The sequence below is a fragment of the Microcoleus sp. AS-A8 genome (genome assembly GCA_039962225.1).
Lineage (GTDB): Bacteria > Cyanobacteriota > Cyanobacteriia > Cyanobacteriales > Coleofasciculaceae > Allocoleopsis.
In genome coordinates this window covers 1-57,671 of sequence record JAMPKV010000020.1, presented here as the reverse complement: position 1 = coordinate 57,671, position 57,671 = coordinate 1, and the positions used below count along the sequence as shown (strand labels likewise).

Annotated in this window: 28 protein-coding genes (1 of these 28 running past the window's edge); 17 read left to right on the top strand and 11 right to left on the bottom strand. The window is 45.1% G+C overall.

Features of this window, described 5'->3' with window-relative positions:
* From NDI48_24660 to NDI48_24640, 5 genes are all read left to right on the top strand, one after another.
* On the top strand, positions 1-313 hold the 3' portion of the coding sequence (locus NDI48_24660; GenBank protein MEP0834361.1) for a hypothetical protein. It extends 239 nt beyond the left edge of the window; only the last 313 of its 552 coding nucleotides appear in the window; the start codon falls outside the window, past its left edge; it ends in the stop codon at positions 311-313.
* Between the two features lie 104 nt (positions 314-417).
* Positions 418-5,490 (top strand): RecQ family ATP-dependent DNA helicase, encoded by a 5,073-nt coding sequence (locus tag NDI48_24655; GenBank protein ID MEP0834360.1) that lies wholly within the window; start codon positions 418-420, stop codon positions 5,488-5,490.
* Positions 5,491-6,117: 627 nt separating this feature from the next.
* Complete coding sequence (locus NDI48_24650; GenBank protein ID MEP0834359.1) at positions 6,118-6,741, top strand: HAD family hydrolase; 624 nt, start codon at positions 6,118-6,120, stop codon at positions 6,739-6,741.
* Between the two features lie 220 nt (positions 6,742-6,961).
* Positions 6,962-7,774, top strand: coding sequence for a thermonuclease family protein (locus tag NDI48_24645; GenBank protein MEP0834358.1), 813 nt, complete (start codon positions 6,962-6,964; stop codon positions 7,772-7,774).
* A complete protein-coding gene (locus NDI48_24640; GenBank protein ID MEP0834357.1) occupies positions 7,771-8,157 on the top strand; it encodes a hypothetical protein in 387 nt (128 codons plus the stop codon). The genes NDI48_24645 and NDI48_24640 overlap by 4 nt, the downstream gene beginning before the upstream one ends.
* Before the next feature lie 624 nt (positions 8,158-8,781).
* Here the strand turns inward: NDI48_24640 and NDI48_24635 are convergent.
* The 7 genes from NDI48_24635 to NDI48_24605 all read right to left on the bottom strand — a co-directional run bounded on the left by NDI48_24635 (position 8,782) and on the right by NDI48_24605 (position 13,730).
* Entirely contained in the window at positions 8,782-9,147 is a 366-nt protein-coding gene (locus NDI48_24635) for a nitrile hydratase accessory protein (GenBank protein MEP0834356.1), read from the bottom strand.
* 21 nt (positions 9,148-9,168) lie between these two features.
* Positions 9,169-9,795, bottom strand: a complete 627-nt coding sequence (gene nthA, locus NDI48_24630) for a nitrile hydratase subunit alpha (GenBank protein MEP0834355.1) — start codon at positions 9,793-9,795, stop codon at positions 9,169-9,171.
* A 30-nt stretch (positions 9,796-9,825) separates the two neighbouring features.
* Positions 9,826-10,563 (bottom strand): nitrile hydratase subunit beta, encoded by a 738-nt coding sequence (nthB, locus tag NDI48_24625; protein MEP0834354.1) that lies wholly within the window; start codon positions 10,561-10,563, stop codon positions 9,826-9,828.
* Positions 10,564-10,787: 224 nt separating this feature from the next.
* Complete coding sequence (locus NDI48_24620; GenBank protein ID MEP0834353.1) at positions 10,788-11,762, bottom strand: GTP-binding protein; 975 nt, start codon at positions 11,760-11,762, stop codon at positions 10,788-10,790.
* A gap of 498 nt (positions 11,763-12,260) precedes the next feature.
* Complete coding sequence (locus NDI48_24615; protein ID MEP0834352.1) at positions 12,261-12,578, bottom strand: amidase family protein; 318 nt, start codon at positions 12,576-12,578, stop codon at positions 12,261-12,263.
* A complete protein-coding gene (locus NDI48_24610) occupies positions 12,571-12,834 on the bottom strand; it encodes an amidase family protein (GenBank protein MEP0834351.1) in 264 nt (87 codons plus the stop codon). Before NDI48_24610 ends, NDI48_24615 begins: the two co-directional genes overlap by 8 nt.
* A complete protein-coding gene (locus NDI48_24605; GenBank protein ID MEP0834350.1) occupies positions 12,831-13,730 on the bottom strand; it encodes an aminoglycoside phosphotransferase family protein in 900 nt (299 codons plus the stop codon). The genes NDI48_24610 and NDI48_24605 overlap by 4 nt, the downstream gene beginning before the upstream one ends.
* 93 nt (positions 13,731-13,823) lie before the next feature.
* On the opposite strand from NDI48_24605, the gene NDI48_24600 reads away from it, so the two are divergent.
* The 10 genes from NDI48_24600 (at position 13,824) to NDI48_24555 (ending at position 44,439) form a co-directional block, all read left to right on the top strand.
* The gene (locus NDI48_24600; GenBank protein ID MEP0834349.1) at positions 13,824-14,429 is read left to right on the top strand and encodes a TetR/AcrR family transcriptional regulator; all 606 of its coding nucleotides are present in this window, start codon (positions 13,824-13,826) and stop codon (positions 14,427-14,429) included.
* A gap of 620 nt (positions 14,430-15,049) precedes the next feature.
* Entirely contained in the window at positions 15,050-15,367 is a 318-nt protein-coding gene (locus tag NDI48_24595) for a DUF1304 domain-containing protein (GenBank protein ID MEP0834348.1), read from the top strand.
* A gap of 94 nt (positions 15,368-15,461) precedes the next feature.
* Positions 15,462-16,226, top strand: a complete 765-nt coding sequence (locus NDI48_24590) for an alpha/beta hydrolase (GenBank protein ID MEP0834347.1) — start codon at positions 15,462-15,464, stop codon at positions 16,224-16,226.
* Between the two features lie 63 nt (positions 16,227-16,289).
* Complete coding sequence (locus tag NDI48_24585; GenBank protein MEP0834346.1) at positions 16,290-17,390, top strand: matrixin family metalloprotease; 1,101 nt, start codon at positions 16,290-16,292, stop codon at positions 17,388-17,390.
* Positions 17,391-17,557: 167 nt separating this feature from the next.
* The gene (locus NDI48_24580) at positions 17,558-28,366 is read left to right on the top strand and encodes a peptidoglycan-binding protein (GenBank protein ID MEP0834345.1); all 10,809 of its coding nucleotides are present in this window, start codon (positions 17,558-17,560) and stop codon (positions 28,364-28,366) included.
* Between the two features lie 27 nt (positions 28,367-28,393).
* Complete coding sequence (locus tag NDI48_24575; GenBank protein ID MEP0834344.1) at positions 28,394-36,703, top strand: hypothetical protein; 8,310 nt, start codon at positions 28,394-28,396, stop codon at positions 36,701-36,703.
* A 228-nt stretch (positions 36,704-36,931) separates the two neighbouring features.
* Positions 36,932-37,201, top strand: coding sequence for a hypothetical protein (locus tag NDI48_24570; protein MEP0834343.1), 270 nt, complete (start codon positions 36,932-36,934; stop codon positions 37,199-37,201).
* A gap of 614 nt (positions 37,202-37,815) precedes the next feature.
* Positions 37,816-42,186 (top strand): CHAT domain-containing protein, encoded by a 4,371-nt coding sequence (locus NDI48_24565; protein ID MEP0834342.1) that lies wholly within the window; start codon positions 37,816-37,818, stop codon positions 42,184-42,186.
* Positions 42,187-42,207: 21 nt separating this feature from the next.
* On the top strand, positions 42,208-43,920 hold the full coding sequence (locus tag NDI48_24560) for a hypothetical protein (protein ID MEP0834341.1): 1,713 nt from the start codon (positions 42,208-42,210) through the stop codon (positions 43,918-43,920).
* 174 nt (positions 43,921-44,094) lie between these two features.
* Positions 44,095-44,439: a hypothetical protein gene (locus tag NDI48_24555; protein MEP0834340.1), complete on the top strand. Its 345-nt coding sequence runs from the start codon at positions 44,095-44,097 to the stop codon at positions 44,437-44,439.
* Here the strand turns inward: NDI48_24555 and NDI48_24550 are convergent.
* From NDI48_24550 to NDI48_24540, 3 genes are all read right to left on the bottom strand, one after another.
* Positions 44,426-47,911: a VPA1262 family protein gene (locus tag NDI48_24550; protein MEP0834339.1), complete on the bottom strand. Its 3,486-nt coding sequence runs from the start codon at positions 47,909-47,911 to the stop codon at positions 44,426-44,428. The genes NDI48_24555 and NDI48_24550 overlap by 14 nt on opposite strands.
* A 38-nt stretch (positions 47,912-47,949) precedes the next feature.
* Complete coding sequence (locus NDI48_24545) at positions 47,950-48,378, bottom strand: hypothetical protein (protein ID MEP0834338.1); 429 nt, start codon at positions 48,376-48,378, stop codon at positions 47,950-47,952.
* Positions 48,379-49,059: 681 nt separating this feature from the next.
* Positions 49,060-49,215 carry a hypothetical protein gene (locus tag NDI48_24540; GenBank protein ID MEP0834337.1) on the bottom strand — a complete coding sequence of 52 codons (156 nt, stop codon included), beginning with the start codon at positions 49,213-49,215 and terminating at the stop codon, positions 49,060-49,062.
* 460 nt (positions 49,216-49,675) lie between these two features.
* Here NDI48_24540 and NDI48_24535 point away from each other — a divergent pair, with 460 nt between their 5' ends.
* The gene (locus tag NDI48_24535; protein MEP0834336.1) at positions 49,676-53,821 is read left to right on the top strand and encodes an AAA domain-containing protein; all 4,146 of its coding nucleotides are present in this window, start codon (positions 49,676-49,678) and stop codon (positions 53,819-53,821) included.
* Positions 53,822-54,088: 267 nt separating this feature from the next.
* On the opposite strand, the gene NDI48_24530 is transcribed toward NDI48_24535, so the two are convergent.
* On the bottom strand, positions 54,089-56,317 hold the full coding sequence (locus tag NDI48_24530; GenBank protein MEP0834335.1) for an AAA family ATPase: 2,229 nt from the start codon (positions 56,315-56,317) through the stop codon (positions 54,089-54,091).
* Positions 56,318-56,793: 476 nt separating this feature from the next.
* On the opposite strand from NDI48_24530, the gene NDI48_24525 reads away from it, so the two are divergent.
* On the top strand, positions 56,794-56,934 hold the full coding sequence (locus NDI48_24525; protein ID MEP0834334.1) for a hypothetical protein: 141 nt from the start codon (positions 56,794-56,796) through the stop codon (positions 56,932-56,934).
* Positions 56,935-57,671: the final 737 nt, after the last annotated feature.

Genomic DNA, 57,671 nt, shown 5'->3' with positions numbered 1-57,671 from the left:
AGCCGTGCCGCTTACCACTGAAAGTTGTTCGACTGACACTAACACTCCCAGTGGTAAGCTTGTTCTCTACATTGGCGAGACGTGCCGTTCCAACCATCGATGGAAGGACAATCACGGTTGCAAAGAGTACTTGTCTAAATATCAGGACTTGCACTATCGATACGGGATGAAAACAGGGGTTGGTATTGGCTTTTGGTGGAACACTCCCGTGCAGAGAAAGCCCCGGCAGCAGCTAGAATTAGCGCTGATCAAAAAATGGCAGTCTCCTTTCAACAAAGAGAATTGGGAACGGTGGGGTCAGCCGTTTGGGTGAACGATCATGCCCTTTGGAGTTTATGAGAATTTGGGACGATGAGGAGGGAGTAGGAAATTCTTGCGTAAATTTTCGGATTACGATAAAGCTTGGGGATGAGTAGGATGTGTAGTGTATATTCTGCCAATTACTCGTTCATGCCGCTTCTAGAAGAGTTTCAGGGTGTCAGTGCTGATGTCAAAGCCAAGTTAGATTCAAATTATATTTATTTAGATTTAGAAGTAGATTCTCAAGAAAACATATACCGCTTGGGGTTAGATTCCTCAATTCTCAAAGAAGACTTCGAGAGAGAAACTTTAGCTCCTGCCTATCAACAACTCATTCAATTCAAACAAAGCGGGTTGTCAATCTGCGGTCATAATTTCCGGCGCTTTGACTATCCCTATCTGGTTAAACAAAAACCTGAATTGCAGTCTTGGTCGATTATCGACACGCTGGAGTTATCAGTGTTGGCTTTTCCACTTCAGTCATCTCACAAGCTGAACAAGGAGTACAAGCCGAGTCACTATTCTCTTAACAATCCTTTAGAAGATGCTCACGCTACTAGAGTTCTGCTAGAGCAGATTCTAACAGAGCTGTCGAACAAGCCTTCATCACTTGGACGAGCGTATAGCTGGCTGCTAACGTATGGCACGCAAGAAGCCGATAGTGCTTACAAACAACTGTTCACCCTTATCGATTTGGAAGCGGTTGAGGCTCCTATTTTAGACGAACTGCCTAAGGCTGCGATCGCGGGATTTGACCGAGACTATTTGGAAAGCTTCTTTGGCAATGCAGTAACACATGACTTTGACACTCGCCTGTGTGTTGCAGCGCTCATTGCCTGGAACTATGAGTGCCAGGTAACTCAATCCAATGCCGTCTTTTCTGGTTGGCTCAGCCATCTACCGGGATTTGAGAAACTATTAGCCCAAGTGCGCCCTCTTCTACCTGATGGGTTCACCTACCATCCTTACCTCGAACAATTTAATATTCCAGCGTTCAGGTCGATACAAGAGGAGGCGGTACAGTCCATCCTCAAGGGCGAACAACCGCTGATTCTGATGGCGACAGGAGGGGGAAAATCGCTGTGCTACCAACTGCCAGCCCTCATGCTTTGGGATAAATACAAAGCCCTTACGGTTGTCATCTCCCCGCTACAAGCTTTGATGGCAGACCAGGTGGCAGACCTCATCACCAATAATCTTAACTTCGCTACCTTTATCAATGGCAACCTGACTGCTCTTGAACGCTCCCAACGCTTGGAGCAACTCAGAGAAGGAAGCTTGGGATTACTCTACATCAGCCCAGAGCAGTTGCGCTCGCTCAGTATTCGAGCGCTCTTGCAGGAACGACCCCCGGCGCTGTGGGTGATTGACGAAGCTCATTGTATCAGCCAGTGGGGACACGATTTTCGACCCGACTACCGCTATGTTCCCAAGTTTATCCAAGAACTTTACCAAGAGAAACAGCTATCCCTGCCTCGGCTGGCGCTAATGACGGCGACGGCGACAGCGGCGGTTCGAGATGATATCAAAAAACTGTTTGTCCAGCAGGGTTTGCAAATCAGTCGAGAAATTCTCTCTAGTAGTAACAGAGAGAACCTCAAGTATCAAGTCATTCGCTGTAATAGCAGCAACAAAGAGCAACTCATACTCAAACACGTTAAGCAGGCTGTGCGTGAGAGTAAATGCGTTCTCATTTACACCACAACTCGGAAAAACGCCGAAAAGCTAGCTAACTTGCTCAACCAAGCAGATATTGAAGCAAAATACTACCACGGCAAGCTCAATAAGAGCGAAAAAGATGAAGTCTTGCAGGCATTCAAGGCGGGTGAGTTGAACGTGGTAACCGCTACCTGCGCCTTTGGCCTGGGCATCAACCGCCCTGACGTGCGGTGTGTGATTCACCACACGATGAGTGCCAATTTGGAGAATTACATTCAGGAAGCCGGTCGAGCGGGACGTGATGGAGAGCCAGCCACCTGTACTCTTTTGTTCGATGAAAAAGATGCCGAGACGAACTTTTTCTTGCAAAGCCTCAATCAACTGAGCGAGGCAAACCTCCACAATATCTTTATTTCGACCAGGAGTTTGCGCGATCGCCTTCAAAAGGGAGACAAAGTATCGCAAGACTGGTTTTGGGTTAGCGCCAATGAAATTTTTCAAGCTAGTTTGCTCGATGAAGAGTTTGCTGGGGAGCCGGAGCAGCGAGACACCAAAATTAAGGTAGCCCTGCACCATCTAGAAAGCTTTGGATTGTTAGAACGGGCGGAAAATTTATCCACCTTTGTTCAATTTGAACTGGTTCACAAGACACCCAATGAGTCTTACCGAGAGTTTGAAAAGTACACTCAGTCTAAAAACCTACCAACTTGTCGAGTAGAAGAGTTCAAGCGGCTGATTTCCGCGATGCACTTTGCTTCATCGTATTGCAGCCAGCAGGATAAAGCATTTCCTCTCGATCGCTTGAGTGATGAGTCTGGGATTAGTTCCAAGGAGCTAATTCGATGCCTTCGCGAACTGCAACAGGCTGGGGTTTGCTCGTATGAAATTCCGCTCGCTTTCCTGGTCACTAAAGGCGTTAAGGGTGATGCTCGACGCAATCACGAGCGCGTTCGCACGTTGGAGAAGCAGTTGCTGGAAGAACTGCTGGGCATTCAGGGCGAAAGCGATCGGTTTCAGGTAAATTTGCGAGGGTTAGCCTCTCGCCTAGACCCGGACGGCAGCTTGCAAATACGTGCGGCGGCACTGTTAGATATTTTAGAGGGCTGGGTGGCGATGAAGTGGGTTCGCTTAGCTCAAGTCGGTCGAGATATCGTCCGGTTGGAGGGGCTGAAGGTTTTAGAAAACATAGAGCGCCATGAAACGTTAGCGAGGGTAGTCATCGAGGTTCTGTACGATAAACTTCACGAGGTAACGGGTGCGAGGATGCGGGTGGAGTCCGAACTGGGGCAACTGCTATTAGATGTAGCTAAAAAAACGCAGCCACTGACTTGGTACGAGCGAGAACTCGAAGCTGTATTGCTCTGGCTGCACCAACGGAAACTGCTCAGATTGACGGAGGGACTCAATCTTTTCCAGCAAGCGCTCAAAATCAAAGTGATTAAGGGAGCCAGGATAGATACCATTACCCGCCGTTACCCAGAAGTGAAAGCTCATTACGACGAGCAGACTCGCCGGATTCACATTATGGTGAAGTACGGTTTGATGCCCGACAACAAAGCACGCCAGGAGTTAGTTGCCAATTACTTTAGCCTGCCACCTAGCGAATTGTGCCAAACTTACCCCGAACTGGCTACCGAGGCAGTCACACGCCCAGTTACTCAGGATGACTACGAGCGCATTATGGGAGCGTTAAACCCAGCTCAGAAAGAAATTGTCTTGAGCGAAAGTCCCGCGCTAGCCGTCATTGCTGGTCCCGGTTCGGGTAAAACCAGAGCGATCGTTCACCGCATTGCTTATTTAGTGAAGGTTAAGCGCGTCGCTCCCGACCAAATCTTGGTACTGGCTTATAACCGCAATGCCGTCAGAGAGTTACGAGTGCGGTTGCAAGACCTGGTTGGACCTTTGGCGTTCCAGTTGCGAGTTTTTACGTTTCATGGTTTGGCACTGGCACTGTTGGGGCGCACGCTCAGCCAGGAGCGATACTCGCGGGAGATAGATTTTCAGAAGCTGCTCCAACAAGCCTGCGAACTAATCGAGCAAGGAGCCGATGAATTAGACGACGAAGATACCCAAGCGCGGCGCATTCAGTTGCTGGGCAATCTTGAGTATATTTTTGTCGATGAATACCAGGACGTAGCCGAAAATGAGTATCGCTTAATTAAGGCAATTGCTGGACTGGGAGAATCTGAGGATGCATCCCGATCCGTTCAGATTAATCTGTGCGTTATTGGGGACGACGACCAGAACATTTATCAGTTCAAGGGCACGACCCCTGAATATATCCGGCAATTCCAAGCTGAATATAAAGCCGAGCAATTAATCCTAACAGAAAATTACCGCTCCACGGAATCAATCATTGAGGCAGCGAATCGACTAATTCGGCATAATAGCGATCGCTGCAAACGCAAACCGGAAGAGCAAGTCCGCATCAACTCGAAAAGGCTGGACGAACGAGGACTGCCGGTGAGAGCCTTTAGTTTCAACAGCGTTTCATCGCAAGCTGCTTGGATTAAGCAAACAATTTTTAATTGGCGGCAACAGGGAATTCCCGCGTCGGAAATTGCTGTGTTAGCGCGTGAATGGAATCACCTCAATCCTATTCGCTTGCTGTTGGAGTCACAAGGGATTCCCACTTATGCACTTAGGAAAGATGGAATTAAGCTGGTTAGACATAGAATAACCTGCCAGCTCATTGAGAAGTTAAAGGAAAACAATCACATAGTTCTCACTTCCGTTCAATCCGTTTATCGCTTGTTTGTCAGCTTGTTTGAGCGTTGGAGTTATCGACAGTCAGAACCCACTGCCAAAATCCTACTGAAAATTGCCAGTGATTTAGATTGGGAACGAGGCTATGACTCACAAGAGTTGGCTTTACCAATTAGCGTCGATGAAATTCTCACAGCTCTATTTGAATTCAATGAAACTGGAGAGGCATTTCTAGAAGAAAATGCCGTCCTAGTAACGAGTTGTCATGGTGCCAAGGGATTAGAGTTTCGCCAGGTAATTTTATTAACCGATGATTTCTCGACAAATGAATCCGAACGGCGGCTCTTCTATGTAGCCATGACTAGAGCCAGGTCAGAACTAATATTATGCGGTACTAAACTTAGCCATTTTATACAAGAGGCTGGAGTAAGCTGCCATCCGATCGCTCAGGAAAATCCCAATCTTCCCCAAAAATTGTTCTACTTTGATTTAACTCCCAGTGATATCAACTTAGGGTATTGGGCTACTAGAAATCAGCAGGCAGTTATCAAAGCTCTCCGCGAAGGTGAATCACTCCAAATGAAAGTCAATAACTTTGGAGATGGTTGGGTAATTCTGACTCAACAAGGAATTGAGATTGGAGCGCTATCAAAGTCTGCCAAGGCTAAATTAACACAAAAGGGCATTGTACCCGCTCAATTCCAGTTTCAGCTCGGTGAGGTGACACTTAGAAGTATTTTCCGGCATCTCAGGACACATGAGGTTACGGGGGAAATCGTTGAAGACTGGTTTGTTGTTATCCCACAGCTCCGAGTTTATCGATAAATTACAAGCCTACTTTGAGGAAGGCCATATAGAGAAAAGACCCCGAACGCACATCCACTCTTGGATGGGTAGAATGAATGTAACTAATGAGAAGCTTCCAGAAAAGTGAGGTTGGGCGTTGCTAAATTCCGGTCGGCTGGAATGCGAGCAACGATATGAGTTGTGCACTCCGGGGCAAGTTCACGCTCGCGTGGAGGAACGAAAGCCTTCTTAAAAGCATAAAGTAATTCATTTGAGTGCGTGTCCTGTTAACAGGACACGTTCTCGGGGTGTGAGTAGCAGTCGAAGGAGCAATGTACGGTAAGGACTAATTCCTGTGATAACGATAAAACTTTCACTCTCAGCAACAACGTAATTCTGTTGTTTGAGCAAGTTCCTGGGATATTTTCCTGTGATAAAAATCAAATCAAGGAATCTACTGCTTTGGGTCACAGCTACAACCCACTTATAATAAGCATTTCAGGCAAGCGCGTACATTTGTGTTCCCTTGCTACTTACAAGCCGTATAAGGGTTTTCGCTAGCAGTAGGAGGGTGTGAACTGCAAAAAGTCTCAGAAGGGTTCGACAGAATCAATGTTTCAGCTACTCGTTGCACTATTTCACATATATCTTGGCATCACCCCATATATGGCTGAAAACTACCTAATTTTCGACTTTGACGGGGTAATTCTGGATTCCTGGGAAGCCACCCTGGAGGCTCATTATCGCCTACAAACCGAACTAACCAAAGCTCAAATCAAAGATAAACTGCTAAACGATAGGCTGGTCAAACCCCGTTACACCTCCGACAAAAAATACACACCCGAACAACTCAAAGAGCTTATGGAATTCAGAAAGAGAGAATACGATATTAAAGCCGAAGTCGGCCTGAAATTGTTCCGGGGTTTCGTCGGTGAATTGAAAAAACTCAAAAACGTAAAGATGGCCATAGTTTCAACTGCCTATCAACCTGTACTGGAACAATTCGCCGGGGAAGCGGGATTGAACTTCGATTTTATTCACGGTTTTAGCGAGAATTTCAGCAAGGTTAAGTCAATCAAACGGATCGCCGAGGATTGGGGTACGGATTTGAATGAACTCTATTTTTTCACAGATACAATCAGGGACATAATTGAGGTCAAAAACATTCTGAACCCTAACAGAATCATAGGCTGCGGTTGGGGTTTTCACGGCTATCAGAGACTAAAGGAGGTTTTGCCCGAAGAACAAATTTTGCAAAACTTCAAAGATGTTCACAAAGTTCTGGATTAAAAACGAAAACAAAATTAATCATATTTAGTGCAGTGGCCTCCATAGTCAGTTGCCCTTGCCTGCCAGTGGTTCTGAAGGTAGCGTTGTTGAATAAGTCTAGTTGTTCGTGTGTCAGAGGCGCTTCCCTTTCAATCAGCAGATCTATTTTTTCACACACACTGTTCAAGCGTTAGATTGATTTGGGAACTCTAGTTAGAGTAATTCGACTTGAAGGATTTGAATGCGCTGGCTCGTTACTGCACTGCTACTGCTGGCAACTGGCTGCAATAGCCAACCCCAAACGCCTGTAAGTGAGCAACCCTCACAAAGCGTTAGCCCTGCAACGGAAGCTTCTGCCACTATTGCCACTCCTGCTGTGGCTCTTCATGAGTTGCCGCAGGTTATGAGTGTAGGGGACGGGGACACTTTGCGAGTAAGACAGGGCGGAAAAACAATTACTGTTAGGTTGGGCTGCATTGATGCTCCTGAGTCTACTCAAGCACCTTGGGGGCAACAATCGGCTAACCGTCTGAAGCAATTACTACCACTTGGTCAAGCTGTACAAGTCAGGGAAATCGATCGCGACCAGTATGGTAGAACTGTTGCGGAGTTGTACCTGGGAAACCAATCGGTCAATCTGAGAATGGTCAAGGAAGGGCAAGCTGTTGTCTATACCCAATATTTGAACGGTTGCTCCTCGACTAAAGACCAATACCTTGCTGCTGAAGCTCAAGCCAAGGCTCAAAGGTTAGGATTCTGGAATCAAACCAACCCTGTGATGCCTTGGGACTATCGAAGAGGTAAGCGCTCGAATAATGAGAACTCTGGCAATGCTGTTCCCAGACCAACCCCGATTACTGCAACCAGTCCTTCTCCTGTTTCCACTCCAACAAGTACTACTAACCGTGACCCATTCTACCCAGATGTTTGTATTCCTCCAGCACCTCCTGATCTAGATTGTAAAGATATTACGCATCGGAACTTCCGGGTGTTATCACTCGATCCGCACCGTTTTGACGGAAGAGACAATGATGGTATTGGGTGCGAATCATGAACAAGCTCCCTGAGTGCGATCGCTGCCAGTTATATGCTCGTTCACCTTACATAGTCTGCCTTGTCCACCCCTTTGGCGTTGATGGTGATCGCTGCCTTGACTTCCGAGAAGACCAAAACGCCTCCCCTCTTGAACTGTGGGAACCTGCTGGGGCAAGATATATCGATTTGGAGCTAGTTCTTGAACGCTGCTCTTACTATAACGGTGAAGAAATACCGCCACTGCCGCAACGGCTAACCAGAGAGGAGCAGTGGGAAATTTTAAACACGCACCCACTCTTTACAGGGCATTGTCCCAACTGTGGGTATCAATTCCCCTGCCATGTCCCAGAGCTGGTTCACTTCGATTGCCCTCGTTGTGGCTGGATTGATGATTCAGTGTAACTGGCGGGAGGGATAGTCGTTTGAGTGTTAAATGCTTTTTTAGTAAAAGTTGAAGTGCATTTATCTGTCTCAGTAATCTCAGTAAGCGCTTTCCGATTTCCCCCTACTGCTTGGCGCATTCTCAAGCAACTAGAGCAGGCAATCGAAACCGGACGGCAAATCAGCCGAGGAGAGATGGGACAGCTTGTTATTGGTTTTGTCAGTTCTGCGGCTTACAATATCCTCCTGGAAATTCTTCTAATGGAAAGGGGCGCTCTGAGCAAGGTCAGTAGATCGAAAAGTTTTTTCAGGTGCGAACGATCGCGGAGCGAGAGAAAAGAACCCGCTCGCACATCCACTCTTCGAGGGGTAGAATGAGTGCCAATGATAGAGTTGCTTTAAGTATTGGTAGGTTGGGCGTTGCTAAATTCCGGGCGACCGGAATTTAGCAACGATATGAGTTGTGCACTCCGGGGCAAGTTCACGCTCGCGTGGAGGAACGAAAGCATTCTTAAAAGCCTAAAGTAATTCATTTTAGTGCGTGTCCTGTTAACAGGACACGCTCATTTTCGGCTCAGATTAGGAGCCGAAGTGCTAACGGCGAAATTCATCGGCGGCTCCTAGCCCTTGCACTAGAGCTAACACTCAAATCAAGCCGTCTGGTGCAGCATTTTCTTGTTGCAGAATCTCAGCCGTTCGGGCATTAAGTTCTTCATTGCTGATGAGAGCCAATTCGGTCGCCATGCGGAGGAGTGCTTGAAGCCAGCGTTGATAATAGTCCCAACTTGGGTCATCCTTGCAGTAGGTTGCCTCCCACTCAGCGATAGACGCAATGAGTTCCTGGCGAAAATCCTCCCACTCGTAGTGTCCCTTCTTGGAAAGGGCGATCGCCATGCCAAACGCCCGCTCTTCCCAGGGACGTTCAAATTTCAACGCACCATTGCCACGCGGGGGAGACGTTTCGCTGCCCATCATGCTAGTGACAGCAAAGTGTTCAAACTTAATTTGCATAGTTGTTTTATCAGGAGATGGTCAATGAGATGCAGGGGCTTCGACTTTTGCCACACCCATCATGGCTTCTGGGGTGACTAATGCAGCCAGTTGTGGCTCCGTCATGTTCTCAGTTCCCTCCGGGCGTTCTGGCAGAACGAACCAGCGGATCTGAGCGCTGCTGTCCCACACGCGAATTTCAACAGAGTCATCAAACTCCAACCCAAATTCTTGCAGAACTTTACGAGGTTCTCTAACTGCTCGTGCCCGGAAGGTGGGGTCTTTGTACCAGTAGGGAGGCAATCCGAGCATGGGCCACGGATAACACGAACAGAGCGTACACACGATCAGGTTGTGAACCGTAGGGGTATTTTCCACCACTTCCATATATTCACCCTCAGCTCCTGTCATGCCCCGTGGAAAATTCATCTGTGCGATCGCCTCTGGTGTATTTTCCAGCAGACGGGCTTTGAACTCTGAATCGACCCAAGCTTTAGCAACTAGTTTTGCGCCGTTAAACGGACCGAAGTCCGTTTCAAAGAAATTGAGGACTTTATCTACCGTGTCGCTACTGATGATACCTTTTTCAATCAACAACGACTCCAGTGCCTTTACCTTTGCAGCACTTTCAGCTTCGCGATCGGGTTCGTAATTAAAACGCTCGCTCACTTTAAACTCTCCTCCGATTATCCAACTATTTCAAGCTGCTTCAACGTAAACCTCAAACAGGTCGGCATAGACCCAGGAATTGCCTTCTGACAACTCACCCCAAATGTCTTTAGGGTCAAAGCGAACTCTGTAAACGTACATCGGAGCGCCTAATCCATCGGGTCCGGTTGAGCACAGGTAGGCGTAGGCACCTTCGTAAACCTTATCCACTACCCCAACCTTATCGCGGAGGTATCCTGGCAGACGGGTGTGATCCGTGGTGGGAACGTCTTTCACTTTGACCTTCTGACCTGCACTCAACTGGGGCGAATAATCTACATCTCGAATTGCTGCGTCACCGCTGCGGAGATATTCAATCACCTGGTCATCAATGGCAGGCTCACGCACTTCAGGCATGGGAGCATCGGTTTTTTCCAAGTAGGTTGCTGTCCGTGCCTCCAGTTCTTCCTGGGAAATGTACCCTTGTTGGATGAAGAACCCAGAGATTCCGCCCAGCCATTTTTCGTAGTAGCGGAACCGGAAATAATCGAAAGGGTTTATGGCTTCCGCACCTTTCCGCAGATCTGCCCACGTCCAGATGCTTTTGAATTGCGTTGGCACCTGCTCGATTGGGTACTGAGGCAAGGTTTCACTCAGGTGCTTGCTCAAACCCATCATGGCAACGTGAATGCCAAAAATCCGGGTTTCCCAGGGTTCAACGAATACACGCTTTTCAAAATCGATTGAGTCAAGTCCTTCTAGTCCACCTAAATAATGCTGTAATTTCATCCAACTTCCTCTCTCGTAATTTACAGCGGTTTGCAGCTAGTGTGAAGTACATTTGTCGGGACGGAACCGCCGTTCGCCTTTACAGTGTTTGTCTTCCATCAAGATGAAAATCGCTCTCTAAAAAGTGCCTAGACACTATCAGGGCTAGTGGGAGCGATTTTGTAGTCAACATTACCGTTACAACATCTGAGTCAGTATCCCCGACCTTACCCGCGTATGCCTGATTACACTTCAACTAAACAGTCCCGGAACTGGAGTTTCAATTGGTCTTCGTCGAGATGGCGACCAATAAATACGAGTTCATTCCTGCGTAGTTCTCCAGGTTTCCAGGGGCGACCAGGTCTTCCATCCAAGAGCATGTGAACGCCCTGAAATACAAAACGACGCTCCTCCCCATCTACATCTAGGACGCCTTTCATGCGAAAGATGTCCGGTCCCTTTACTTGAACCAACTGGTTCAACCAACGATTCAGTTTATCGCCGCTCACGGTTCCCGATTCAACAATAGAAACAGAGTAAATGGATTCATCGTGTTCGTGAGCATCTTCGGAGAGCAGATTGGGGTCGATGCTGAGTGCTTGCTTTAAGTCGAAAGCCTTAATTCCCAGTACCGCGTCCATCTCAACTACACAGTTTCGGGTGCGATGGAGTTTGGCAAAGGGAGTCATGCCTCGAATCCGCTGCTCCAGTTCCTCTAGTTGAGAGGAAGAAACGAGGTCAATTTTGTTGAGCAAAATCACATCGGCAAAGGCAATTTGCTCTTGGGCTTCCTCTGCATCCCAATGCTCCCAGATGTGTTGGGCGTCTACTACGGTAACAACAGCATCCAGTTGGGTTTGCGATCGCATCACCTCATCGACGAAGAAGGATTGGATCACAGGCGCTGGATCAGCCAACCCAGTGGTTTCAATGACCATATGGTCAAACCTGGAGCGTCTTTGCATCAAGTTGCCAATCAGGCGAATCAGATCTCCCCTCACAGTACAGCAGATACAGCCGTTATTCATTTCTAAAATTTCTTCATCGGCATCAACGACGAGTTGGCTGTCAATGCCAACTTCCCCAAATTCGTTGACAATTACAGCCACTTTCTTTCCGTGTTCATGAGTCAGAATGTGGTTTAACAGTGTAGTTTTACCTACTCCTAGATAGCCCGTGATCACAGTAACGGGTACAGGACTGGCTAACTTAGATGCCATAAAAGCAACCCTTTCCATGCTGGTTGACACGTACAGCTTGCCATTATGAAGATTGCCTCCCACCGCGAAAAGTATAATTTGTATCAATACCCAATCAGTTTTAGCTACATAAAGCTATCCCCCCGTTTGTTATCACTTGACAGCCTTAAATGGCTGCTCGTTAATACTCTCCCAGTTTTCGCTTTAATCGTCCTTCCACAAGAGCAGCATAAGGCTGTGGATATATAGTCTTACCGATTAATGCTGGAATGGATTGTGTTCTAATCGGTGCTTGATTCACGATCTACTTCTTAAGAGCCACCTAACTATTGATATCGTCGGGGAGTTGAATAATGATTTGTAGAGTTTTCCTCCTATTTATCAATAATTTTCCGCTATCGGGCTTACGCATTGGCAAATAGAAATTACCTAAATATCTTCTTTACGAAGTCGTAAGTGTTTTTGAAAGGGGGCAGTGATGATAGGGGAATGCTTCTAGATGTAAGCATCACAGATTGTTCAATACCCTGGTGGATGCTGAAAATTACCAATTACTTTATCAATCATTTGCGCTAGAGCCAACAGTTCCATCTCTTTCCACCGCTTACCGACAATTTGCAACCCGATCGGTAGACCATTCTGAGTTTGCCCAATGGGAATCACCACAGCCGGATGTCCACTGAGATTAAACGGCATCGTATAAGCCCCGTTTGCCACTGCATGGGGATAGGGTTTGCCATCAATGTCGATTGCACTCCAGGCAGGACGATGGGTAAAGGCGGGAGTTGCCGCTACTGGACAAAGCCAGACATCCCACGGTTCCAATGCCTCATCCATCGGTTTCAAAAATGTCCTTAATCGTTACGGGAACGCCGTGTAACGCCCCCCAATTGTCACCTTTGGCGAGGGCTTCATCCGCTTGTTTGGCTCTTGCACGGGCATTGTTTTCATCCAGCGTGCAAATGGCATTGAGCTTTGAATTGTGTTTGTTGATTTGAGCAAGGTGAGCCTCAAGAACTTCGACGGCAGAGACTTGGCGAGCGCGAATCATCTGCGCGAGTTGATAGGCAGAAGTAAACACAAGATCTGTCATACCAGACCTTCCCGCTCTCTAAACCATTCCAGTCGTCTCTCAATACGAGCCTGCCGTTGTGGACTAGGGTGCTGTTGATGAAGAACGATCGACCACACTAGCGCCACAAACGTTCGGACTTCAATACATAAATCCAGAACGGCGTTATCGAGAAGTTGTCCATACCCCCTCATGGCTGCTGCTGCTTTTTCTCTATCCGTTCCAAAGACATATGGATTTGCCACCAGAGAGGCAATATCCCACTCAATCGGTCCGATAAACACATCTTCCCAATCCGTCCACAGCACCCCTTGCGAGGTGTTGAGTACGTTACCCGAATGCGAATCGCCATGCAGCGGTTGCATGGGCAGACCAGCCAACCGTCTTTCCCATCCTTCACTGACTTGAACGAGGATCTCTGCATCGGCTAAATCAAAAACAGATTCAGCAATCTGCTGTGTCAGAAGCTGTTTTCCCTCTGTAATCAGAGCCAGGATGGGCAGGGTGAGCGAAAAATCTATCAGCGCTTCATGGCAAGAGCGCAGCGCACGACCCGCCACAAATGGATCGAATGGCTCATCTAATATCTCAACAAACTCCCAAAAGCTCAACACCAATCCCTCGTGCTGGTGCGGTCCAGGTTCAATCACTGTGCTAGGAGGAATTATAGGTGCACCTGCCGCTGCCAAGTGCCGAGCCACAGCCATTTCGCGGACAAACCATCCATCTCCCTGACGAACCGTTCCTGTGGTTGTTGCTACCCGTGCTACCACTGGTGTTGGAACCAGATGCACAATCACGTTGCTCAGGTCTTGTAGTACTCGCGCCCGTTCAAACGAAAGCCCGTGGGCTGCGGCCACCTCGCTAGCAGCACGTACCGCAAGGTTTAAGCGCGAGTCTGTACCTAGCTTCTCCATAGCTACCCTCTAAGCGATGGGACGGGATAAATCTTGATAAAGTTAATTAGATTCACTTTTAGTTAAGTGTATTAACTTTATTCGGTTCTGGCAATGGGTCGTCCAACGAAAGAAAATTCTCTGTCACGACAGGATGTAATTGAAGCTGCGATCGCTTGCCTTGACAAAGAAGGAGAAGCGGCTCTAGGCGTGAATCGGGTGGCACGGGAATTGGGGATCAAGCCTCCTGCCATCTACAAGCACCTTGATGGCAATGCGGGACTACAACGAGCTGTAGCCTTGACAATTTGGCGCAACTATTTAGCGGAGTGCCGACAACAAACCGCTGGCATTACAGAACCTCACGCCTTGCTCCGTGCAGGCGCACAGGCGACACGAAGCTTTGCGCGATGTTATCGGGCGCGTTATACCGTGATGACACAGTATCAAATGCGACCCACTGATCCGGAAGAAGCTGAAATCATACAAGACTCGCTCCGCTTTTTCCAAAAGTCACTGCAACTGTATGAATTAAGTGATGATGCATTAATTGATGTCATGCGGATGGTCAACGCAGTGATTTACGGCTTCATTGCTAGAGAACAATCGGAATTGATGACGCTCAACCGTTCTCCTGATGCAAGTTACGAAGTCATGCTGGAGGCGCTACTCGTTGCAATTGAATACATTCGGCACAATGACAAATTAAAAAATCGCTGATAGGCGAAAAGCGGTCGCTGCTTTTAGTGGGACTTAAACAGATATCAGTCCCAAATAAAGCCCAAAGCAGCTTTATAAGCGACGAATACGTTGCGATTATGGTTCAGCCACTCCATAAAACAATCAAGGTTTTAGCGTTTGCGATCGCTCGCTTCCGCCCCCTTTACATTTCTTTAGAAACAGCCTCTGATTTCAGTTCATCAACCAACGCTTTTGCCGTTCTCCAGTCTCTCCAAAAGGAAGCTAAAGAAGGGATCTTCATCTTTAGGTTCGTTCCTTCTTGTTCTGAGTACTTTTACTTAAAAATTGGGGAATTTAGCTGCCCTCACCAACTCCAAAGAGCGTATGTGACAGTTGAGGTGCAGAATAGGGAGTCTATTAGTTTAACCTTGAGAAATACCTAAACTTTTTTCCGGATTTGGTGTCACCTCCAAAGAATTAAGTACTTTAAAGAATTTGATCGGGCAGGAAAGTAGAAAATCTGAACCCCTTTTGGATTGTGTTGAAAAACCTGCTAAACTCGAGTAAATTTTATGAGACTCCTGCTTCAGCCCAGGCTTTGGATCAACCTTTGTCTTATTTGGACTGTACTTGCTCATTTCCTTTTTCTACTAGCTGAGATGTTTTTGTGGCAATCTTCTTTCGTTCAAGAAACATTGCTTGGGAGCTTCTCAATAGAGCAAAAATCCGAAATTCTTGCTCATAATCTAGGGCTTTACAATGGCTTTCTCAGTGCTGGCGCGCTTTGGGGATTGCTGGCGACAAATCCCAAGATACCAAAAGTCAAACCTGCGTTCTTTATTCTAGTATGTGCATTTGCCGCAGGAGTTTACGGCAGTATTAGCTTAGAACGCCCAACAGCTTTTATAGTTCAGTCGTTGCCTAGCATTATTGCTTTAGCTCTCATCTGGTTGGATAACGGTAAAAAAGAGAACTAATCAACTTAGCGAAATCAGCCAATGTCAAGTTTTGAAAACTGGCTTTGAGTTTGAACGAATTATTGCTGGATCTCCACTCTATTAAGGACTTTATATGTCACAAATTACGGTTGGTGACCTTAGTATTCACTATGAAGTGAAGGGTAGTGGTTACCCCCTACTGATGATTATGGGTTTGAGTTTTAGCCTTTTAGATTGGGGAGACGAGTTGCCTAATGAACTTGCAAAGCACTATCAAGTGATTCTCTTTGATAATCGAGATGCTGGGCAAACAACGAGTTCATCAGTGAAGAATTACACGATCGCTGATATGGCAGATGATGCAGGAGGTTTGTTGAAAGCCTTGGGAATAGGACAGGCTCATGTCTTTGGCGTAAGTATGGGCGGCATGGTTGCTCAGCAGTTTGCTCTGAGACATGCTGACAAACTCAATAAATTAGTATTGGGCTGCACAATGGCAGGTGGCTCCTGTAGCTTGCCAGCGGCTCTTGCAGGTTTAATTGGCGGCAGCCTTGTGGATTTCCTATTTACGCCGTCATATCTGACAGATTCAGATAATAAGAAAAAAGCACAAGACTTTTTGGCAAAGACATCTCCCTTTCACAGCAAAGAGAGTGGCTTTCTGCGACAGATACAAACGATCACATCACACGATATGTGTAGTAGCTTGCAGGATATTAAAGCCCCTACACTGGTTATTACTGGAGATAAGGATATAGCCATACTTCCTGCAAATAGTAGTGTTCTAGTGGAGAAAATTCCGGGTTCAAAGCTTGAAACTATCAAAGATGCTGGTCATGGATTTCCATTCAGCCATGCACCTGAAGTAGCCAAATTGGTTATTGACTTTTTGCAATGAATTTAGAGTTTTCTCTTTATGTTCAAAGCTTTCTAAAATTTTAACTGGAGGAAAAGGAAGATTATGGCTAAACAAAAAGTTGATTCTGCAAAGCAAGAACCAGCATTACATGAAGCTTCATTGGAGTCTGAATCAACGCATCAGTACTGCTCCATGCCTCAAACTGTTGAGCGAGTCTTGAGTCCGGACATTGATCCAACTCGGCAACAATTCATAATTTTGCTTGGCAATAAGTGGCTCAATGGAACTGTACTTCACTACTATTTCTTTAATCAGGAACCTTGGCAAGGTTCTGAAGGGCAAAAAAATGTTGTACGGAAAGCTTTCCAAATTTGGAAAGATGTAGGGATTGGACTAGAGTTCAAAGAAGTGAGTTCACATACTGAAGCAGAAATTCGTATCGGATTTCTGCAAGGTGATGGTTCGTGGTCGTACCTTGGAAGAGATATCTTAAATCGTGGTATCAACGAGAGAACGATGAATTTTGGCTGGGATCTAACCAGGAATGCTAAGGAAGTCGATACTGCGATACACGAAATTGGTCATACATTAGGCTTTCCACATGAACATCAAAATCCAAATGGTGGAATCGTTTGGGATGAAGAGAGAGTCTATGCCGACTTAGCTCAACCACCGAACAGTTGGTCTCGGGAGACGACGTACAATAATATTATTCGCAAACTTGATCCTCGTGAAGTTAAAGGTTCAACTTTTGATCCAAACTCTGTAATGGAGTATCCTTTCGGTCCAGGACTCATTAAAGCACCACCTGAACTTGCAGCAGGAATTAGACCCGCAGGAGGCTTGTCTGCTAAAGATAAGGAATATGCTCTAAAATTCTACCCTGCTCTACCTGAGCATGAAATTGAGTTAAGTCCCTTTTTGTCTATTCCTTTAGAAATTGGAGAGGAGCGCCAGCAAAATTTCAGAATCAAACCTGAGGCAACTCGAGAATACAACTTTGCGACTTTTGGATTGTCAGATTCAGTACTTGGCATTTATGAAATTATTGATGGGGAGCCACGCTACATTAAAGCAGACGACGATAGTGGGGAAGAACGTAATGTAAATCTTCGTGTAAAGTTATTTACAGGTCGTCAATATATCTTAAGAGTTCGTGTCTACCACAATAGAGATGAAAAAATTGCTGTTATGATGTGGTAGAGTTTTACGGAAAAAGCTGCTGAAGACGACTTAGTGGAGTGAAGTATCTCGAATTTGGTCACAAAACGAGAATTATTCTCTCCACTAAGTATTGTTCAAGATAACAAATAAAACTTTTAAAACATTCTTTAAAGAAAGTAACAAAAAACAGTTGTAAGGAGATGGTAATGGCTGAACCTTATGGTGGGATCGTTTTAGGCAGAACCGGCAAAGAAGTCAGCCAGAAAACTAAGTCCAATCCTGAATATGTCAAAGACCTTAAAAAAGATCTCTACAAACTTGGTTTTCGTATTGTTGGTAAGGAACCTGACAAGGGATACACAGGTAATTTTGATCGCTTAACAGAATGGGCTGTTCGTGAATTTCAAATCTATGCTGGAATGAAGCGTGGTGCTCGTATCAATTTTAAGCTAACTGCAATTCCTGAATCGTATGATTTTCTTCGATTGACTGAGGTCGAGATTCCAGAGAATAAACGCTATGAGGGACCCATCAGTGGTGTTGTTAATCAAAAAACTGCTGAGTTAATCAAGTTTTGGCTAGATGATCAGCAAAGCTGGCGCTGTCCTGTCATTGCTTGTGCTTTTGAGCGATCAGGACGGGAGCAAACTGGCAAGTTAGTTCAGAATGGTGAGAATCTTTGGGCTGGCACAGAATCCTATGGTAGTCCCGGAATAAAAGCACAGGTTTATGTGCGAGATTTCACTCGTTACTACTGTAAAACAGACCAGATCCAACCACAGGTACAATTTCTGTGGGTTGCGCCTGACCTTGATTTTAATCTAGCACTTGGTGGAGTACAGCTTGATTCTCCTTTAGTAAGGAGTGGTCTAACGGCCCAGGCGATCGAGGATGCTCTAAAAAGTAAATTTAGCATCAATATTAAAGTTTTTGGTCAAGATAATAGTGGTCCTTGGGAAATTCATTTCCCTGGGAAACCCAATCTCACTGAGACAGATCTCTTCAAAGTTCCGAATCTCTCTACAGATCAATTTCATATTGATATCTTGCCCGAATGGTTAGCGGTCGGAGATTTTGTGAAATATGGTTCCTTAGGTGGGCCTATCTCAAGCCCACCACGACACTGCTGGGCCGAATACGGTGGAGAAATCCTACCAGAGTCATTCATTGGGGAATCTGCAACAATAGATAACCGCAGTACCTTTCGGGTAGTCAGGGCTGTTTCAGAAGTTGAGTGTAATGGATTTTTTGATAGCCTCAACGCTTATGATACTGGGTTAATCTCTCTCGGACCTGCCCACTGGATTTTGGGATTAAAGAGTAAAGCAGCCATTTCTGCTGGTGAGCTGGGAGGATTTTTAGCTTACCTTAAATTTAAGCAAGCTGATACTTTCAATTATGCCTTTGGGCGCTTTGGAATTGAATTGGCTGCGGAGTGGGAAAATGGTGGTAAAAACCTACTCAATTCAAGTAATCGAACTTATACTAACTGGCTGAAGCTTCGTGCAGAAGAAGGTTTTGTTACGCTACCAAAAGTTTGGGATGAGGCAAACTGGTTTAAGACCTGGCATTGGTTCTATCGCTTTGTCATGGCAGGTCGTCTGCGCTTTGCGGAAAACGGTGCTGAAACCCATTCCAGTTTCAAGTGGTACCGTCAGGCTATGTGGGATGTGGCTCGGATACGCCTGAGAGATATTCTTTCAGCAGAATGGCCAAAAGTAGACGGGCAACAACTAACTTACACTGGACCAGCTAATGCAGCAGGATCAGCAGGTCCTCGAAATGCTCGGATTGGTGATGTGTTTACTTCTGAGTTAGGGGTAGCACTGTTAATGCGCTGGCATATCAATGTACCGGGTACGGTTTTGAGGAAGGGGCAGGCAGGAAAACATTTGGTCGCTATCCTCAAAAATGCCATGAATGATCGAGGAGGGATTCTACCTGCCCTGGACTGGGCAAGGGATAATGAGGGTCAGGCTGCTTTGATCAGAGCATTGTTTGCTCACATTAACTCTGCCGAAGGTCCCTTAACTGCCGAAAAACCTCGACAGAATTTAATTAACACGCTGAATAATATCCAGGCATGGCCTGAAGATGATTCAACACGTCAGAAAAAAGGATATCAGCTTAGACAAGGAAGTCCCAATCCGGATTTTGCCACCCTTGTTGACAGGCAATTAGAGACAGCTCATAGCAGCTTCAACTTTTATCAACAGGGCATCAACGTTGCTGTTGCGAGTCCTGTTTTCAAACCCTATACAGCTATCCCGATTAGTGACCCCCCGATCGCTAACGGTGACAGAGATCGCTTTGGAATTTCTGTGCTAGGTAGTCCAATCTCTGGCAGTGACAGGCTGGAGTTTTTGGGACTGACCCTGAATATGTGTTTTCCAGACCCACCATCGGTTGAGCTTTTTCAGGATGAGGTTCCCCAGGAAGATGCAATCACTCCTCAGGAAAACGAGGAAGAGAATGATCCGCCATTACAACCCTTGGAGCGATCCGGTTTCTTTGGGTTGCAGTTACCAATCAGCTACATTGCAGATCCGGAGCGTCCCCTGTTGGTGACTGATTTAGTAGAAACCTTAGAGGGTTTACCAAACGAAGACTTGCAAATTTTCAACAACGCTGACACTCCTCACCAGCAGTCAGTTGAGATCACACCGCTCGTATCGCAAGACCGCTCTCAACTGGGCAAACATGAGTGGAGAGTAGACATTTCCAATCTGGTTGAGTTTTTGGGTTTTACACCAGAAGTGTCTGTTGTTCTGGAAAATGGTCAAGTTTCGTTGATTGTTCAAATTACTCATCCGCTTCTCAAGCAACCTTTACAGTGGAAATTGGATGCTAATGGTTCAGCGACTCCTCAAGAATTTAATTTCAATACTGTTGAAGATGAAGGTAATAGTATTGCCCGCTTTAGCATTCCTATAGACACTATTTCATTACTTCAAAGTTTGCCTTTGATTCCTAACGGTACAGTTGATCCATCTCTACAAATTGACTGTATCCTTAACCCTGAAAAATCAGACCGTAACTTCAGGATTCAGCTTGTTTTAAATGGTGCTGCTGGGATAGACCTTGGATCTCCCCTGGCTCGTTTAAGCTTAGCAAATGGGAAATACGGTGTTTGTTTTGATGCTTTAGATGGGCTGCAACTTATTCTCCCAGAGCAGGTAGGTGCATCCTTAAAGTTTGATCTATTTGAAAAGATTCAGGGTTCTGGGCGAGGGGCTGTTGTTAACAATATCTGGTCTCAAGCTCAACCAGATGGTTCCTTAGTCACATTGGATCTCGGTCAGTTAGAACCCGATTTAGATAGAAGCACACGAACAATTACCTGGAGAACGAACTTTCCAAACATTCCTCAAAAGTTAATAGAGGAATGGTTGAGGGAGAAGCTACAAAACGCAAATCAATTGGATGTTGATACGAGTCGCCAGCTCAAATCCCTTGCAGGCTCAGTTTTAGGAGCATTAAATCCTACTCAGGTCACATTTGTCACATTTGATAAATGTGGTGATGAAAAGCCTTTTGAATTTCAGATTGTAGGGAATACTGGAAAACTACAGATTTGCTTACGGATAAAAGTAGCAGATAGTTCAGCGCAGAACCTTATTCTAGAAGGTGATGGAAAATTTACTTTTCTATTTAAGATTCAGAATGGTGCAGCAGAAATGGAACCAGGCTCCTTTCGCTGTGAGGGAGAAACTCTACTTCAAGTAAAACGGAACTATAACTGGACTCTTTTGGATTCAGAACTGATTTCTCTTCATGTTCCGCTTAACACAGCATTCAAGTTTATTAGTCAACCTAGCGATCCAAAGTTGGAGTATGCCCCTGACGAATCCTTTCCACCAGGTCAAGAGGGTATTGGTTCTCCCGCCCGGATTTCGGTTCGAGTCCCAGCTTCAAAAGCTTATCGCAGTGGCGAAGAAAACCCTCGGCAGAAGGCAGAGCCGAACATTTTTACCTTTGAATTAGATGAGTTTGCGCTGCACAGCGGTGGCTATGATCTCAAGGGAAAGGTTTGTTCCGAAAATATCTCTTTTACTAGCAAAGGTGACGAGCCAATATTTGCTGAACCGCTAGCGGTTAAAAGTCCTGGAAAGCAGGAGAGTGGCAATGGACAGGTCATTGGGCAGATTGAGTTTAAGAACAGTCTATTAGTACAAGGAAGCCTACAAGCATCGGCTAAATTGAGATATTTTGATGACGCAATTGGCACTTTTACCCTATTACTAGCTCAAGACCCCGTCACTCGCCGCATTGATGCTGAAGGTTCTCTTGATGTCAGCGGCTTATCTGAATTCCATGTTGATCGCCTCTATCTCTCTTGCCTGGTTCGAGCTTTTCATCTGAGTGTTCGTTACTCAAATGGAACATGGGAGCCTGATGCCTGGATTTCTGGTCAAATTAAATTTGCACCGCCCCAAGGTATCTCTGCGGGCACGATGAAGGAATTATCAAATTTATTCTCTGGACTTGAATTTGGCTTTGAGCGCTTAAATCCATTAGACCTGGGTAAGACTAAGGTTGGGTTGAGCTTTCCTGCTAAGCAGTTTGAGTTTGCTGATATCTTCGAGGTCAAATTAAAGGGAGTTGAGTTTAATCCAGAAAACTCTCTGCGGTTATTGGGAGATATTGCCATCAAACAATTGCCAGGTGTTAATGCATCTCTAAGGTTTGGGGACATTACGCTCCGCCAAGGCCGACCTCCCAGTTTTCAAGTCAGTCGTATTGGAGCTCAGTTTACTGTTCCTGGCGGTTTCAAACTGGATGGGGACTTCCAATTCGTTGAACTGGAAGCAGAGTCTGGATTTGTCGGTGCATTTGCCCTCAAAACCGAAACCTTTGAAGGATCTGGGCTGCTGAAACTAACCCGTGTCAGAACAGAAGATCGTCAAGCTTGGGTGCCATCTCTAGCGGTTTATCTGGAAACCAATATTGATGTAGCTTTGTTTGCCGGATTTTTCCTGCGCTCTTTAGGGGTAGGTTTAGGCATCTATCAGGCACTGGATGGATTAGAGCCAAATCCCAAGAAAACACTGCCTCAAAAAATTGGTGCTCTTGTCAATAATCCGGCAGGGTTACCTGTGCCACGCCGCCCAGAGTCCTGGAAACCAGCACGACCGGAAAAGGTAGGCGATCGCCTCAATTGGATGCTGGTCGCCAACGGACTCATTACTCTAGGTAAGCTCCCAAACGATAAACCTCACCCGATTGCAGGAAGTATTTTATTAGCTATAGACCAGGACTTGCAAATCATTGCCGGAGTTAACCTGTGGTTATTTGCTTCACCCGATGATACTCGTCGTACTGAGTTTGCAGTAAAACCAGTAGGACGCGGAGCAATTGGTTTATCAGTGAAGGAACAACGGCTATTTGCCATGTTCCGCACCCTTAAAGATCCTAAATTCCGCAATGATGCCCCTCCAATCCTAAAGGAAGTATTGAGCAAGGTGGAAACCTCCTTGTTCTTCTCTGCTGATCGAAAGGGGATGTTGGTGGAGGTGGGTTGGCCCTGGGAAACCCGCATTAAGGGTCATGCTTTAGGCGGACTGATTCGTGGTGAGCTAGTTTCTGGTTTCCGATTTGGCATCTATCAGGGCGTGATTAGCTTTGGGCTAAATTATGCGGTTTCTATTGAGCTTAAAGCTGAAACGCGGGTTGGTTTCGATACGCGCTTAGGTAGTGCTGAAGCTCGGCTCTCGGCAAATGGCAAAGGTATGTTCCGGGCATCCTTTGCAGGAGCTTTAGACCGTGAATTCCGGACTTATCTAGTCGGGGATGTCAGAATCCAAGCAACTTTGTCTTTAACTGCCCAGGCATCGGTGTCACTGTCGAAAAGATTTACCCGTTGGCTCAAGATTAGCATCAGCATCCGCTTCAAAGTTACCATACAAATTTCAATCGCTGCTGCCCTGACTGCTGCAATGGAACCAGGCCCAAATTTGGGATTCACCGGAGAAGCAGAGGTTGCCGTTTCAGTCTGTGGTTATCGTTTGGCAGGACGGCTAGCTTTTGCTTCCCGTCCAGAGATCATTGGTCGCGTTCGGAATCGAATCAAAGCACTACTACCGCCGAACCTGGCAGCTAAGATTCAAGGATCGGCTACTCCAATGTTTAGCCTTTTAGCTGCTCCCGAAGCTGCTATTGAACAGCCGCCCAAGCCCTGGACTTATCACTTCCGTAAAGTACCAGGTACAAAATATGTGCGAGTTTTACTTTTCCCCAGTCCAGGAACTCCTTACCCAAAACCTAGTGATAAGTTATCTCGTTTTACAATCCAACTTAGAGAGAACGTCAAGTTTGATGGATTTGTAGGAAGCAAGCAGACAATTGCAGCAGAGGGGAGAGTACTGTCTTGGAGTGAGAACTTGATGCAGGAGTTATCAATTGCTTCTACTTCTAAGACAGGGCCAGGTTCTGAGCTGCCTGAAGCTGAACAGGAGAGGATTTATGTCCGAGATGTATTGCAATCAATTCAAGACGAGAAAACAGATTTTCGTAAAACTCAGGAAATCAGTGATTCTCGCCCTCTCAATCCTTCACCGGAGCATACCGATGATGAAACAAGAGCGATCGCCCCAAATACTCTTAACTCTCCCAATCTAGCTCGAAATACTCGTTACGATCAAGAACTGGCAAATGCCTGGTCGAATGATCCTAAGCTTCCTAAGTTTCAGATTTTAGTGAGCAACGAGCTTGAGACAATCACAAAGGCCGTCGAGAAGCTAGATGAGCTAGCCAGATTGGAGAAAAAGCCAGACTCTATTGCATCAGATACTCCAGGTGAACTAAGTAATTTATTCACAAAGTTAACCCGTATTCAACCAAACGTTTCGGTTGAGCCAAATCTACCGGAGATCCCGAAGCTACCGGAAAAAATTTTCGTCTACCTTCTATCGAGTTCAGAAGCTGAGCGCTTTCAGGCGAATAAGGTGTGGCGTGTTGATCCATCAGATGTTAATGATTCAAAGGGATTTTTTATCGCCAAACAGGACAATGGACTACAGGTTGTTCCCAATAACTATCAAGAAGGGGCTGAGGAGGGTATTTCAGCTGGCATGTTGCTGGCAGAGTTATTAGAAATTCTTGCAGATGATAAAGCACAGGTTAATGAGAACTATGTTGATCAGGATGGAGAAGAGGGCTTTGCCCACCTCCTAAACCTCATTCTTCAGTTTGAAGTACCTGATGAAGTATATGGGAAACCAGATCCCGTACCAGACTTAATTGATCTAACTGAAGATAAAGGTATTCGCATTGAAGACCAGGATATGGAACCATTGGTTCCTCCTCTGGGGAAAGGAATTGCACGTCCAGAATACGATCTTGTTGCAGGTCCTGTTGCTCAGTCTAATGACCAGATTTGTCTAACCTGGCTATTCTTGCGGGAAGACCCATCTGTGCCGGAAGGAGGGCCTACGGAGCGCCGTCAAGATGACCCTGCCAACGTCTTTACTGAACTCCAAAAGTTTGTGGTCATCCGACGTAACCTCAGTCGTTTAGGGGACAAACCTCGGGAATTCCCACTCTACCAAAGCTGGATTAAAGGAAAGGAGTCAGAACCCGGAATGGAGACTTTAATTCGTCCTCCATTTCAGTTCGTAGACAACCAGTTAGAGGAGATTGGAGAAGGGAATCAACTACAGTATGAAGTGATTGCTAAAGCGCCCGATCGCGTTCTAACCTCCTGTCTCATTAATGTTGTACGCCGAACAGTCAAACCACTACCCCCTCCAGGACAAGCACTAGCGCTCCATAATTTGCAGAAGAAACGGATTGAAATTGTGGTCGTGATTGATCCAGTGATCGTAAAAGACGAAAACACAGGGGAAGAGCGGGATGCAATGCCCGAGCAACTGCGACTGCGATATCGTTTTGTCCGGGCTGGAACAGTCGGTTCCTATGGGTTTGAATCACGTTCAGAAGTAAGCACAAATTGGGTTTCTGGCTTACCTTCTAGAGAGACGGACGAGAACTTGAATGAAGTGCGAATTGAGTTTGCATCAGTTAAGGAAACTCAAGCCCTTCCCTGGGATGAAACCACCAACTTTCCACCGCCACTCTCACCCAATGACACAAGCGATCGCTTGCTGGAATGGAAACAGCAGAGTTTAGAGCAAGTAGACCCACTAACCTCGAAAAAAGAAACGCAAACAGCGCTGATTGGCTACTATGTTGAAATTCCTGAGCAGCTACTTGACACAGAGTTAGGAGAGCAATGGAAACGCCCCGGCTGGGCTATTGAGTTTTACGTTGGGCAACAGAAGAACAATTCAAAACAGCTGAACCAGCCCATTGAACGCTCTGTACTCCAAAAGTGCCGCCACGCCATTGTTCCCATCCTCAGCCCAGGCACCGGAGAGAAAGAGGCCACAATGGATGCTGCTGAGCGTTTAGACCTCGGTCGAGGCAACCTTGTAGAGGCACTGGAGTACATTGACAGTAACATTCAAGACGCTCAGCAGTGGCTAGATTCTAATCGTTTGATTGACTACATCGTCAATTACACTCAAGCTTCAAATCCACTCACTTTGACTCTAGCCTGGAGGCATGATTTATCGGGTCGTAAAGGTTACGATGACCCGTTATTAAACGGCTATGGTGATAGCCCCATTCCTGACAAGTTTTTCAATCCGGTCGTGGGGTATCAGCTTTATCGACAGGATGCCTATGATCCCCAACCTCCCAGCTCAACTGTAGAACTGGCAATTCGTGCTGTGCCTGATTTACTGTACCGGGCCCAACCTGCTTCGATCGAAGTCAAAGGACTGGCTGACCAACCCGATCCGACCATCTCACGCGCCCAGGTGCCGACGACGATTGAAGAGGAGGTGCGCGATCGCCTCGATCGGGGATTGAAGCAAACCGAGGGAAATACCCCCCCCATTGCAGATTGGGTTCCAGAATTACCTCAGGACTTGCAGGAATTTCCGATTGTCTCCCTAGCAGATGGGCAGGAACCCCCTCCCCCCTTTCAATGGACAGAGGTGCAACCGGGAGGACAAATCTGGTTACATCAAGACATTCAGGCGTTTCTAAAGAAACTGGCTACTGCGTTGAAGGAGACACAAAAGCTCAACGATGTTAGCTATGTCTTGACGCTTCGGGAACCACTGGAGGTCAAGTCGTATGAATTGCCAGACTCTGACTCGGCGGCTGAGACTTTGGTTGAACTGACGAAAGCCATTCAAAATTTACAAACAGAATTTAATGACAAGACTGACCCCTATGGCTGGCGCACGCTGGAATCCCTTGGACTAGCTTGCGAATGCCGTTTTGTCACGTCAGAAGGGCGATCCATCCCGACGGAGGCTATTATTTCAGCACTAATATTCAGTACAGACCTTCCTCTCATCAGTGTTGGCATCTTTTTGGCAGAAGACCAAAAGACTCCACTCGATGTTTTGCGCCTTGTTTATGCCCGCTCTTTGAAGGCATGGGAGCAAGAACCTCAGCGTCCTTTCAATCTGGACATCATTTTGTCTCATCGGTTTTTAGGTAGCCAACAAGCTGACCTGCGCCTGCCTGAGGCACAGAGACCTTTGCTAATAGCTCCAGTCAAAAAATGGCTAGAGGAAGTCAATCCACGGTTACAACGATCGCAACTGCTTCAAGAAGAAAGTGACAAAGCATGGCGACGAATAGTGACTTATCGCTATGATGCTCGAACCAATGAAACTCAGGGAAAACCTAATCAACCCGTGCCTCAGGCTGTTGTAGCGTTACCAATTCAACAGGATGGTCGATTGGAATGCAGTTTGCCAATCCCAGATGGTTGGGCGCATCGGTACAAGATTGCTTTGGCTTTGGTGCGTCGGTATGACTTGGCGTTAGGACGAATTTCCCAATCTCCTACCAAAGCCGATCAATTCATTGAAGTGCCGGTAGACCGTTCTAACCCGCTCGTGCCTCACAATCTGTTGGCAACTCCCTTAAATGGTTCGATTCAGGCGGTTGTCTTCCGTCACCCCGCAGCGTTTGCTGCCTCAGCCTCCGCTGTTCAAGCGGTTCATATCCAGTACTCGGGTACAACGGTTTATTTGCAACGACGGATTAAAGACCTGGGCAAACTTCAATCCGTCTACGATCGCTTCATCACAAAATATCCAGGACTGAAATGGGGAGAATACCAAACCTGGTTGGAGAGAGAAGGCAAAGAGCTGTTTTCTCCTGAACAAGCACCGGACATTGTCAAAAAAGATGGTAGCCCCGGCACTCCTGATTCGATTGCCCTGAAACCTGTGCTAGAAGCAAAATCTGGAATTTATGGGACCGATCGCTATGTGTATCCCGATTTGCCAGGGTATTACGAGTACCGAGTGGCAGCCTATAGCACCGCAGGGCGCAGTAAAAGTTCGCCTGAGGCAACAAGCTGGGTTACTCCTCTCTACCAATCCGGGCCAGATGCTCGTCAGCAACCCCATGCTGAGCAGTGCCTTCCCACAACTGTCTATAGTGATGATGGCACTACTAAGCAATTAACCCTGCACATTCCGCTGGTTCATCCCAGGCAACACATGCGGGAGGAAATTAGGGGGCTTTGGGTTGATGCTGATCAAACACTGTCGGTTAATGGTCTAGATGACGGAACAGGCGTTCCTACCAAGGAAACCATTCGCTTTGGGAGTTTGCCAGATTTATACCTCACCTATCAGGCTTACCTTTGGATTAATAACACGGACTCAGAAGACGTTAGCCCTGTTTTTCTGCCGTTATTACGCATCTTGCCACCGGAAGTAGACAAAGATGATGCTTGGTTCAGTGTAGAATTGCAAGCGCCAGGAATGCTTCCAAATCCGTTAGAACCGAATTTGTCGCAAGTAGAGGGGCAATTAATATTCAACCTCCAAATTACGCTCACCAGTCCTCTGGCAGATCCATTAATTTCAGCCCTTCAGACAAAAGCAAAAACAACGCCCAGTGGAACTGTTGCGGAAATAATTCCCATTGTTGTCCAGCGTGGTGGCATCTGGTCTGAACTCCCGTCCTCTTTAACACCTTGAAACTGACCTCATTGGAAGGAATTGGTTATGGCTCACCCTAATCGTATTCATTTAGTAATTCCCACCCCATATGCATGGTCTGCTGAAGGCAACGTTTCAGACCGGGTTGAGATTGTGCTAACTCCATCGGCGGGGGCAACCTTCAATTTCGAGACAATTGGAACTGTTGCAAATGTTCCTCCTTTAGAAAAATATGACCAGTGGTATTGGCAATTTTCGGGTGATTTGCAGGCGCAAATAACTTGGAATATTGACGGGAATCAGATTGATTCTGGTCAAAAAACAATCCGCGTTAATGCTTCACTGGAATTGGTTTTGCCAGAGCCAGACGGTCCAGATAAATTGCTCCGGGGTTCACTCAGTTTGCCTGTCGATTCATTTGATCAAGCAAGTTGGCAAGACCGACTCCAGGAACTGTGGCCTACGGCTAACCTAGCAGACATTAAGCAACTGCGAATTGAACCGACAGGATTATTTGTCCTAGGAAACCTGCCAGAGGCGTTTTTCCCAGCTGGAACTTCTAATACTCAAGTTGTACTTCGAGTTCCTCAACAAGAGAAAGACCAAGTTAAGGATCAGAACGCTGTCAAAACTATTTTTCGCTGGAACGGAGATTTATCAACACAGCACATCGAGACTGCAACCCCAACTCGCTTATGGACTTTGCTACCGTTCCAATTTCGAGATGAACTGGCTGGCGAGTTCACACTGATTAATCAAGATGCTGCCACTTTAATCCGAAAGTACGTTGCTACACTTCCTATTGAAAACCCCGGTCAGCAAACACAAACGTTTCTCGACAACGTTGAGTGCGAACCTGCACCGGAGTGTAAAATCTTTCTGACCACTACACCAGAGGAGATTAGCTGGTGGGCAGAGGGAATCGGAGTTCGCCTGATGATCGCTGCTCCTCAGACTTCTGAATCACTTCAAGGAAGACCTGAGGCAACTTTTTACCCTGAGTTTCTCACTGGCAGCTTGACCCGAGATACAGGCGACACCTGGCAACAACAACCAATCGCCTTTATTGCTGGAGCTTCTGACCCAGACGAAGGACTTCGGGAACTCATTCAGTTGGATCTCACCCTACCACGAACCTTAAGCTTCAAGTTTACAAAACGAGATTTGGCGGCGATCGCAATTCCAGCAACCTTGCTTCAAGATGCCAAAGGTCTACTGAAGGTTGCCTCGATCACGGTTAACGATGCAACAACAGGGGGAACCAAGGATATCCAAAAAGCAATTCAACGAGTTTGGCTTTGTGTTGAAACAGGTTGGTTGTCACTGGATACGCTGCAACCTCAATTGCAGTTAAAGGTAGATCAAACTCAATCATCTTCGGCAGTGACCAGCGTTTTGCCCCTCAGCCAGATCGTTGGTGCTTTTAATCCATCTCCGGACACCGAGGTACTGGCAGGGATGGATATTCAGGTGGAAACCTTAAGCAATAGTTTTGTGGCGATCGTTCTGAAAATCTCGGAAACTGAGCCGCTGTTGAGCTTATGGATCGAACACCCAAAAGTCATTCTCCAAACTCCTCGTGTTTGGTATCAAGCACCGAATACAGATGAAAAAGCACAGGGTTCTGGGGATGAAGTGCTGATCGATGACCAACCCAGGACTCAACGACCTGTACCAGAGGCTCTCATTCCTTCACTAACCACCTTAACAGATTTGTCGAATGGCAAAGAAGTTCAGTTGGAGGAGCGTCTCCATCAGATCTTGTTATCTGCAACCTTTATCTCAAAAAATGCTTTAGAAGAACTGCCTGAGCAACCTGAACAACCTGATAAAGTTGGAATTCCTCAAGCTCTCCAAGCATCCGTAAGTTTCGATTCAGTTGCAAACAAGTTTGTTTTCAGTTGGGCAAATAGCAAGGGAATGCGTCTGTGGCAGTACTCAGAAGGCTATCCGCTGATCCAAACCGTGCCTCTTTCTCCTGCTGCTTCCCGCGATCGCTTTTTGGATGCTAATCGGGGCTTGATTCCCTATGAAAAATTGAAGCCGAATAAGCGGAATAAAGAAGTAATCATCGAATTCCCAGAGAGTGGATTAGCGAAGCTGAATAACAAACCCGATGGTGTTGACTTTAAAAGTAATTCCTGGCAAGTTTCCCCAGAGTTTTCTAATCAACGGTTCTTTTTGCCAACTCTTCCTGGGGTGGAATTGCAGCAAGCGAAACCCGAGGCAGGAGAACAGAAAAAGCAATGGGACTGGTTCTATCGACATGCTGTACCTGCACTGGATGAAGCCTACACTGAGGTTGTGGAAACATCTACAGAAGAGGATGACCCTAAGAGTACTGTGCCTGTCTCTCTGACCCTAGTCAGAGAGACAGAGGCGTTTAAACTGTTTCCTGAAACGGACAATGATAAGCAAGCTAAGGGCTGGCTACCCAAAACGCCCCAAAATATTGAAGGGGTAACCCCGATCGAGATTCAGCAGGTGAATTTGAAGGGTCGGTATCCTCAATTAAAGTTCAAGCTAGATGGTATTGACGAGCCTTTTATCTTTCAGCGTCCCAAATTTCTTGATGATTCAGCGATCTCAGCCCTCACCCAAAAACTTCAGGTTAGCTTGACAGATGATGAAGCAAATCCACCTCAATTTCAAGTGACGTGGAAGAAGAACAATGATGATCCTAACGCTCCCAGCATTGTCAACAATGGTCAACCCCTGATTGCTCTATGGAACGAGGTACGTCAACGAGTGATGACCCTGGATGCAGAAGGAGTGGTGAGAGAAGAACCCTCAGGAGCAACGGTTCGAGAGTGGCCAGTGAATCGATTACCTCGCCTGCTTCGCTCAGAAACTTATGAACTTCAAGACCAAAATGATTCAGGTACGACGTTACAACTAGATATCGCTGGAATTGTCCTTGCAGATGCTGAAAATTCCAATCCCGAGCAAGAACGTGGGCAGTGGATGCTGCATGATGGTCAGGGAAGTTGGCCGGTTTGGCGCGGTTTTTGCCTGTTTCCAACTAAATTGCTGGAAATACGGCAAACCGACGCGACGCTGACAGTAAAATTAGAGGCGATCATACTCTGGCAAACAAAAAACGATTTAGAGAAGATTTCATCTGAGCAACTTTCTCAACTTGCTGCGACTTCTGTTGGAAGAGTTACTCTCACGTTTGCTGGCGTAGATTCCAACCTCATTTCTCCTGGGCCAGTCATTAATTCTTCTTTCAAGTTTCAAACCATTACAGGCACAATAGATTGGCGGTTTTCACAATTACCAGAGGATCAGACTGAAGCATTAGCTGAGCAAGAGGAAGGAACAGTTAAGCTGTTGCGGATAAAAGCAGAATTTAAGGACAATTCCGCAGAACTTGAATTGCCAATGAGTCTGCAAGAAGTTGACCTGAAACACCCGATTGGCTTACTGCGTTTGAAACCTGATAATGAGCTTTTAGAAACTACTTGCAAATTCACCAAGGGCTTGCTCAGTTTCACGGCTAAACGAGAAACTACTGAATTTGCTTATACCCTTCCTTCTACAGAACTAAAACCTGAGTCAATTCTAAAGATTCCACAAGCTCTACCAGAGGGGTGGACATTTAGTTGGATGAATCCATTGATGGGTAACTCACCCAGGTGGAAGCTATCGCATACAAGCCAAAGCAATTGGCAATTTCGCTTGGAACAAGACGAGGTAGATTTGACAGGAGACCTGAAACTCAGACTTAATCAAGTAGGTCCTCGTCAGTTTATGTTCCAGGTCATGGGAATCGATCAGTCTACAACGCCTAACCCGCTTGAGCAATCTTGGTTCAGAATTGATGATAGTGCACCCGAAGGTGGGTTTGTAGGTATAGAGTTTGCCCCACCGGAGGCTCCATCTGATGCTCAAGCCCCAGAGTTGAAAGTTTCAGATATTGCCACAGAAATTCAGATCTGCTTCAGTGATCGCAAACCTTCTACCAATGATTCTGTTCATCTTTACGATCCAAAACTGGACGAATTGGAAAGCATTGATCAAGGAACGAGTATTATTCAAGAACTGCAACCCAATCTTGGAACTGATGAAGAGCCAGACCTTCGAGCTTTTCCTGGAGTAGGAGCAATTGCGCTCGGAGAGCAAATTTTCTGGTGTACGAGCGATGGTAAAGTTCAGCGCTGGGATCGTAATAAAAATGAGGTTGATCAAAGAATTCAGTCTTCGGCAACCAGATCAATAAAAATAGAATTTCCTTCAGGTTTAGGCCAGGACTTTAAAGCAACATTCTTGTGTCCTTTTGAGGATAGCCAGTCTCAAGTTCTCGCAATTGGTAATCAGAATCAAAATGAGAATCAACTGTTGGTATTCTGGGATTTAAATGATCCCAATCAACGACCAACTGGGTTACCCTTAATCGTGGAGCAGCCCTCCCCTGAATTTGGTGATTTTCTTGCTTTGGCAAACAATCGCCGTCGTGAAAGTGGAGCAGCACGGGTAATTGCTTGGTCTCGAAAAATTAAGAGTGGTACAGACAAATATCATTTGCGCGTTTGGATTCCAGACGATAGCCCTACCCCCCCAACATCCTCTCCCTCACTTCCCCATGAAAGCAACATTATTGCAATTGACTGGGAACCAACAAAAAATTGGCTCGTAACAGGAGATCAAGACGGCAAGATTGTAATTTTTGATCCGAAAGCAAGTAGTGCAAACATAGCCCAGATTTTGATTCAAAAGTCAGTTCCTGTTACAGCTATTGCTGTTATGAGTACTGATATTAGTAGTTCTCGTCTTATTGTGTCTGGAGGCCCAGATGGTGGAGTACGCCTATGGACTGAACCGCCGCTGAACATGCCTACAGGCACAGATCCTGTACCTGAAAACGAGACACCAATTGATACGTATTCCATGCTTGCAGGAGTCAAAAAACTGGTTCCTTTGAGTAATTCTGAGCTGGCAGTCCTAGATGAAGATGGGACTGTTGTTATTCTCACAATTTATACACCAGAAACAGGTGAACAATCGAAAATAAGGTTTGTTACTGAGCTGAATAATCCATTTATTGATGGCTCCAAACTTCCTCGAATCCTGAGCTTTTCTAGTGCAGAGATTAGGTCGATCGATTGGTTATCTGCACGTCGTAGCCTGCTAGCGATCGGTAAACCACCACGAACTCGCCTTGTTGGTCTATTAAGACTGAAGAAACAAGCGAAAGAGCTGGATATCAGCCTGAGTGTAACAGGATGGTGGGTTGTAGAGAATGAGCTTACTTTTATCGAGGAAGTTGAGGTTCCTGGAACTATCAATGAGAGAAAATGCTTTCATCGAATTAGGGTTTTTCTAGACCAGACGACTTTGCCGCTTGATGCAGTTTATAAAGGAATTGGCTCCCGTACCGAGGATGAATTCTTTGCAGCGATCGTTGAACATACACTGCGTCTTAGCGTTGGGAAAAAAGTTCTGAGGATCGATAATCAACTGAGTCCTTTCCAACAGGTAGAGCGTAATTGGCAAACAACTCAACTGCTGAGGTTGACAACGCTGGAACGTTTTCCTCAAATCTTCAGGGATGACACTATTCCTATTGACAATGCCAATAAAGATAAATTGGTTCTAGAAGCAGGAGCCGTCTTCTGGCTACGCTGGGTTAAACCAGACTTAGAGCGACGACGGGGAGCTAGTGATATATACCATCCGGCCTTGAGAATCTTTCTCCGCCCCCAAAAAGTAGGACGATTTCAAGCAATTCAAAATGAGACCGATTGCTTGCATTTAGTGCGTCTTCCCTTCGCTTCCACGTTACAGAAACTAATCAGTAAGACACTGTCTATTCCCGATCTCGATAACGACCAACTTTGCCACGATTCTACTGGAGTCCAACCTGCTTTATTAACATTACCTGAGGATAATCCACCTAATCAGGTCGCCTACTTCCGGCGTACCAGTCCTCTGAGTCCATCGCTTCTACGAACATCTTCTAAAATTCAAGTAACCAATTTCGATGCTCTCTGGCTACAAGAATCTTTTCTCAAAAAGGTTCTCCGCCCTGAAACTGTCGCAGGTCTTCCAGATGGGCAAATCTCTCCGGTTCTCGATGGTCAGCTTGATGACCTTGACTGGCTCCGTCTACCACCTAGCCACGCATCAGATACAGGCTTGAATCCTGGCAATATTGAGAAGCGCAGGCAACAGCAGGTGTTAGTCGCTGCAACCCTCACGCGGTATCTTGATGACTCTGCCCCTAGCTTGTTTGAGTTTCCTTTTCAAGTGCTGGGGTCCGACAAGCCACCACGACTCAGTACGGCAGCTGAAGCATTTCAGGAGCCAACAAAACCGCTTGAAACATCCTATAAGCTGACCCTTTGTAATGTACAGCTGGTGGCATTTGTAGAAGGAAAATTTGTCTGTCTAGCTCGGGAACAATTAGAAATTTCTGCTGAGAAGTTGATTCAGCAGATGGGAGGGAATCCAGACGAAGCAAAAAAACAGCTAGAGGCAGAGCTTGAAGCCCTCAAACCTGCTTATCGTAAGGGACAGATTAAGCAATTTCTCGATCTACTGTCTGTGTCATTGCCGGAGGCACCGACATTAGCACAGCAGGTGAAATACTTGATTCTCACTTGGGCTAAAAATATTTTAGCGACTCGTCGCCGAAGCTATGGTGCGTTTGTCCTAGTAGATTTTTCCCAGGTGCTGTTGGTGCCACTCAGTCCTGAAGCGTTCCGAGAGGAACTGCGCTATGCTCAACCCTGGTTGGGTCAAACCTTAAAAATCGATCCCCGCAGCCGTTTCCCGCGAGTCGTCCCAGCCACAGAAAATCCAGTAACAGGGCGTCAACCGCTCGTTCAATTGATTCCAAACCCCGATCTCAATCTGCTCCTCTTTGCGGCAGACCCAGTACCTCCCACACCTCCTCAACCGACGATCGCGGCAACTTACTTTCGTTTGGCTCCCACCGGGCCTGCACAGTGGTCGAGGGAGAAACTCACAAGGCTATTTACTGGAATCCTGCGACCCGCACAAAGAGCGAGTGCCCAAGTCTTTAAAGTCGGCACTGCTGAATCAGGACGGATGATGATCCAGCCAGGGGATTTGCCAGGGAATTTGTTGGGAACCACCATGCGAGAGGATATTCCTTTCGAGCAGTATGATACGAAAATTTTTCCTCGCCCAGACACCCGAACTAGAACCGAGCGACCAGTCGTGTATTGGGAAGTACCAGCCGAGGAAGAAGAGGCGGAAACAACTTCCATTGAAACAGTCTTGCCACCCCTGATTGATGTGATGTCTTGGGCTGCTCGTCCGGGAGAACTTACTTGCACCAGTTGGAACATAGAAAACATTCAATATGAAAGTGATCGCATCAAGATTGGCGTGGCACCTGAAACATCAGCAACCCTGCGGCGACCGAGAGCGATCGCGGGGCAGAACCAAAGCGTTCGCTTGACATTGAAGGAAACAGAAAAATCAAATCCGCAACTTTTGGATGGAAAACGCTTCTGCTACGCTCAGCTTGAATTGCAACAGGTACTCGATCGTACAGGCTCTAAGAATTTTCCTGAGCAAGGAATCTATGCTGTTCTGGCTACTCGTAATGAGATCTTCCGTAGTTTTACCTCACCAGATCGTGCCCAGCAATCTCCTGGCTTGGTTTATTTCGCAGGTACCCAATTTGCCCAGGCTACCCTAGAAGACTTCACTCTCTATTTATTTGCGGATAGCCGATTCCAGCCTAAATCTGACACATCTCGCACTCGCTTACTCTGGACGCTAAACCCGAATGATTTAACCGAAATTCCAAAAGATGCATTCGATTCAACAGCAGATGGGGTGATTCTTGCTGGCATTAATTCACCCAATGATGCAGGGAGTGGTTGGACATCTCTGTCAGGGTCAATTTCGCAGTATGAAGTCGCCTTTAGCGTGCTTCTGGAGAAGATGCCTGAACCTGCGAATGAGCCAGTGTACTTAGCAGTTGTTCACTACACGCTTGTCGAGGCTCCGCCGGGTGGTGGCACACCAACAGATGGTGAGCCGCCTGAGGATAAGTTTGTACCAGAACTGTGGTCAATGATCGCTGTTTACTTCTTGAGTAATCAAGGGCGGCTACGTGCCCCTAAACTGAGTATCTCTGTACTCGCTGCTCCTCAAGATACTCCTGAATCTGTTATTTTGGCTGGTTATGGTCGCCTCAGCAATTCTGAGTTTTCGCCGATTCGACCTAATGCTGGTAAAAGTCAACAGATCGAGTGGTCACGTACTGCCAGTCTTGAGGTTTTGCATCGGATTAATAATCCAGCTAATCTGAGCAGTTATGACTATGATGTCGTGGTGTATGGATCAGGTGGGGAAGTGTTTCCGACTGAACAGACAACAAATGAAATGGTTGGATAATATAAAAACTATTTTTCCCGACCCAATGGGTACTGGAGTTTAGTTAAAAGTCTTGCCTTCAACTTGGCTATGAGCCACTCAGCGCTGCTGAGTCAATTTGTCATTGGTCTAATTTCTAGAAACCAACACTGGTCTGCTTGCGCTCCACTCAGCGAAGCTGAGTTAGAGCGCGTTAGCTAAACGCCAGTAGAGAAAAGAGCGCGAGCGCACCCGATGGCGAGGGGTAGAATGAGTGCAACGAAATGCCAGCTTCCACGAAAGCGAGGAGGTTGGGCGCTGTTAAAATCCAGTCGCCTGGATTTTAACAACAGGGTTTCATGTGGCTATTACACGAAAGAGGCAAAAAGCTGCTACGTTGACCTCGGTAAATTTACAGATGTTGTCAATGATTTGTCGCTAACGCCGATCTTCCCCGCCCCCTCAGCCGCTGCGATGCCTCATCCGGTCGAACACCTCAACTTACCTCTAACCAATCTGCAATCACCTCAACAGGGGTGAGGGTCGGGTGTGTTCAAGCATAAGGCGAACCTTTCTGAAACCTGTCATAAGAGATTGGACGGTTGCTGGATTGTCGGCGAGTAGCAAGCGATCAAGTCTAGCGTCAATGTCCTCTGGCGCGATCGCCTGCGTTCATTGCAGCCATCAGTAGAAAGAAACTCTCTTCGTATCGCCTATGACGGTTCAGGGTAGAGCAGGTGAGTTTCAAGCCGATGGTTGATGAGGGGAGTCGGGAATATTCATTTATAACCAGTACAATTACTTACTTTATGTACATTCAGAAAATATTCTGTTTGGTTAAGATTCCCGGAAAGTAAGGCTTTTTTTTTGTAGAACAAGGTAAAGAGCAACCGTCTTTAGACAGATTAATGGAAATTGAAGTGCTAAGTAGTACTCAGTACTACAAAAAGAGTTGGATTGCCTCCTTCCTGGGAGCTTTCTAGGAATGTCAGTTTGAAGGCTCTGTCTCCTGTGCTACCAGTTCCTTTACTGAAGCAGAGGCTCTGGATTTTTATTTTCAGGCACCGCCAGGGAACGAGAAAAGCCTCAGTATTAGAAGCCTTCAATTCAATTAGCCTGGGGAATTTATATTTAATTTCATCATTGATTAGAATATGCGTACTCAAGAGCAATTAGAAGAAGTAACTTCCGTCCAAGGATTAGAAAAGCCTGAAGAAAGTCAATTTAAGCTAGTTTTTCAAAATCTGTTGAGAGCTGCTAGCCAACTCAGCGACAAATATTATTGTAATCAGGCGTTAGAGCTTACTTTGCAGTATCTTTCGTTCTTACCTGATGACTCCCGCGAACAGATTTTTGAACATACCCTAACTGCTATTAGCAAAGTGGATGGTAATAGCGAAGATTCCTACTACGCTCGATCCCTGCTCAATCTACTTCAGTACTTACCTGAGCCTTTGAAGAACAGAGCTTTACTGGAAGCATGGGAGGCAATGAGTAGTATTCATGATCCAGATCAGTGTGTATCTACCTTAAAGGAGTTACTTCCTCACCTGCCAGATCCTCCAAAACAAGAAGCTCTTAAGAAATTGCTAGAAGTAGCTGATAATCTTTCAAGAGTAGATGATCGTGCTTCTATATTTAGCAACCTTGTGTCTGATTTGCCAGAACCGCTCAAGCAGCAGGCAGCAACAGAAGCGCTGGCGGCAATTAGCCAAATAGAAGATTATTACCGCTCTTCCTATTGGACATCTCTCCTGGCAAATTTACCAGAAGCTCTTCTTGCTGAAGCTCTTGCAGTAGCTCAAAAAATTGATGAGTCAAGCTATCGTGTTTCAGCCCTAAAGGAGTTAATTCCTTACTTGCCAGAACCGCTCAAGCAGCAGGCAGCAACAGAAGCGCTGGCGGCTGTTAGCCGAATTGAAAGCGCTTCCTCTTGTTCTTCTTACCTGACTTCTCTCATTCCCCATCTATCATCACCTCTTTTATTAGCGGATGCACTTTCAGTAGCCCAAAAAATCGACGAACCGAGCAGTTGTGTTTCAGCCCTAAGAGAATTAATTTCTTATTTACCAGAACTCCTTAAGCAGCAAGCTTTAGAGAAGATACTAGAAGTATTTGATAGTATTGCAATTGATGAGCGCATTCAAGTTCTTCCCGTCCTGATTACTCATCTATCAGAGTCTCTCAAAGATGAAGTTCTAGAGAACCTGTTAAAAGTGATTAACGATACTCAAGAGATTACCGATCGTATTTCATCTTTAATTAAGATAATCCCACACATATCAGAATCTGCTAAAGAGCAATCTTTATTAGAGTTATCAGAGGACATTAGTAACATTGATGAATATTACCAGGTATTTTCGTTACCAGAATTAGTTGAATATTTGTCACCTCAGTTACTTATAAAGTCTTTTTCTAGTGCTGTCCGAATCAGCGATGAGTCCGTTCGCAGTTCAGCAATAGATGAACTACTACCTCATATTCCAACCGAAGTCCTGCCTGAAGCATTTTCAATGGCAATTGAACTAGAGGTAGCTGAAGAGCGAGTTTTAGCTCTACTTGAACTAATTCCACGTTTGTTAGAACCCTTTAAACACCAAGCAATTGAGGCAGTTTTGTCAGTTATTGGCGATATTACCGAAACAAGTACTCGTGCTTCAGTATTGAGAAAAATAACCTCTCATTTATCAGGACAAGATAAACGAATAATTGAGGCAATGTTAGCAATTGTTAGTGATATTTCCGAACCCAATGAGCGTGCCTCAGTATTGGAAGAACTAGCCTATCATTTGTCAGAAAAAGATAAACAACAAGCAATTGAATCTGCACTAGAAGCAATCGAACAGATTAAGGAGGATTACTCTCGCTCTTCAACCTTAGTATCAATCATCCCCCATACTCCGATTACTCTATTCGATAAAGCCATCTTCATTGCAAACAGCATTGTTGATTCCGGCTATAGGGCTTCAGCTTTAAAGGAATTAGCTTTGTATGTTCTACCTGAATCATTAGATATCGTTCTTTCCTCTGCCGAGGAGATATCTTCTGTAAAAGACCGCATTGAAGTGTTAAAGGTATTAACGCCACGATTACCAGAAGAAAGCCTACATCAAGCAAACGTTCGTTGCCTTAACCAAATACAGGCAATCGAAGATATTAGTGATCGCACCAAAACTTTAGCTACTCTAATTCCGCAGCTAAAGAATGATCTACTAGATGAAGCTTTGAGAATTGCTCGAAACATCCAAGATCCAGTAGAAGCAGAGGCTCGTCTTGAGGCAATTGATGAACTTGGACGCCGAATTTCAACAGAATTTGCAGATGTAGACGACTGGGAGGCTCGTAGGGAACGTGCTAGGGAGAATGAATATATAGATCAGCAATTCACACATGCACCACGTTCCCGTGCACGGCTTTTGGCTGACCTCTTCTTTCGTTTTGAAGGAGAGCAACAAGAGCAAATTTTTGAGGAAGTTTTAGCAGCAATAGACGAAATTCCTGCCGAACCTTGCAAATCAAGAACGCTTATTTCACTGGCAAACTATTTACCTAAGCTTGAGAGTAGAAAAGTTTTGGAAAAAGCCCTTATTATTGTTCGAGGGATATTAAAGGACACTTGGACAATAGCTCTAGAGAACCATTTATCTCACTTACCTACCTCACTTCTCAAAGCTGGAATTGAACTTGCTCTCACTGAGGCAGAGGGCTACCTGTTTGGATCTAGTAGATGGTGGGAACCAAACATGATTCATTTTAGTGAACAGGAGCCTCGATATTTTAATATTTGGCTAAGAGATCCAAACATAAACAAGGATTTGTCTTCTGATGAACCTTTAGTGTTCAATCAGTCTTATCAACTCCGAGTCAACATCAGTTCCGTTGTAGGTGGACTTGGGGAAGAAGATATCTTTGTGGGTGAAGCTTTAAGAGACACTTGGGGAGATAAAGAAACGCTACCCCTAACCATTATTGCTGAGTCTAAAGATTTTGAGATAGAACAAGATAATCGTGTACAAACTCTCAATCTACCTCGCAAAGGATCGACTCAAGCCATCGATTTTCAGATCAAGCCTCGCATTTCTATGGACAGCGGAACAATCCGCGTATATCTTCTCTACCGGGGTTACTTCCTTCAATCCAAGGAAATTAAAGCACTAGTTTTAGATACAGCAGGTAGCAAAATACCAGGCGCACTAACTGCACGTAGACTTAATGCTACTCAAGACTTTATCAATCCTAATGAACTGCATTTGCTTCCAGAGCGGATGCTAACAATTAACGTTGCAGCAGATCCCAAGGATCAAAGCGTTACCCTTACCTTTCTGAATCGTGTTAATGGAGATGAAGAACTTGTTTCCCATGACACAGAACTACCATCAGATGCTCTTGTGGGAATGATTTCTGGCATCAGGAATTTGCTCGAATTAATGATTAAAGGAGGTAAATTAGACGGACAGGATATGCGTGGCTATGCCAATATTCTAAGTGGTGATAATAAAATGTTGAATATTTGGTTGCCACGTTTAGCTGAGGTTGGATACAACCTATACAGACTTCTGTTTGACAATGAAGGGCTGGAATCAGAAGAATCTGCAAGAGCATTATTATCCACTCTACAACCTGGCACAGTTATTCAGGTTAACAACACCAGAGATGTCTTAGGAATGACAACCATTCCGTGGGCACTACTATATCAACGGGAAACATCATATATTCCAGGGCTGACCCAAGTTTGTGAGGAAGCTATTAATCATAGTACTCCAAAACGTCGAGACTGCTCGGGTTGTCCGTTGGCTGAAGACCCTGATACAGTTTGCCCCTTCGCTTTTTGGGGATACCGATACTCAATTGAGCAGCTTCCTGCTTGGAGAAGTAATGAAGCTTCTGATCGTATTCCATCTTTGGTAAGGACTATTAGAAACAATAAACCTCTGAATCTCAATTTAATTGTCTATCCTGGCTTCAAGATGTGGGATGGGCATCGTCAAGAAATTGAAAAAATAGGTCCAGAGTCTATACAACTTCGATTAGCCAAGGAAGGCAAAATTGCAGAGGTCAAAACTCATTGGGATTCATACGGGACTGATTTGGATTTAATTTACTTCTACACGCATGGGGATATGGATAAAACTACTGGGCAACCATATCTCAAGCTATCTGATATTGAGATGATTAGAAGTAATTTCTTAAGCAGGTACAAGGGAAAGTGGACAAAAAAACCATTAGTCATTCTAAACGGATGTGCTACGGGAGATTATAAATCTGACAGTTACGTCAGTTTGATTACAGATTTTCGGCAGGCAGGAGCCAGTGGAGTTGTTGGCTCAGAGTGTTCTGTCCCTGAATCTTTTGCTGTACCCTATGCTAATCAGCTACTATCCCATTTATTCAAAGCAAAGCCCTTAGGACAGGCAATGTTAAATGTACGCCTTCAATTTCTTAGAGAAAACAAGAATCCTCTGGGGCTAGTTTATTCTCTTTACGCTGCTCATGAAATTGCTCTAGCTCAGGCTTTGAGTTCTTAATCATTAACGACAACATAATTTATGAAGCGTTGGTTCCTTGGTGTCCTAATACCTGTCATTTTAATTAGCGCTCCGGCTCAAGCTCAATCTACGACAAATATTGAAGTTGATTCTAGTAACAAGGCGTTGAACATTTCCGGTTGGCTAGAGGAAAACAATACACTAGCTGGCAGCTTACGATTAACAGCCCGAGGAGGCAATGTAGAAAATTTCATCTTTTTACCTTCTGAGCTACGTAGCAAAGAAGGAGATGGAATAATCAGTCCCCACCAAATTACCCTCGAAGGAACTCCTTCCCTCTCTTCTGGCGTTTCCAAAGATTTTCAAGTCAGAGTATCTAATATCCACCTACCCGGAGTCTATGAGGGAAGGATTAAACTGCTTTTATCAAATCAAGCACAATCTCAAATTGTTCCATTAACAGTGGTCGCGAAGGCAAGACCAAATCTTACCCCCTTACCAGACGCATCTCAAGTTCAGTTAAATCTTGTCAATTGTTCAGGTTCACTCGGTGCGCTTGATTGCCTTCTAGGTCATTTTCTGCTGCCCGGTTCTTTCCAAAGGAAGTGGGAACTGCATTTCGATAACCTTACACAAGCACCAGTAAACTTGGTTGACACTCAAGTCGTTGTTAGGGGAAGACAATCTGGATATCAGTTGACTGAGACTGAACTAACTCCTCCTCAAGAGAAGCAAGTCTTACCTGCCAATCAAATTGTCACCATACCTCTAATCATTGATCAATCAGCAATTCCGCCCGATCAATACGTTGGTACATTGCATTTCACTCTAGAGGGGCAATCCCAGCGCCTAACAGCACCAGTAGATTTGAAGGTGCGATCAGGTCCACTTTTACCACTCATCCTGCTGCTATCAGGCATCGTACTGGGACGGTTGTTTAAATATATGCAGGAACGAGGCACCCCAATCACAACTGCCAAGAAGGCTGTTAATCAACTCAAATATCGAATACAGCAAGAAGCAACGAATCCAGATGAGCAAGCCTCTCTATTATCTATGGCTGATGAGATAGACCGCTTAATCTATCAAGAAAAGTTGGAAAAAGCTCCTGTCCAACTAGAGGCAGTTGAAGCCAAATTGGAAGCTATACTTAAACTTCAGCAGCTTGAAGAGAAGCTACCCCCCGTGGAAGGAGAAACAGATTTAGACAAGAAAATTCAGAATGTCAAAGATGAAATAGAGCGTACTCGTAAACTCTTACTTCTGAAGCAAGTAGACGTAGACGTGAAGGAGAGATTAGACAAGATTTTAGAAGGAGTTACAAGTCTAATAGATCAAGGACTAATGGGTGATGATACTAATGAAGGCACTAGCACGAAAGCAGATCAAGTGATAGACCTTGGGGAAGCATTAAAAAATGACATTTTGCACGCATCTACTGTTTCTTCAACAACACAAATAACCAGCCGCGACACAAAACTAATCTGGCTAGTTCGTCTCCAGAATTGGTTCGTTATCGTTTCTGGTGTATCCGATCAAATCAGAACTGAGGCAACCGTCTGGATAGTACGCCCATTAGTCTCACTGACATCACTCATTTTCCTATCAATTGTGGGACTCAACTCAATATATATCGACAATGGAGCTACCTTTGGTTCTAAACCTTTGTCTGATTACTTTAGCCTAATTTTTTGGGGACTTAGCGCAGATGTCGCCAGTCGAAAATTAAGCAATCTGCGGGATACAAACACCGAAAATACAACAAATTCGTGACTGTTGTAAGCATAAATGTAGCGGTGCGTGTAGCAAGTCGAGTGTTAGAGGATTCAAACAAATCTTCTCAAGAAGTTGAGTGGACAGCCGTCTCTCCCAGTGAAGTCTGTCCCACCGTACCCACATAAAAGAGTCTCCGACTCCGGTCACATTGGCAGTAATAAACCCAATGGAATGCAGACCACGAAAGTATTTTCGAGGAGCGAACCGGCTGACCCTATAAGCCGAGCGATCGCTAATCTCATCCAGTTTGATCAACCCCTCCCCCATGAGCCTGTCGAGCCTGAACTCGTCTTGCAACAGCTCGATGAAATTGGCTCACCTGCATCAATGATACAGGCAGGTTACCGCTTCTTCGGATTTGTCACGGGTGGTTCTCTGCCTGCCGCCTTGGCAGCTAACTGGCTAGCTGCCGCGTGGAACCAAAATTGTGGACTCTATCGCATCACCCCAGCTACAGCCTTAGACGATTGCAGATGTAGGTGTGAGCTACCTCTGAAATTGCTTATTTTTGTTTGAAGTTGGCTACAAACTCCCAAAGACATTTCTTGTTTGGTAACGGATTCTCCTCACGAGTGGCAGCTAGTGTCTCATCAATTTGCTCTAAACATTTTGCTATAAACTCAGTTTCTCTGTACTCGCCCTCAGCAATATTTACTTCATAAGTTTGAACGAGAATGTTGGCTAGGCTGACTAGCCATAGCAGACAAATACTTGCTTTATGCCAAGTTTGGTAGTGACGGTAGCGTAAAAATGGCTGGCGTAAAATACTCTGAGTTTTACCTTGGAGATTTTTAAGTCGTTCCAGCCACTTTCTCCTGTTTTCTGCATTGTTATTTACAATCGCCCATGCACCAAGTTGAATCAGCTCTAAACCTTTTGATCCCTCTAAATCAGGTTCAAATGTCTCATCCTCTTGTTGGCGGTTTGGCGATGAAGTATGGGCTTCAAGCTGTTTGAATAAGATTGGTAGCCAAAGTTCCGCAACCTGCTCGTCCGACAGCTTACCATTGTTAATCAACGGGATGAGAAAATCGTTGGTCGTAGACACTGCCCAATCTCCCTCGCTGGGACCGCTCAAACGACAAACGATTTCTGAAAGTTCTGCATTAGATATATTTGTAGGGAATACTTGGTGCATTTGGTTAAATATTTTCACAAGAAGTTGCCCCAACGCTTCATCTTCTTCTAAATATCTTTTCGGATTTGCCCTGACTCTTAGGTTAAAACCCCACTCAGCAAGAGTATACGTTTGTTCCAACGGGGTTAGAACTGCAATCGCTGTAAATGCTTCCAATGGCTTAGTCCTAGAGTTCCATAAGGGAGAGAAACTGTTGGCAGCGATCGCCCGAATCAGCGGAATATCGCTTCCTAATAAAGCCGATAGGAACGGGGGATTTTTTCTGTATCCAAATTGAGCCATAAGCAGGTCATCGAAGACCTGTTTCAAGATGAAGGCAAGAGTATGTCTGAGATTCCAAAGTTTGGAGGCATCAGTCTCATTCTCAGGTATTGCAGCTAGAGCTTGCTGCAACTCTGTAATTACGCTCACGAGTGTTCCTGGGTCTAGCTGAGCCAAAACTTGTGCAGCATAGCGGATTCCATTGTCCTGCAAGCAAGGAACCCAAGTCCGACAATCAGCAAATCTCAATAGCTCATTGGATTTTTGTACGGCTTCTGGGAAACCTACATTCAGCAAGTCCGTAAGCAACAAAGCTTCAGCATGGGTGTCTGGCTTAAATGATGCAATGGGAAGGTTTAATTGGTCTGGTGCCTCAACGAGGAAATCTTTAAGCCTTAATGAAAGGGCTTCTCCACTCGAAGAAATAAGCCTATCAAGATAATCACTGCTGTTAGAGGTATGATTTAGCCAACTCCATAGTCCAGTCCACAGTTTGATAAAGTCGGGAGGGCTGGCAGCAATAAGAGCTGAAGCCAATTGACCTAAGTAAAAATCTGCCTGAGTGGAATCTTCCTCTCTGAATTCAAAGTTTCCTTTTTCCTCGTCTAAATCCCCGTAACTTTTGAGGTGATCGCCCAATGCGGTTTCATCTAGACACAGAAGACTCTCATCTTGCAGAAGGGTCGCAAAGAAAAAGTTGACGTGTGGAATATCGGATAGCTTGAATGAACTCCTAGCAGCGGACAGTGTTCTTGGTTCGCGAATTGATGAAAACAGTGGAATAATTCTGCTATTGGAGTCAGAGGAAGGATTGAGCAATTCCTGGACATAAGCTTCTACAGTCGAGAGTACATCGCTGGGAATCGGAGTGATTAGCAATGGGTGATGTTTTGTCGCTCCCTGGATGGAATTTGACAGGTGATAGCCAGTCTTTGCCTTTCCCTGATTGTCAAACAGCAGGATGTAGCGATCGTGGAATAACTGATCGTTCTTCTCAGTTGTACTTCTCAGATCCAGTAGCCGAAACTTCAAACCAGATAGGAGTAAGTTAATATCCCCTCTATAACAAGCTCCTTTAAGCCGCGTTGCTCGATGAGGCTCCCTTGGTTGACTGGGATCTGTGGGGTATTGAGAATTGGCTTGGGTATTGGCAAGAACCACATATTCAGCTTGAGCAGCTCTTGCTCTTGCAATCACCTCTGTGATGCCTGATTCGTCAAAGTATGGATCGACAATCAAAACCTTGCTAATGGATGCATCATCTGTCAGAGATTGGAGCCACTTGAAGAAGGTAAAGATTCCAGGTTCCTCCATATTGGCTCCCCAACCATTTCTGATGAAGAGACCTCCAGAAGGTCTAGAGAAACAACGTTTCGCAAACTGGTAGATCTGTTGTCCTTCAACAATCCAAGGCGCAGGTTGGTAGTTAACAAGGCTGAGTTGCTGATAGTGAGTTTGCCTAACAGTTTGAGCTTGTTTAATTGGCTTGCTGAGTTTTTTAGCTTTACTATATTCTCTGAGCCAATTTGATTCGAGTTGTACTTCAAAGCCATTAATACCTTGATTGAGGTTTACCTGTCTGAAGATTGGAGCTGAGATTTCGTACCAAATTTCCTCTACGTCTCCATGTTCTGGCTGTACCCAAATAGTAACGAGATACTTAGTAATTTCCTGCTGAGTTGTGAAACTAACTGACGCACCTAATTCCGTAACTTGAAGAGTTTTCAGGCAGTCGAGACTGACTTCCCGATCGTTCCAGAGGCGGCAACGCACTGTAGCCTGAGTGCTGATTGCGAGTACGTCTGGCGGAATTTCAATTGTTACGGTGTAAGCAGGCGAGTCAAAGCTAACCTTAACTTGGTTTTTTTCATAGCTATCGGCAGCCGGAAAGCATAGCCATTCAAGATTACCTAATCGCTTACTATCTGCACCACAAAAGGCTAATCCTGTTTCCGCCTGCAAGTGGGAGAGGCATTTCTTTGCTAAATTCTCGTGTTGGGGAAATGGTGTACCATCGGCTGCTCGGAAAAGATTCAGCTTACCAAGGCGACAAAGTGAACCCACAAATGCTGGAACAACTTCATTAGGGCTAGTAATTGGCTTCAATTCATCAATGACTGCTAGGTGAGACCATGCGGGTTCGACAAAAATAACTGGTCGAACGATGAACGATCTTGTTAATTCCCTTTGTGATGTTGCAAGATGAAATTGCCCGCAGGGATGGGGTTGATTGGCGGACTTCAGAGGCTCAACAACTCCGAGCTGTTGGCAGGCTCCCTGCAAAGAGAAACCTTCACAGAGTTTCGTTACCAGATTGAAAATCACCTTACCACAATGGTGAAAATTGAGTCGGTACACTCGATAGGCATACGGAGGGCTTTTCCATTCGGGTAGGGAGTTAGAAATTGACCAAGTGTTTAACTCCCTGAGCATTCTGGGGATAACCCAACCATATAAGAGGCGATATTCTCTAGTTTCTGCTTTCTTGATTTCAAGTAACCACAGGCATAAATCACAGGCATCTAAGCTGTCTGGGCTGAAAACTCTTGCCAAGCGACGATCCTGGCTTAGCTCATCTAGAGATTGCATAAGATCTTTAGGTTTAGGAAACGTATTTGTAGGAGTTCTCACACTGGCTGTAGTAAAGGCTCCAAACTGCGCCACAAGTACCACGAAGCAATACTACAATAGGGCTTCCACTTTTGTCCGAAGCTTTCTGTAGTCTTGCGGTCAGGAAGTGCCTCAAGACCGTAGAGTTTCCTCATGCCTGCACGTACACCCAGGTCATCCACAGGCAAGACATCCCACCGCTTGAGACGAAAAATCAGGAGCATCTGCACAGTCCAGTGTCCGATACCTTTGACCCGCGTCAGAGTCTTGATAATTGACTCATCATCCATGACTTCCAACTCCTCAAGAGTGGGCAATCCGGCGATCGCATGACGTGCCAAGTCTTTAAGATAAGAGATTTTGGGGCGCGAAATCCCCACCTTGCGGAGGACTTCATCTGGCGTGTCGAGGACATCTTGCGCCAGAGGGAGAGGAAGCTGCTGCACCCACTGAAATTAGTGATGCGACGACTCTGCCCAAACTAATGCTGAGCCTCAAGAGTTACAGCCTACTACGAAAAAGGCATTGCGATGTGTTTAACCAAAAAGAAACAGGTTAGGGTTGGCGACTAAAAGTCGGGTGAGTAATAGCAATAATTTTCCGCTATCAGGCTTACGCATTGACAAATAGAAATTACCTAAATATATATCTTCTTTACGAAATCCTAAGTGTTTTTGAAAGGGGGCAGTGATGATAGGGGAATGCTTCTAGAGCCTGCATTGCTGATCGAATTTCAGCAGCCAACTGTCTTGCTGACTGGGTTTGAGCCTATTTCAAGCTCATTTTTGTTTAAGTCCCGTTATTGAGTTGCATAGTTTTTCACAGCTTGAAGTATACCTGAAGACCCAAAGCGATCGCTCGTACTCTCCCTCAGTTATCAGTTCACATAAGTAGTGACAGATGTAGTGGATTCGCTTCAAATAGCGATTCACCGATCAACTCTCCGGGGTGCGATTGCGCTCGTTTGCCTGTGCTGTAATAACCCCATCCGAATTTTCCGCTTTATACTCATAGCGGATCTATTCCCTTGTTTTGTTGAAGAAGCACTAGGGTTGGAAATCCGTTCTTGGTTGTTCATGGGCACTCTCGCTAGGAGCGGTTGGTGTGCAATTTAACGAGATAGCTTTTCAAGCCTTTTTTAATTTGTCGGAATCACGGATACGGTGATCGAGGCGGGCAATCTCACGAGAGTGTAAATCCTGACCCTGAAATTTGGGAAACAGGCGATCGTCATTGAATACCATTGCAGCAATTTTAGTCTCAGCGATGGGTAGGGGATACATCGAAAGAAAAGCTCTTATCGTTAGAACTACGAGCTTGCAGTCCTATCACTTTCACTTGGCTCTACCCCTAAAAAGAAGCCGGGGTAAGTATTGAACTACCTGCTGATCTGCAACGCCCCACGATTTTAGAAGGATAGCCATAACGCATCAACGGAAATTTGGCTCTCCCGAACAACAGGAGGCTTTAGCAGCGCTGATGGGGCACTCGCTGCGGGAAGCGGATGAAATCTATAACTACATGACTCCCATAGAGAAGACGAAAAAAGCGCTTAACTGGTGGCAGCCTTCTTCCAATTAGTGCTTAACCTAGAGGATTTGGCTGATCCCATTGAGGTTCTAATGGCATTGCTTCAAAAGTACAGCGGTTAAGCCCTAACTTACAGCTGCTCTGAAATTGCCCGCGTGTGCTATCTTGATTGTAAAAAGTGTCTCTATTTACACTATATAAATTTACTTTGTTATGTCAACAACAAAACCATCAGTTAGAGCTACGGATATTGCTGAATATATTCGTTATCAATCCTGCGAACGCCGATTTAAATTAAAATTTAACGACTACGAACTTGCTAAACAAATTCCTTTCTCCGAGTTAATTTTTGCTACTTCTTTAGATCCTGTATTGGAAGAAGCAGGTCGAATAAGAGAGAAAGAATGGGAAACTTCACTCCAAAAATATGATTTTCTTGATTTAACTCAAATAAGCCAAAAATCTAGCCAAGACAAAGCAACTGAATGGAATGAATTTGTAAAAAAAATAGAAAGTTTACCAGCAGGGCAAAAAGCTTATGGGCGAGAAATTTCCATCAATGGCAATATTGAAGAATTTAATATCCGTGGACAAATTGACTTCATAGTTGTGCTATGGGAAAATAATGAACCTAAACTGCGATTAGTTGAAGGCAAAGCATCTCGTAAAGATCGAACTTATCATCAAGCACAGGTTGCTTTGTATCGAATGCTTGTACGGAAACTGATAAAAGAAAACCCAATTACTATCAGTGGAGTAAACCTCAAACCTGAAAATATTGAATGTGTTGTTGTCCGCATTGATGAAAATACCAATAAAAGTCAGGACATTATTCAATCTCAACCCCTCAATCTGGATACTATAGAAGCTGATATTAGTCGTCTAATAGCGTCTGATGGGGCGTTAAAACGCATTATTGAAACTGACTTAGCTGATTTAGATTATCAGTTAGACAAAAAATGTAGTGACTGTACATTAAGCGTCCATTGTTTAGCTGAGAGTGCAAGAGAGCGTCGTTTAGAATTGTTAGGAATAGATTCATCAATTATTACTGTATTGAAGAAAACAGGTATAAAGACTATCGATGATTTAGCCGATCTCGATTTAACAGGCAATCAAGTTATTCAAATTCAACAAGATATAAGTTTTACAGATAATTTAGAACTGCTTAAATTAAAGGCACAAACCCGTAGACGCACTCTTCCTGGTGGAGATTGTGATCCAAATATTTATGAAGTACAAGCACTACCCAATTATTCAGGAGGTCAAAGTCAACTACCAGAACATTTAATTAACAATGAACGTCTCATCCGTGTCTATCTTTCTATTGAATATGATTATGTTGAAAATCGAATCGGTGCGCTGGCTGCTCACATAACTAAAAGTGAAGGTAAATTAGACCCGAAATTCTTACAAAATGAAGATGCAAAATGGGAACCAGACCCTAATATTAAAGAATATATAGAGGAAGGACACGATGAAGAACAGAAACCTATTTATAAAGAAAAAGAACTAGAAGGTGAAGATGTAATTGAGTTCCAAACATCAGCATGGACAGGAGAATATAAAGTAGATAATGGTTCTGAAAAACAGCTAATACAGGGGTTTTTATCAAAGTTAGTTGGTAAAATTGCAAAAGTAGCTAGAACAGAAAAAGCACCAATTCATTTTTATGTTTGGTCACGTCAAGAAATGACTCAATTGGTTGAAGGGTGTTCCCGTGTTGACTCTCAACTTCTAAGCCATTTGCGAGAATTGCTTGGTTGTCGTGAAAGTTTAGAACAATTGATTTATTCTTGTCTCTATGATGAAGTAGATCGTCGTTATGCGTTGGGATGGACAGGAAGAGATTTAGCGGTCGTAACATCTCTTAAGTGGTATGGAAGACGTTACCACTGGAAACGAGAAATTAATGGACAACTGGTTAATCTAGATCAGGCTTTTTCTCAAGATGTCTTTGACTTTAAAACAACTTTGTCGATAGATAATAATAATCAATGGACAACATCAAGTTCTCAAAATGTTCGTAAACATCAGTTTGAAATTAGGCTAAGATACTTTAATTCTTTAAGTGCAGCTTATTGGCGTGCCTTTTGGCGAAAACTTCCTAACCCAAATGATCCAAAACTTACCGCAAAATTAAAAACCTCCATTGAAGGTTACAACGGAGCCAAAAAACTTAATTATTTAGAAGAGTATTTTCGCGCTCGTACTCATGCTATCAGATGGATTGAAGAAGGAATTCGGTTTAAGAATTCAGAAATAACTAAAGAATCATTGACCATCGCTGATTTGCCGGATTTCAGTTTAGGTGTAGATGATGCTGCTCAAGCAGGTATTGATTTTCTTCGTTTAGATCAGCACGTTAAGGTAACAGATTGGATTGCAAGTCATTTAGTCCCACCTATCTATCGTGTTTCTTTAGGGAGAACAATCCCTGTCAAAAATGTAGTGTCACAGGGTAATAAATTAACAGCAAAGATTAATCTTGATAAATACAGTATTACTTCTGAAATATTGCAAGCTAACTGTACCATTGATGTAGGTTCTTTTGTTAGGCTTAGTCCGAGTTCTGATCATCCACATCAAGGTCAAACCATTAATCAAATTTTTGCGGGTGGAAGCACCTGTGTAGTAGAAGTAATTGACTGGGATAGTGGAGAGATTGAACTTGCAGTTAGACAAACACGAAGTCCAGATCGTTATCAACTTCGTGGTCGTTTTTTTCAAAATGAAGAAGATATTTATGATTATGCCACTATTGATGAAAGTCCTTCAGATTTTGTGGCTGGAAGAGTTGATCAAACATTACAAAATAGTCAAGGAAATCATATTTGTCAGTGGTTTGCTCCGCAAAATCCTCAAATTCCACCACAAACTGCTCTCTCAGCAATTGCTTTAGAACAATATCACAATCTACTCCAGAATTTACCGCTACCAAACAGTAAAAAGCTAAATAATAAGCAAATTGCAGCAGTAATAGATGGACTAAAAACAAGAATTCAACTTTTACAGGGGCCACCAGGTACAGGTAAAACAGAAACAACTGCGATCGCTACCTTTCTCAGAATCTTAGCACGTCGTTCTGCTGGCGATATTGTTCTTATTACGGCACATACTCATACAGCCGTAGATAATTTACTTTTACGTTTAGACAGCCTTTTACCCATTTTGAACCAGCACACAACTGACTCTGGACTTACTATACCAACAATTCAGTTGAGTAAAGTACATTCTTCAGAAATTCAGCATACAGGTGGAAATATACATGACTTTCAAGCTCGACCTTGTGTTACAAAAGTCAATCAAATGCTGTCGAATGCTGTATTAATCATTGGTGGTACAACCAGTGCAATTTTGAAGATGGTAGACGAATTAAATAGTAAAAATAGGTTTCGTAATCGCTATCCTCAAGGTTTTCAAACAACTACTCTAATCGTTGACGAAGCAAGTATGATGGTATTTCCCCACTTTCTTGCTTTAGCGACGTTAGTCAGAAATGACGGTGAAATTATGTTAGCGGGAGATCATCGGCAACTTGCGCCTATTGTTACCCATGACTGGGAAAATGAAGACCGCCCTCCTGTTGTACTTTACCAACCTTATGTTAGTGCATATCAAGCAATTCAAAATCTCAAAGAAAACTCAAATATTAATGTTTCTGATGAAGCCATTTTGCGCTCTGCTTTAGATTTTACCCATCGTTTACCCCCAGTGATTCGTGAACTTATTGCACGTCTTTACCGTAAAGATGATATTGAACTAAAAGGAAAAGCTCAAAGTATAGAAGAAAAAGAGGTTATAGGGACTTGGCAAAAACTTTTACAAGGAAACGGAGGTCTTTATCTTGTCCTTCATTCTGAGCGTCAATCAAGACGGAGTAATATAGTTGAAGTAGAAATAATTAGACATATTCTAGATGCAGGCGGAGAAATTCCTAATGGCTCCGTTGCGATTGTAACTCCTCATCGCGCCCAAAGAACACTACTTAAAACAGAGTTATCAAATTATTATGAAAGTGCTGTTGATGTGATTGATACTGTGGAAAAATTACAAGGTGGCGAACGTCCAAATGTTATTGTGTCTGCAACAGCAAGCGAGCCATCTGCAATTAGTAAAAATGTGGAATTTATCCTCAATCTCAATCGCTCAAATGTTGCCTTTTCTCGTGTTCAAGAAAGATTAATTGTTGTCTGTTCTAAAACACTCCTAGATTACATTCCCGCAGAATTTGAACATTATGAAGAAACAATGCTGTGGAAAGCCTTACGTTCTGAATGTTCACAGCTTATTTTTACTGAAAATGTTAATGGGCATAAAGTAGAAGTATTCACGCCTCCTTCCAAAAACAAGGAATGAGTGTTTTGCTCAAGCAAATTATTCCACTAACTGAAAGCTAAAGGCTGAGTTCTAGTCCCGCAATAACCCTCCCCGATCTGTCCATCAAATCCGCAGAAGTGCTACTGGGGCGCACCCACTATATGATGGTGTACTAACTGGAGAACCACTTAACACATGGTACAGAATGCCAGGAGAGAGTTAATCCAATCAAGTATGGAGCATAAGATTTACCCGGTAATCTGCCTATATTAGGGAATAATTTCAACCCTCTTGTCTCAAAGTTAGTTACTGTCTCTGTGACAATTCAGCCCGCAAAAAAGCGATCGCACTCTCCCAACTAACAGTCTGATGCAGCAACGAACGGGTGAATAGCTCTTTTACAGCACGGATTTCTACTTCTGTGAGATTCTTCGCCAAATGCGCCGCATAAGAAGGTCTATTCGTTGCAGAAGTAGTAGCAAACCAGCGCTCGATTAAGGCGGGTGTAATATGCATAGAGGTAAGCTCACGCTGCTCATCCACTTCAACCACCAACCCTACATCCTCAAAGGCAACCCGTAGCTCATCCGTATCCCAGTTCACCATTGGGTCTAACTTGTCAGTGTAAATCGCCTCTTCCGCTGCCACTAATCGCTGATACAAATCTGCATCTAGCTTCGACTTTTCGAGTAAACGATAAAGCCGTTGCGTGTGGCGTGGCACCGTCTCAGCTAATACCAAAACTCCCGACTGTTGCAGCAATTGAGCTAACACTTTAGCTGCTGCTCCTTTTTCCGGTTCATGGATAAGTGCATTGCGCCCGATGATGCAGTCAAACCTAATATCGGGGACTTGCGTTGCTAAGACTTCTGGCAACTCGGTTAAGGTAGAACTCAACACAAAAGGACGCTTGAGCAGAGGAAGTGCTGCCACCTGTTCTTGTAGGGCAACAGCTTCAGCCGATGTCCGAGTACAGGCATAAACACCACCTTCTGGTACCCGACGCAAAGCTTCAAACGTGAGTAAACCACTCCCGGCATTCAAGTCCAAAACAACATGGTGACGCTGAAGTTGAGTTAAGGTGAAAATGCGATCGCGTATGCCTGCGAGTTGTTCACCCACCTGACTCAATGTGCGTTGCAACCAACGGTCAACTGTGCGGTCAGTTGGTCTTGTTGTTAGCACTTCAACAGGTGAAACAAAAACGCCCTCTGCCACCGCTTCAAGTTGCGCTTCCCGATGACGTGCCACCTGCGTCTTGATTTCTCCTTCAAACCCCTGCGTTGAAGGTTGATAAAACACCTGTCCCTGCAAACTACTCGGCAAATACTGTTGAGCTACCCAATGGTCGCGGTAGGCATGAGGATACAGATAACCGGCTCCATGCCCCAATCCTTTCTTGTCCCGGTTGGCATCCTTGAGGTGATTGGGTACTTCCGCCTCCCGTTCCTTCTCAACCACTGATAGTGCATCGAAAAAGCCCATCACGCTGTTAGATTTGGGTGCGTTGGCGAGATAAAGCGTAGCTTGAGCCAAGTGATAGCGTCCTTCCGGCATCCCCACCCACTCAAAGGCACTCGCGCAGGCATTAACCACCACTACGGCATTGGGGTCAGCTAGTCCCACATCTTCACTAGCTAAAATCAACATTCGCCGGAAAATGAAGCGAGGGTCTTCCCCGGCATAAACCATCTTGGCTAGCCAGTATAAAGCTGCATCAGGGTCGGAACCCCGCAAACTTTTGATAAAGGCACTGATGGTATCAAAGTGGGCGTCTCCTTCCTTGTCATAGAGCACTGCCCTTTGCTGAATGGATTCCTCTGCGACAGCCAATGTAATGTGAATTGTCCCAGTTTCGTCGGGGGGTGTGGTTTCAACTGCCAGTTCCAGGGCATTGAGTAAGGAACGAGCATCACCGTTGGCGACATTGACTAAATGCGCGATCGCATCTGGCTCTACTATTACAGATAGCTTGCCATAACCGCGTTCCGGGTCAGCTAGTGCCTGTTCCAGGACACCGCGTAAGTCAGCTTCATCAAGGGGTTTGAGCTGAAAGATGCGCGATCGGCTGACAAGAGCTTTGTTAACTTCAAAGTAAGGATTTTCTGTCGTTGCACCAATCAGAATAACCGTCCCGTTCTCCACCCAAGGCAGCAGAGCATCTTGCTGCGACTTGTTGAAGCGATGAACCTCATCAACAAACAGGATAGTGCGCTGAGTGTGTTCCTTTTGGCGTTTTTGAGCGGTAGAAATTGCCTCCCGAATCTCTTTTACCCCAGACAGGACAGCATTAATCGCAATGAAGTGAGCGCGAGTGGTATTGGCAATAATCCGAGCGAGGGTTGTTTTTCCAGTACCCGGTGGACCAAAAAAGATGACCGAAGAAAGTTGGTCAGCTTGAATCGCACGGCGCAACAGGCGTCCCGGTCCAATGATGTGGTCTTGCCCGATAAACTCATCGAGGGTGCGAGGACGCATCCTGGCAGCGAGGGGTTCCTCGTTGTCCGCTGATTGTTGGCGCTTCTTGTCGAACAAGTCCGTTTTCACCCGAAAAGCAAATTGGCATTTGCCAGTATAAGGCAACCCTTCACCAGCTAAAAATCATTAAAGCCAAGTTTAAATGTGCAGTTTGGCTACGTGTCCTGTCGCCAGGACACAGCACATTTTAGTTTAATCTAGTACGTTGTTAAATTCCAGTCGGCTGGAATTTAACAAGAGCCGGGGCGATCGCACTTGTCCCCAATGATTGTCTGTAGTTGTAATATTACTAACGCCCCTTAGAAATTATCAGGAACTCGTTTGTATCAAAGATTGGCGCGATCGCGTTCCTCACCCTAATCGGGGGTTGGTAAGGAGGAAACTGGAAGCCGTTGTCGTAGACTTCGTCTCGCGAGAGCTAAGTCAGTCTCTTGCTTGTCCGCATGATATACACTCAGTTGGCTTTATTGAGTAATGTTAAGCCTTTGAATTACCGAAATGCAGGGTTTCACAGACATGTTTCAAGTCCGTAATTGGGACAAGATTCTAGTGCTTACGCGATTGCTACCTCACAACTGGTGATTTGCGTACTCAGCTTATCAGTCATCACAGTGATCGCTAAAAAGCGAGTGCCAGCATCCGATAGCCGGGGGCTGGCACTCGAAGATTCTTAATCTGATTTATTAATGTTTAGGGTCTTTAAATTAGCTGACCCCATTTGAACTTATATGAAGTTTTTATCAGAAAAAGTCAGCTTTTCCTGATTATTTTAGATTTTCTTTATATTCTTCTCCTACCTTGGATAGAAGCAGACTTACCCTAGTAGCGTTCTTTTCTGCTCTCGATAAAGAGAGTGCAGAACTTCTACACTCCCTCCTTTGCCCTATTGCCCTTTCTCAACTCGTACCGTAGCAGCGTTCCGAGACAGAGAAATCTCTACTCGTACACCCTCCGGCACGAGCCACTAAACCTCTCGCTCCAACACCAGGCGATCGCCTGGTGACATTTCATCAACACCTCACAAATAGGGGGTGACACCCCTCATCCCTAAGCGTAATAATAAGGTCAATAGATGCACCCTGATGATCGAGAGAGCCGCAAAACGTGACTCTCTTATTTTTTTTGGCAAAGCTTACAAATTTCTGTAAATATACCATTTGCAAGGCAGTGACTATGCAGGTTAGCTTCGATAAGGTGTATCTTGGCATTTCTGCTATGCCGGGAAGATTGTCAATGCTGACACGCTCTTGGGTTATAAAGAACTATTGCTTCTAAAGCAAGTGTACGTGTCTGAAGTTGGCGTTATGTAGAGGTACCCTCACGGGTACTGCCAAAATCCAGGAGCATTTGCGAAACTTTCAATAAGCTTAGTGCTTAAGCTTGATTAAGCTTACTGTGATGCTGAAACGTT

Bases quoted from the DNA above. Each gene is read 5' to 3' on its own strand.
- NDI48_24565 (MEP0834342.1), top strand. From the start codon at position 37,816: ATGCGTACTCAAGAGCAATTAGAAGAAGTAACTTCCGTCCAAGGATTA.
- NDI48_24540 (MEP0834337.1), bottom strand. From the start codon at position 49,215: ATGTATCCCCTACCCATCGCTGAGACTAAAATTGCTGCAATGGTATTC.
- NDI48_24535 (MEP0834336.1), top strand. From the start codon at position 49,676: ATGTCAACAACAAAACCATCAGTTAGAGCTACGGATATTGCTGAATAT.
- nthB (MEP0834354.1), bottom strand. From the start codon at position 10,563: ATGAAATTACAGCATTATTTAGGTGGACTAGAAGGACTTGACTCAATC.
- NDI48_24590 (MEP0834347.1), top strand. From the start codon at position 15,462: ATGTCACAAATTACGGTTGGTGACCTTAGTATTCACTATGAAGTGAAG.
- NDI48_24650 (MEP0834359.1), top strand. From the start codon at position 6,118: ATGGCTGAAAACTACCTAATTTTCGACTTTGACGGGGTAATTCTGGAT.
- NDI48_24555 (MEP0834340.1), top strand. From the start codon at position 44,095: ATGCAGACCACGAAAGTATTTTCGAGGAGCGAACCGGCTGACCCTATA.
- NDI48_24580 (MEP0834345.1), top strand. From the start codon at position 17,558: ATGGCTGAACCTTATGGTGGGATCGTTTTAGGCAGAACCGGCAAAGAA.
- NDI48_24610 (MEP0834351.1), bottom strand. From the start codon at position 12,834: ATGACAGATCTTGTGTTTACTTCTGCCTATCAACTCGCGCAGATGATT.
- NDI48_24620 (MEP0834353.1), bottom strand. From the start codon at position 11,762: ATGGCATCTAAGTTAGCCAGTCCTGTACCCGTTACTGTGATCACGGGC.
- NDI48_24635 (MEP0834356.1), bottom strand. From the start codon at position 9,147: ATGCAAATTAAGTTTGAACACTTTGCTGTCACTAGCATGATGGGCAGC.
- NDI48_24655 (MEP0834360.1), top strand. From the start codon at position 418: ATGTGTAGTGTATATTCTGCCAATTACTCGTTCATGCCGCTTCTAGAA.
- NDI48_24560 (MEP0834341.1), top strand. From the start codon at position 42,208: ATGAAGCGTTGGTTCCTTGGTGTCCTAATACCTGTCATTTTAATTAGC.
- NDI48_24595 (MEP0834348.1), top strand. From the start codon at position 15,050: ATGTTTTTGTGGCAATCTTCTTTCGTTCAAGAAACATTGCTTGGGAGC.
- NDI48_24605 (MEP0834350.1), bottom strand. From the start codon at position 13,730: ATGGAGAAGCTAGGTACAGACTCGCGCTTAAACCTTGCGGTACGTGCT.
- NDI48_24600 (MEP0834349.1), top strand. From the start codon at position 13,824: ATGGGTCGTCCAACGAAAGAAAATTCTCTGTCACGACAGGATGTAATT.
- NDI48_24575 (MEP0834344.1), top strand. From the start codon at position 28,394: ATGGCTCACCCTAATCGTATTCATTTAGTAATTCCCACCCCATATGCA.
- NDI48_24640 (MEP0834357.1), top strand. From the start codon at position 7,771: ATGAACAAGCTCCCTGAGTGCGATCGCTGCCAGTTATATGCTCGTTCA.
- NDI48_24645 (MEP0834358.1), top strand. From the start codon at position 6,962: ATGCGCTGGCTCGTTACTGCACTGCTACTGCTGGCAACTGGCTGCAAT.
- NDI48_24550 (MEP0834339.1), bottom strand. From the start codon at position 47,911: ATGCAATCTCTAGATGAGCTAAGCCAGGATCGTCGCTTGGCAAGAGTT.
- NDI48_24615 (MEP0834352.1), bottom strand. From the start codon at position 12,578: ATGGATGAGGCATTGGAACCGTGGGATGTCTGGCTTTGTCCAGTAGCG.
- NDI48_24570 (MEP0834343.1), top strand. From the start codon at position 36,932: ATGAGTGCAACGAAATGCCAGCTTCCACGAAAGCGAGGAGGTTGGGCG.
- NDI48_24585 (MEP0834346.1), top strand. From the start codon at position 16,290: ATGGCTAAACAAAAAGTTGATTCTGCAAAGCAAGAACCAGCATTACAT.